The sequence below is a fragment of the Bradyrhizobium sp. 153 genome (assembly GCF_023073835.1).
Lineage (GTDB): Bacteria > Pseudomonadota > Alphaproteobacteria > Rhizobiales > Xanthobacteraceae > Bradyrhizobium.
Genome location: NZ_JADPKH010000054.1, coordinates 1 through 56,719, shown reverse-complemented (window position 1 = coordinate 56,719; position 56,719 = coordinate 1). Strand labels below are relative to the sequence as shown.

The following is a 56,719-nucleotide window of genomic DNA, read 5'->3' as shown; positions in this document are numbered from 1 at the left end:
ACGGCCCGATCAACGGCGAATGCTTCCGCGCTTATATAGAGCACCTGCTCCTGCCAACTCTGCGCGAAGGCGACATCGTCATTCTCGACAATCTCGGAAGCCACAAGTCGAAAGCTGTCAGGCAGATGATCCAGACTGCTGGCGCCAGGCTCTGGTACCTGCCGCCATACTCGCCCGACCTCAACCCGATCGAACAGGCTTTCTCCAAGATCAAACACTGGATGCGGCAGGCTCAGAAGCGCACCATCGAGGATACTTGGCGCCACATCGGTCACCTCGTCCAGGACATCCAGCCTCGCGAATGCGCCAACTACTTCGCTAACGCTGGTTATGCTTCAGTCAAAATGTGAAACGCTCTAAAGGCAAAACGGGTGTGAGGTACCCATACACCCAGCGCAAAATGTCGCGATGGGCCCAGGAGCGGTCGTCTCAACTCACCCGCATAGCGAGCTAGCCTCACTCGCGGGAGCGTTCTGGCGGTTGAGGATTGTTGGCAGGATTGCTGTCGAACTTAGATATTTGACTGATGATCCCGCTACGGGCGACCGGCTGCAAGTCCGCTTCTAGCGCGTCAGCAATCTCCCTTTCATAGACCTCTTGATCATCCACGTAGAGCGTAAAGGATTTCAGATATTTTTCCTTCTTCTTCGGATCTTCGATCGTTGCCTTCGTCCACCGATAGAGCGGATAACTTTGACGCCGTTTTCCTCTGCCGCGGCGACATACTCCGCAAAGGCGTCGAACTGACATTTCGGTGCCACACCATGCGCCGTGAGTATATCGAATAGAGGCCTCAGTGCCGGATCGCGAAAATTTCGACGTATTGATTCCGCTACCGCAGTATCGCGGACATCAAACCTAACTTGATATTGCCACTGCGAGGTCACGAGGCCCTACCGCTTCGCCATGCACTGGCTCATTCTATGCCAGTTCGCTCTGGTTACAAAACGAGACATCGCCAACTTCTGCCATCACAAAGCCCACCAGACTTTATGTGGCGAACTTTAGAATTCACCTGACTAGTATGTTCATGAGCAACTACGCGGCGGGCAACACGGTAAGTTCATCCTGCCCTACAGCCACGATCTTATCGACCGAGAACCCGTTGAATCTCGCCATTTGCGTATAGGCGCCCACATTCTGGAATTCAATCCAATCGCCTTCGTGCAAATCGCGTGGCAGTGAATACGAGAATCCAAGCCTGTCCGTGCCGTCGCAAGTTGGGCCGAAGATGATGAAGTCCTGCCACTCCTCAGTCTGGATCGGCCGTCCCCCACGCCAAGCACGGGCGGGGAGCAGAAAATATTGCCGGGCAGGTGAGAGCCCGCTGTAGATGCCCGCGCCGCAGTAGAGCGCCCCGTCTTTTCTTAAGATCACCCGGCAAAACAAAGAGATGCTATCATGAACCAGTGCTCGTCCGGGCTCACACAAGAGTTCAACACGCTTCAGTGCATCCGTTTCGCGCACAAGTTTCGTGATGTCGGAGAGCATGCTCAAGGGAGAGTTATAGGGGACGTTCAGATAATGGCCGGGAAAGCCGCCACCAATATCGAGCGCTGTGGGAGCCGGAGAAACAGCTTCAATAATGTCGACGGCCGCCCGAATGCCATGCAGGTACGGATCGACAACGATCGTTTGGGAACCTGGGTGAAAGGCCAAGCCCGTGGTCCAGCGCGATTGCGCGTTGACGAGACCCAGCAGACGGCTCGCTTCGGCGGGCGAGACACCAAACTTGCCGTTTAAGTCTAAGATGGCGCACGTCCCGCTACACTTGAACCGGACGTAGATTCGTATTTCCGGATCATGCGACGGCAGCACCTCAAGGAGCTTCCGCAGCTCGGCTTCGCAATCGATGACATAGTCGCGAACCCCCAGATCTCGGAACGTCCGTTCGATATCGCGAAGAGATTTCACGGGATTCATGAACCATGAACAGGCCCGGGGAACAGTCGAATGGACAAGGCGGGCTTCGGCCAGCGACGCCACGTCGAATCCGGCCACTCCAGCGCGAGAGACCGCGTGAAGAATTTTGGGCAACGGATTCGCCTTCACCGCATACAGCACGCGTCCTGAGAAATGCTCGGTGAATTCGCGCGTGACGGATGCAAGACGCCCCTCATCGAACGTATAGAAGGCATCAACTTCCGCACTTTCCAATGATCTTACCAAGCTCATATTGCACCATTCCTCGCGCGCCAGAAGGGGAGTAGCCAGCGCCGTTGTTGCCGGCTGCGAGAGCAACGACCATGCCAGCGCTCCCCACGCGTTGAACCGCCTGATTACGCTTTGAAACAGCTCGCCATGCGCCACGGCGCGCGATGTCTTCTTTCGTACACGGCTGTGAAAAGCCAGACAAAGATCGAGGGGCCGCGCTGGGTCCCCGCAAACTTCAACGGGTTACCTCGCTCAGCGTCGATCCTCCGCAGCTTCTCGTCAACATCAACAGGCAAGCCTCCTCGTTTTCTCTAATTGCGCGCCACAGGACCTTTGGAGCGAATATCCTTGGCGCGGATCAACGCGACATTGCCGAACGCTTCAGTAATGGCCGATTCAAAGGCAAAGAGCGTTTCGACGGTTTCTCCTGGACGAGAGGTGCCAGTGGCGTGCCCTTGCTTGGCGAGGCATTGGCTGCACTCGAATGCGAAGTCGACGAGATCATCGAACGGTATTCGCACGGGATCGTCGTCGGACGCCTCGTCGACGTCGGACTGTCCCAGCGGCTGTCTGGCCTCGCATATTAAAACTCCGAGTATGTCGAGATCGGCTCTCGCCCGATTTCAACCTGATCGCTGCCGCAGGCTCTCCTGTTTGCTCCATGGCGGACCAGCAGGATTTAGATGGTGAAGCGCGCTAAAGCCATCCATTCAGGCGCAGAGTTGATCTGAGAAGCTGAGCCCGCCTTCTGCGAGCGTGCTTGTTTATCTTTCGATAGAGCGCCCGCAGATTGCGGCCTGTGCGGAGGAGCCCGCGCCACCGCGAGTGTACTTAGAGCTATGGCCGCGATCGTATCGTGCGTTTTTTCATTGCCTGTGCAGCGTTAATGCGCCGAGTGCCTGTTGGCGCGGTTAAACATCGATTTGTTGAACGAGATGGACGCTGAAGCGGCATGATCTTTCCCGATATCTTTGTGCGCATGCCAATTACTTTCACATGGACGCTCTTGACCGTCATCTATTATCTCGGCAACGAGAGCTATTATAGATCGAGAGAAAGAATGATGAATGTGATTGATCAAGCGAACGGTTCGGAGTTGCCGCCCGTCTTGCAGAAGTCATCAAGACGCCTTCCGTGGGTTTTTGGATTTATCGCCGTCTTCATCGGGCTATGCGTTGGGGGTGCATTTTACTGGCCCCATATCGACCGAATGATCGAGGCGTTAACGGCACGTGAAGTCGTCCCAATGCCGGCGTTGTCACCTGAAGACAAGGCAGCGCTTTCGGAGATCCGGTCGGGGCAACAGGAGGTGAGCGAGGAGATTTCAGCGCTTAACCGCAACATCGATGCGCAGCAAGCCGATTTGAAACGGATGTTAGATCAAATCGCAGCCCTGACCTCAAGAATTGAGTCTCTGCAGAACATTGCTGCGCCTCTTCCTGCAGATATTCGTCCGCCGGCAGCCCAGGCCGCATCAAAGCCGACTACAAGAGCCACTCGCCCGCCTAAACCAGAAGGGCCGGTTTCCGTCGGGGGCGCGCCGCTGGTTCCGGAGCCGGAGACGGACCGCCGATGATCTAATCATGAAGCCTCGAGCCTGCCAGACATGGCCTCACTGAGAGGATGCAAGTCGAACTAGGAGCGAAGATCGCGGTGCTCACGTTCGGTCCTCCCAGGCGCATTCGGTGAGGAGGACGAGAATGCGGCTCGACCGGTCGAGTCCGAGATCGCTTGTATGGCTCGGGTCTGCGAGGGCAGCCATAGCACCCGCCAGGCCCGCTGCACCGGACGGCGTGGTGGCGAGGCCATCATGGGCGGAGAGTACGCGAACAGCATCCACCAATTCCGCCTCGGGCACGGTGATGGCCCGAGCGCCGTGACGCCTGAGCACCGCAACGGCGGGCGCACTCGCCTGGCCGCAGGAGAGCATCTCCGCGGATGTTCGGAGATCGCCCATCACCCGAATCGGGTGACCGGCCGCGAGCGCGGGCGCAAGACACGCGGCGGTTTCCGGCTCGACCGTCACGATGCATCCCGGAGGTGCCAGCCAGCCCGAGAGGCCCTCGGCGATGGCAGCGGCGAGTCCGCCGACACCAGCTTGTATAAAGACGTGTGTCGGACGCCCATGGCCGGCGAAGTCTACTTGATCGCGGATTTCCGCCGCCGTAACGCCGTATCCCGCCATGACGTCGCAAACGATGGGATCGTTCGGATCGTCGGTCGTGTCGGCGACAAGAATGCCGGCGCCCTGGCAGGCCGCGGCTGCGGCCGCATCAACTGCATTGTCGTAGGTGCCCGGCACCCAGACGATCTCGGCACCCTGATTCTCGATGCGGCGCGCGCGCGCGTTCGGCACGCCCTCGTGCAGGAACACGCGGGCGGGCGCCCCGGCAAAGCGCGCGGCGGCAGCTACCGCGAGCCCGTGATTACCGTCACTGGCGCAGACCAGGGTCGGCTGCCCCTTAGGTCGGGCCGCGAGAAGGTCGGCCAACTGCATGCGCGAGGCCCGGGCGAGCGCGCGCAACCCGGCATAGGTGCCACCAAGCGACTTGAAGCTGCCGAGCATGCGGCGGCCCTCGTCTTTCGCTAGCACCTGCGCCACTCCGAGCCGCTCCGCAAGCGTCGGAAGGTTCAGGAGTGGCGTCGGCGCGTATGCGGGATCGAGGCGGCCAAGCTCGGCTGCGATCGCATTGACTGGTGAAGAGGTGCTGTTCATGCGTTGATCTTGCCCGCTACAGGTGACGGCTGCTGCTGGAGCGTTGCACAGCAACTCTTTCCGCCGATCATAACCAGCTGTACCTGCGAGCACCATCCTCGAGGACTTCGATCGCGCGCTTCTCCCAGGGGCCTTTTCGCGCTCGCGTCCGCCTACGCAAGTTTAAATTGCGGTTGGAGCGATCCCAGCGAAGCTCGACTAAAGGATTGCGGCGATGGCCCTCGCGGGTCCATCTCTGCGACGGAGCCCATCTACACCGACGCGAGCGCCATTGTGTGGGATGCTGCGGATCTTCGCGGATATCACGTCGCAAAACCAGCCGACGTTTCGAGCGAACAGTACTTAGGCTCTTGGGTAGTATTCGCCTGCGTGATCAACGCGACCGTTTCCGTCATCAAAGTCTGGTCCTCCCTGCATGTGCACTCCGGTATTCGGCAAATGTGTGTTGTGTTCGATTCCGACGCGGTCGTGTTTCAATGCACGCTCATGTGTCGCGAAAACGACATTCCCGAAGCGAGGCAGTGGCGCTTTACAGATCGAAGGAAGTTCTGTCATATTTTATATGCGTTAAGTTTGGCCTCGGCGTGGGTGGCCGCTACTGGGTCACGCGGACGCTATGACATAGTGAACGAGTCTCCCATCACGTCAGCGAAAAGCGTATCGCCAACCGCGCTGCTGTGACGCCAGAAAGCCCGGCCTTCCAGTTCAAATTAATCAATTCGCGCCTCGCGGGCTCCCCCGTGCGACTACCACCTTTCACATCCGTAACAGCCATGGCAGGATTTCTGCACTGTCAGCACGGCGAGACGAGTTAGGATCGTTGGATTGCTCTCGCCCCGCGCGGCCAGAGTTAGAACCTTCTCGGCGAGGCAAGCCTTCAATGAAGACGTCCGCTTTGCTTCAGGCACCATCCGGACAGCATCCTCCAGAGCACCTTTCAGCACAGCATGCAGCTTGGTTTGAGGGGGTGGATATGACATGGCGCAAAATCCTGAAAACTTAGAATCAAACGATGAGGGCCCAGCATGTCCCAGCCTCCTGATGGTCCATCAAGACGGTAACGATGTTTAGTTTTGAGGTGGCGGTCAGTGGCTCAGCTGTGCCCAAAACGAATACAATGACTAGGACCCGTTGAATGTGACAGTGGAGCTTCACCGACAGCTAAATTTTTGTTCTGGTCATTGCTGCGATCTCGACACTAACGCGACCGGAAAGTCGTGCGGCTTCGGCATTGCCGAAGGCATTCTGACGTGGTGACGTCCAGATCAAGCTGAAATGACGCTTGTGCTACGCGGCTTCGTCTTCGAGCCGGACGTGCAGTTGGTGTGTCCCGCGATTGAAGAGGAGTTCGGATCAGCCGAGGCCCGAACGGTCTCTACAGGCAAGCATTGATGGGGCAAGCCACGTCTCTGCATACTATACTCTGGGCTAAGCCGCGGCGATATGTGCCGGCGAGGGGCGCGTTGAGGGTGCGCTAGACACTGCCCCGCGGCGACATAGTGCGTCGGTTCGCGAGGACCTTGCCGATAAAGCGGCTGCCGCAGATCACAAGATCTAGGCATTGACCCCGCTGAGGCCCAGGGCCGCGTTCCAACTTCTTAAGAGCATAAGGTGTCGCCCCTTTGGCCTAGTTATTCGTTAGCGCCCGCTCGAAAGCCGATCACCGCCTCTCGTATGTTGAGTATAGCCGCTGCGCTCTGTTTGCTCACTGAGGCGTCAGGACAGGGCTTGCGGACGGCAGCACGGGCGTGGAGTGCGAACCGGAGTCGCGCCGGCCCTCGCCCTGCTTGAAATTCATCCAAGTGGGCGATGAGCCATTCCAACGTTTGTCCACGTGTCTGTTCGGAGGCGCCTTCGCTTTGCGCTGTTGGAATTCAGGCGTACTCGCCAGCGAAGCGAAAACTGCACATATCGGGCCGATAAGCCAGCTCGGGCACGTGGTTCCGTTGAAGAAGATCTGTCGCGTCAAAAAGCAAGTCGAAGATTGATTGTCTTTCCAACATCGCGCGTACGCACCAGATGTACCGAGGGAGGTCCGCCGGAGCAAGTCGCTTCGCGTTTCACTGTGGAGAGAGACATCCGCAAAGCTTGCCGGCATTCCGGTCGGACTTCCGACCGACATGCCCAAGACCTCGTTCGTGGCGCTCGCGGCCCTGTCGAAGTCGGCGACGCCGCGGCGGGTGCGGCTGAATGCGACCGCTGTCGTGCTGCCCGGCCGCCCGATGGCCAAGCGCACGCCATGACGCGCTTCACGATGGTCCCCTCAACGCGTCGAGGGCGATCTCGAAGTTGGCCTCGATGTCGAGAGTGGGCGGGCCATGCCCGCGTAGGTGACGGCGCCGCCGTGGCGGCTTCGAGCAGATCCTGGAGGCGCGTCCGCCCATCGAAGCGCGGGCGCTGGCGCCGCGGATCTGCGGCATCTGCTCGGTCTCGCAGTCGGTCGCCGCGGCTGTCGCTCTTCGCGATGCGATGGCGGCCGAGGTCGCGCCGAACGGGATTCTCGCCACCAATCTCGCGCATGAGGCGGAGAAGGCCGGCGATCATCTCACGCACTTCTACATCTTCTTCATGCCGGACTTCGCTCGCGAGGCCTGTGCCGCGCACTCCTGGCATGAGGAGACACGGGACCGTTTCGCAGCGACGCGCGGCCTGCGGCACGCGATGTGTTGCCGGCGGGCGCGGCTGCTCGAACCTATGGGTATCTTCGCCGGGAAATGGCCGCATAGTCTGGCCTTCCAGCCGGCCGATGTCGGCGGCCCGCTGGAGCAGGCGCTGATCGGCACTGATGTCGGCGGCGCCGGCGCACGCTCGGTCGCCATCCAGCACGTCGTGCGCTCGTTCGATCCCTGGATGGCGTACACCGCGCATTGAGTGGTCTCTCGCGCGGGGACGGAAACTTCGTTGTCGCCTGAAATCGAATTGTTTCCGTTTTCTCGGTCGGGGCATGCGCGCGCACCGCAATTCGAGCAATTCAAATCTGCAACAATTTGCTATCACTCTACTTTCCTTACGCTCCCGGTGCTTGGCCTGCTTCTTGCTGTCCTTGGCGTCATAGACAAGTCAAAGCCGAGGCGGGACGATTCATGGGCGCGGCGACGGAAACGTTTTACAGCGTGATCAGGCGACAAGGTATCACGCGTCGGAGCTTTCACAAATTTTGCAGCCTGACTGCGACGAGTCTCGGCCTCGGGCCCCTGGAGGCGAGCCGCATCGCGAACGCGCTCGAGACCAAGCCGCGCGTGCCGGTGATCTGGATGCACGGGCTCGAATGCACCTGCTGTTCCGAGAGCTTCATTCGTTCCGCGCACCCGCTGGTGAAGGATGCCGTGCTCTCGATGATCTCGCTCGACTATGACGGCACCATCATGGCGGCCGCAGGCCACCAGGCGGAGGCGATCCTCGAAGAGACCCGCGCCAAGCACAAAGGGCAATACATTCTCGCGGTGGAAGGCAATCCGCCGCTGAACGAAGGCGGCATGTTCTGCATCGAGGGCGGCAAGCCGTTCGTCGAGAAGCTGAAGATGGTGGCGGAGGATGCGATGGCGATCATCGCCTGGGGCGCTTGCGCCTCGTGGGGCTGCGTGCAGGCGGCCAAGCCCAATCCGACGCAGGCGACGCCCATCGACAAGGTCATCGCCAACAAGCCGATCATCAAGGTGCCGGGATGCCCCCCGATCGCTGAAGTGATGACCGGTGCCATCACCTTCATCACCACTTTCGGCAAATTGCCCGAGCTCGATCGTCAGGGCCGGCCGAAGATGTTTTACTCGCAGCGTATCCACGACAAGTGCTACCGGCGGTCGCATTTCGACGCCGGCCAGTTCGTCGAGGAGTGGGACGACGAGGCGGCGCGCAAGGGCTATTGTCTCTACAAGATGGGCTGCAAGGGCCCGACCACCTACAACGCCTGCTCGACCGTGCGCTGGAATGGCGGCGTCTCTTTCCCGATCCAGTCGGGCCATGGCTGCATCGGCTGCTCGGAAGACGGATTCTGGGACAAGGGTTCGTTCTACGACCGTCTCACCAACATCAAGCAGTTCGGCATCGAGAAGAACGCCGACCAGATCGGCATGGTGGCGGCCGGAGCCGTCGGTGCGGCAGTCGCCGCGCATGCAGCGGTGACCGCGGTGAAGCGGCTCGCCGGCAAGCGCGAAGACGCGCACCACACCAGCTAAGCGCCAAAGAGATCCAAGAGTAACAAAATCATGGGTATCCAGACTCCCAACGGCTTCAATCGCGACAATTCCGGCAAGCGCATCGTCGTCGATCCGGTGACCCGTATCGAAGGTCACATGCGCGTCGAGGTCAATGTCGACGCCGATAACGTCATCCGAAACGCAGTCTCCAGCGGCACGATGTGGCGTGGGATCGAGGTGATCCTGAAGGATCGCGATCCCCGCGACGCCTGGGCGTTCACGGAACGGATCTGCGGCGTCTGCACCGGCACGCACGCGCTGACGTCGGTGCGCGCGGTCGAGAACGCGCTCGGGATCACCATTCCGGAGAACGCCAATTCGATCCGCAATCTGATGCAGCTTGCCTTGCAGGTGCACGACCACGTCGTTCACTTCTATCACCTGCACGCGCTGGATTGGGTCGATTTGGTCTGCGCGCTTTCGGCCGACCCGCGGGCAACCTCGACGCTCGCGCAGTCGATCTCGAGCTGGCCGCTGTCGTCGCCAGGTTACTTCAAGGACCTGCAAACCCGTCTCAAGAAGTTCTTCGAGTCGGGGCAGTTGGGGCCCTTCAAGAACGGCTATTGGGGCAGCAAGGCCTACAAGCTGCCGCCTGAGGCCAATCTGATGGCGGTCGCGCACTATCTGGAGGCGCTCGATTTCCAGAAGGAGATCGTCAAGATCCAAACCATCTTCGGCGGCAAGAATCCGCATCCGAACTGGCTCGTGGGCGGCGTGCCCTCTCCGATCAACGTCGACGGCACGGGCGCGGTCGGTGCCATCAACATCGAGCGCCTGAACCTGATCTCGTCGATCATCGATCGCCTGATCGAGTTCAACGAGCAGGTCTACCTGCCCGACGTGGCGGCGATCGGTTCGTTCTACAAGGACTGGCTCTACGGCGGCGGTCTTTCCGGCAAGAGCGTACTCTCTTATGGCGACGTGCCGGAACACGCCAACGACTACTCCTCCAAGAGCCTGAAGCTGCCGCGGGGCGCCATCATAAACGGCAATCTCTCGGAGGTGCTTCCCGTCGATCATGCCAACCCCGATGAGATCCAGGAGTTCGTGGTTCACTCCTGGTACAAATATCCCGACGAAACCAAGGGACTGCATCCCTGGGACGGCGTAACCGAGCCGAACTACGTGCTGGGGCCCAATGCGAAAGGCACCAAGACCGCGATCGAGCAGCTCGATGAGGGCGGAAAATATTCATGGATCAAGGCGCCGCGCTGGCGGGGTCACGCCATGGAGGTCGGCCCGCTGGCGCGTTGGGTGGTGGGCTATGCGCAGAACAAGGCCGAGTTCAAGGATCCTGTCGACAAGTTCCTGAAGGATATGGACCTTCCGCTATCGGCGCTGTTCTCGACGCTCGGTCGGACGGCGGCGCGCGCGCTGGAGTCGGTCTGGGCCGGACGACAAATGCGTTACTTCCAGGACAAGCTCGTCGCCAACATCAAGGCCGGCGACAGCTCGACCGCGAACGTCGACAAGTGGAAGCCGGAGAGCTGGCCGAAGGAGGCCAAGGGTTTTGGCTTCACCGAGGCGCCGCGCGGCGCACTCGCGCACTGGATCAAGATCAAGGAAACCAAGATCGACAATTACCAGTGCGTGGTGCCGACCACCTGGAACGGCTCACCGCGCGATCCGCAAGGGAACATCGGTGCATTCGAGGCCTCGCTGATGAACACCCCGATGGTCAATCCCGAGCAGCCTTTGGAGATTCTGCGCACGATCCATTCCTTCGATCCGTGCCTGGCCTGCTCCACGCATGTCATAAGTCCGGACGGCCAGGAAATGGCCAGCGTCAAGGTCAGGTGAAGCAGGGGGAAACGCCATGATGGATGTAGCTGCACGTCCGGCGGAAGCCGAGCCGGACCTCTCCGCGATAGCGGCCGATGCGGCCGGCGAACATGGGGTCTGCCGTCCCGCCGTCTATGTCTACGAAGCGCCGGTGCGGATCTGCCATTGGGTGAACGCGTTCTCGATCATCGTGCTGATGGTGACCGGTTATCTGATCGGAACGCCATTGCCGTCGGTCGAGGGGGAGGCCTCGGCGAACTTCGTGATGGGCTATATCCGCTTTGCCCATTTCGCGGCGGGGCAGGTGCTGGCGGTGTTCTTCCTTGCCCGCATTCTGTGGGCCTTCGTCGGAAATCACTATTCCCGGCAGATTTTCTATCTGCCGGTGCATCGCAAGCACTTCTGGAAGGAAGTGCTGCATGAAATCCGCTGGTATGCGTTCCTGGACCGCGAGCCGAAGATGTATGTCGGCCACAACCCGCTGGCGCGGACCGCGATGTTCACGGGCTTCACGCTGTTCGTGGCGTTCATGATCGTTACCGGCTTTGCGCTCTATTCGGAAGGTGCGGGTATCGACAGTTGGCAGCACAAGCTGTTCGGCTGGGTGTTCGCGATTTGGCCGAACAGCCAGGACGTTCACACCTGGCATCATCTCGGCATGTGGGCGCTGGTCGTGTTCGTGATGGTGCACATCTACGCCGCGGTCCGTGAGGACATCATGTCGCGCCAGAGCATCGTCTCCTCGATGATCTCCGGCGAGCGGCAATTCCGCGACTGAGAAACTGGAATGATACCGATGCCGACATCTTCGCAAGCAAACCGCATCCTGGTGCTCGGCATCGGCAACATCCTGTGGGCCGACGAAGGCTTTGGCGTGCGCGCGGTGGAGAAATTCCACCGCCGCTACGCCGCGCCCGACAACGTCACCATTCTCGACGGCGGCACGCAGGGGCTCTACCTCGTGAACTACCTGGAGGATGCGGATCGTTTGATCGTGTTCGACGCGATCGACTATGGGCTCGAGCCCGGGCAGTTGAAGCTCGTTCGCGACGACGAGGTGCCGCGTTTCACCGGCGCCAAGAAGATGAGCTTGCACCAGACCGGCTTCCAGGAGGTCATCAGCGCGGCCGACCTGCTTGGCCGTTGTCCGCGACATCTCGTATTGATCGGCTGCCAGCCGCTCGACCTCGAGGATTGGGGTGGCCCGCTGACACAGCCGGTGCGCGATCAGATCGCGCCGGCGCTCGAGCTTGGTTGCGAGATCCTGGCCGAATGGGGCGTCGAGGTGATGCCGCGCACCGCGCCGTTGGCAGAATCGGAGCGGCTGCTCGCCAACGACATCGATCATCAGCATTACGAGATGAGGGGGCGGCCGGCCTGACCGGCTGCACCATCGGAGATCCGCCATGTGCCTCGGCTTGCCGATGACGATCGTTGAGACTGACGGGATATCGGCGCTGTGCGAGTTCCGAGGCGAGCAGCGGCGCGTTTCGATGCTGCTGCTCTCGGACCCGCCGGCCGGTGCCAGGGTGCTGGTCCTTATCGACACCGCGGTTCGGCTTCTGCATGAGGCCGAGGCGCGCCTGATCGGCGCCGCGATCGACGGTCTGTGCGCGGCGATCAATGGCGAGGATTGCGATCGCTTCTTCGCCGACCTCATTGACCGCGAGCCGCAACTGCCCGAGCATCTCCGGCTTGATTAGGGCGGCAGCCCGCTCCGCGAGAGCCCGCGTCCTCGCTGGAAGATAAATTTCTATCTGCTAGGTTCATTCATCCGATATGGAAATTAGCTTTCCGTCCTGGGATTGATGCATCTTCTGTCGTGGAAATATATGATTCAAATCAACTAGATAAATCAGGAAAGGTGATAACCGTCCTTGGCACGTACCTTGCTGATCCCTATTCCCAGCAGAATCATAAGCTTGTCAGGGGAGGTCTGATGAAATTGCAGGAGGGAAGGCAGGAACTGGCGCGGCGTGGCTTGCCGGAGGTGGATGCTGCGACGGTCGATCGTTTTCTGAATACGACCGACGAGGCCCGCGCCATCGCCGTGTTGCTGTCGGCAGGAGACCCCGCGCGTTTTCCGGAGGCGACCGACGTCGCGGTCGTGCTGCCGGAGCTGATCGAGGCATTCAAGGGGCGGTTGCGTGCCGCGGTGATCGCCTGCGGTGCCGAGAGCGAACTCGGCCAGCGTTTTGGCGTACGCGTGCAGCCGACGCTGATCTTCGTCGCCAAGGGCGAGACACTCGGGCTGATCGCGAAGATCCAGGACTGGTCGATCTATGTCGACCGCATCACCAAGCTGATCGACCGTCCGCGCGGCACGAGCGCGTTGTCATGACAACCGTCGTTCCCCAACACCGCCAAGGTGTCGAACTATGAAAGCGGGCTTCTGGACTGCGCCCGAGGGGGCGGAGCAGCCGATCAACGTGTTTCCGATCGGCGATGAGAACCTGAACGCGACGAGCGGCAGCCTGACCGCCCCCGGAGCCTTGGCCAAGCTTGCCACGCTCGACAGCGCGGAACTCGCCAGGATCTGCCCGAACGCCGTCGAGCTGTTGTCGAAGGTGGCCGCAGGGATCGCGAGCCAGAAGGCCGACATGCCGACGCAACTGTTCCGGCTTGCCAATCTCAACGATCTCGAGCGCAAGCTGATTGTCGACGTGATGGGCGAGGGCGAAGTGGCCGCCGTCGTTGCGCTGCCCGATGGATCATTGGCGCAGATCCAGGAATCTGTGCTGGCCGGGATCTGGCGCGTGCGGCTCGACGCCAATCACGAATATCTCGAGGTCGGGCCGATCCCGGAGATCGTGAAGCGCGCCGCTGCCGATCTCACGGCTGCGGATTTTGAGATCGGGCAGGCCACCGAAGGTGCCATGAACGTGCTGCCGGTGCTTGCGGAAATCCGCGAGCGGGCGCTCGCATGGCGGCCGGGCATCCGCTCGCAGATCATCAATTTCACGCTGCTGCCGATGAGCCCGGTCGACATGAGTTTTCTCCAGGACACGATCAAGAACGGGCCGATCCAACTGGTTTCTCGCGGCTATGGTAGCTGCCGGGTGCTCTCCACGGGCATCCGCAATGTCTGGTCGGTGCAGTTCTTCAACGCCATGGACGCCATCATCCTCGATACGCTGGAGGTCGGCGGCGTGCCGACGGTGGCGATTGCGGCTGACGAGGACTTCGAGGACTCGGCTGAGCGGCTTCAGGAGATCATCGAGACCTATTTCAAATGAGCGGGTTCGAGAAGCGCCAGGATGTCGCCGATGTCACGCGGCTGGAATGCGGCATCTGCTGGACGATCTATGACCCCACTGATGGCGACGGGGTGGCACAGATCGAACCCCGCACTCCGTTCGCGGCGTTGCCGGAAGACTGGCGCTGCCCGAACTGCGACTCTCCAAAATCCAAGTTCATGGCGATCGAGTCATGACGGCTGATGCGCAAATTCCTGCCAGCGCCGCCGACGCCGACGCGTGGGGCGAGCTCTTGGCAGGAAGCTATCGGGAGATCGGCGAGCGCGCGATGCGCGATCTGCCGATCTACAACGACGCGCTCGGCGTCGAAGCGGTCGGTTTCCGCTGGTTCAACGGCACGACCACCGGCATCATGGTCACGCCCTGGTTCATGAACGTGGTGATGCCGGCGAGCGCGATCCGGCGGGATACGTCGGGCCCGAGCCTGCGAATCCGCTTCCCTGCGGGCGATATCGAATTCACTCTCAGCGAGGTCGGACAAATGGGCCTGATCGCGAGCTGCTCGCTGTTCTCGCCGATGTTCCAGTTCGCGGACATGGTCGCCGCGCGGGCGACGGCCGAAGCGACCCTCGCCGAGCTGATGCTGCCGGCCGACAGCGAGGAGGCGGTCCGTCGTCGCGAGCCCGCAACAAGCCCGATCGATCGGCGTAACTTCCTGCGCGGTGTTCTGACGGAGCGGTGCGGATGAGTCTGGCCTTCCGCAACGAGATCGACATCACGGTGTGGCTCGCCGGCGGCACGATTGCCGACGTCGCGATCCGGCCGCGCAGCCGGCCGCCGTTGACGCGCTTGTTCGCGGGAAAGCCGGCCTCGTCACTGCCGTCGGTGCTGTCGCGTCTGTTCTCCCTGTGCTCAATGGCGCATCAGGTAGCTTTCCTGTCCGCGGTCGAGGCGGCGCGGGGCGAGCATGCCAGTCTCGAGATCGAGCACGGTCGCGTCGTCGCTGTCGTCGCCGAACGCCTGACCGAATTGTTGCGCGGCCTGTTCGTTGGCCGTCTCACGCTTGACGGCGCCGGCGCCGCAGCCGTTCGTGCCATGATGGAGGCCACGGCCGTTCTGGGTGGCAGCATCGCCGAGCGCGGGGAGGCGGTCTCGCGCCGTGAGGCGGTGGCGAAGATCAGGGCATCGCTCGCCGCGCTCGGGATCGCGAGCGAGGAGCAAACCCCCGGGGCCGGCAGCGCGCTGGCGGTACATCTTGCGAATTTCGATGGGCATGCCTTGCTGCCGCCGGTGGTCGAAGAGTCATTCCTGTCGGCAGCCGACGATCTCGAAATCGTTATGCGGCTGCTTGCCGATGGCGCGATATTCTCCGATGCGCCTGATCTCCATGGCCGGATTCCGGAGACCGGCGTCTGGGCACGGCGGGTTGGGCGTGAGCCGATCCTGCCGCCGGGCGCGGGGCCCGCCGAGCGTCTGAAGGCGCGGATCGCGGAAGTGGCGCGGCTCTGCGCCTTCCTAGAGGCGGACGATGGGACAGTCGAGGACGCCGTCCTCCAGAGCTACCGGCTGGGGACCGGCAGAGGCGCGGGTGCCGTCGAATGCGCGCGGGGCCGGCTGTATCATGCCGTCGAGCTCGACGATGAAGACCACATCGTCCGCTTCGAATTCTTGGCCCCGACGGAGTGGAATTTCCATGCCCGCGGGCCGTTGGTTCGCAGCCTCCAGGGATCCGTTCTCGCCGGGGGCCGGCAGGGGCTGCATGCGGTCCGCACGCTCGTCAGCTCGTTCGATCCGTGCGTCGGCTTCAGCCTCAGCTTCCGCGAGATCGGCCATGCATGAGATAGCGCTGTGCGAAGGAATCATCGAAATTATCCAGGAGGAGTCGCGCAAGCGCGCCTTCGCTAGGGTGAACGTCGTGTGCCTGGAGATCGGTGCGCTCAGCCATGTTGCGCCTGAGGCGATGAAGTTCTGCTTCGAGGCCGTCGCCGCGCCCACCATTGCGCAAGGGGCAAGGCTCGAGATCGTCGAGACGCCGGGGGCGGCCTGGTGCATGGCCTGCTCCAAAGGCGTCGAGATCAAGCAGCGCTATGAGCCATGTCCGTCCTGCGGCAGCTATCAATTGCAGGCGACCGGCGGCGAAGAGATGCGCGTGAGGGAGCTGGAGGTCGATTGATGTGCACGGTATGCGGTTGCAGTGATGCCAAAGCGTCCATCGAACACACCCATGATCATTCCCATGAGCACGATCATTCGCATCATCATGGGCACAGCCACGACCATCACCATCATCATGATCACGCGCCCGGTGATAGCGGGCTGGTCGATTGCAGCGCCAATCCGGCAGGCCAGCAGATCGCCGGCATGAGCAGCGACCGCATCATCCAGGTCGATCGCGACATTCTCTGCAAGAACAATCGGCTTGCCGCCGACAACCGCGCGCGCTTCCGAACCGACGACGTGCTCGTCTTCAACCTGGTCTCGAGCCCCGGCGCCGGAAAAACCTCGCTTCTAGTTCGTGCCGTGTCCGAGCTGAAGGACAGCTTTCCGATTGGCGTGATCGAAGGCGATCAACAGACCTCCAACGATGCCGAACGGATCCGCTCGACCGGCGTGCCGGCGATCCAAATCAATACCGGCAAGGGCTGCCATCTCGATGCCGCCATGGTCGGCGAAGCCTATAACCGCTTGCCCTGGCTTAACGGCGGCATCCTCTTCATCGAGAACGTCGGTAATCTCGTCTGTCCCGCGGCGTTCGATCTCGGCGAGGCCTGCAAGATCGTGGTGTTCTCGACCACGGAAGGCGAGGACAAGCCGCTGAAATATCCGGACATGTTCGCAGCCTCCTCTCTGATGCTGATCAACAAGATCGATCTTGCGCCCGTACTCGACTTCGATCTTGCAAGGACGATCGAATATGCGCGCCGGGTCAGTCCGAAGATTGAGGTTTCGACGGTGTCGGCGCGCTCCGGTGAGGGTTTTGCGGCATTCTATGCCTGGATTCGCAAGCGGATTGCACAGATGAAGCCGACCGAGATGGCCGTGTCGGGATCAGCATGAGCGGCGAGGCCATGGCGCGAGACCGAACACGGCTGCGCCTGCAGGTGCGCGGCGCCGTGCAGGGCGTGGGCTTTCGTCCCTACATCTACGGCCTCGCCGCGCGCTATCGGCTGGGCGGCTTCGTTGCCAATGATCCCGGTGGCGTGGTGATCGAGGTCGAGGGCGACCGCGCCGCCGATTTTGTCGATGCGCTGCCGCTGGAAAAACCGCCACTGGCTCGGATAGACGAGATTTCCGTGCAACCGGTCGGCATCACCGAAAGCGACGAGTTCCACATCCGCGTCAGTGAGCAGGGCAAGGTCTCGACCCGGATCGCCGCCGATGCCGCGACCTGTCCGCAGTGTCTGAGCGAGCTGTTTGATCCGGCGAGCCGCTTCCATCTCTATCCTTTCGTCAATTGCACCCATTGCGGCCCGCGCTACACCATCGCCGAGCGGCTGCCCTATGACCGCCGTACCACCGCGATGAGACGCTTCGCGATGTGCACGGCCTGCGCAGCAGACTATGCCGATCCGGCGAGCCGTCGCTTCCACGCCGAAGCAATTGCCTGCCCGCGCTGTGGGCCAAGGATCAGTCATGATACCAAGCAGATCGCCACTGCGATCGCTGATGGAAGGATCGTCGCGATCAAGGGGCTCGGCGGATATCAATTGCTGTGCAATGCCCGTGAAGATGCGGCTGTGTGGCGTCTGCGGCGCCGGAAGCATCGCAATCAGAAGCCGTTCGCCGTGATGGTCGGTTCGACGGATGTGGTCGGCGAGATCGCTGAAATCGATGGGGTCGGGCTCGCGCTGCTGGAATCCTCGCCGCGGCCCATCGTGCTGATGAGATCCCGCGATATGCTCCCGCCCGCGATTGCGCCGGAGCTGTCGCGGATCGGCGTCATGCTGCCCGTCGCGCCGCTGCATCATCTTGTGCTGAAGGCGCTCAATTCGGCGCATCCGCGAGCGGACGGCGCAAGTTGGGCGATCGTGGCAACCAGCGCCAATCCTGGCGGCGAGCCGCTGGTGGTCGTCAATGACGAGGCCAAACGGCGGCTTGCCGGCATCGCCGACCTGATCGTCACGCATGACCGCGACATCGTCACCCGCGCGGACGACTCTGTCGTGTCGGTGGTCGCGGGCCGAGCGCAGTTCATCCGCCGCGCCCGCGGCTATATTCCCGAGCCGATTAGACTCGCGAAGTCCGTCCCGTCGGTGCTTGCGGTCGGCGGCGCGCTGAAGTCGACGGTCACCGTCATCCGCGGCAACGAAGCCTTCGTCTCCCAGCACATCGGCGATCTCGACACCGCGGAAGGCATTCGCTTTTTCGAGGAGACGGTGGATCACCTGCTCTCGACGCTGGACATCGAGCCGGTCGTCATCGCCCATGACCTGCATCCGAACATGGCCTCGACCCGTTTCGCCGAAGCCAGCGGGAGGCGGCTGATCGCGGTCCAGCATCACCATGCCCATGCGGCATCCGTGATGGCGGAACATGGCGTCGCAGGGCCAGCGTTGGCGCTGGTGCTCGACGGCTTCGGCTATGGCAGCGACGGTGGCAATTGGGGCGGCGAGTTGCTCTCGTGCGATGGTGCACGCTTCCGGCGGCTCGGACATCTGGCGCCGATGAAGATGCCCGGTGGCGATCGCGCGACGCGCGAGCCGTGGCGCATGGCCGCGAGCGTGCTGCACGCCTTGCGGCGCGGCGACGCGATTGCGAAGCGCTTTGCGATGCAGCCGCAGGCTGCGCGTCTCTGCGCTATGCTCGACCAGCCCGGCGTGGCGACGACGACCAGCGCCGGCCGGCTGTTTGACGCGGCGGCGGCGCTGCTTGGTCTCTGTCCGGTGCAGAGTTACGAGGGCGAAGCCGCAATGAAGCTGGAAGCGCGTGTCCGCACACCGCGCCTCGCGGAGGACGGCTGGACGATCGAGAATGGCGTGCTGTCTCTTTTCCCCTTGCTCGAGCGCCTTGCGGTCGATCCGGTCGATGGGGCCGACCTCTTCCATGGCACCTTCGCCGCCGCCTGCATCGACTGGATCGCGCGCGCGGCACTGGAGACCAGCGTAACGACCGTCATCCTGAGCGGTGGCTGCTTCCTCAACGCGATCCTCGCAAGCGAGATCGGGCGCGGCTGCGTCGCCGCCGGGCTCTCGCCGTTGCTGCCTCGCCAGGTGCCGTCCAATGACGGCGGCCTTAGCCTCGGGCAGGCCTGGGTCGCCGCGCTCCAACTCCTCGAACAGCAAGGCCCGGAAGGAAACGCCTGATGTGTCTCGCGATACCTGCTGAGGTCACAAAGCTCCTGCCCGACGACATGGCCGTCGTCTCGATCGATGGCGTCAGCAAGGAGATCTCGGTGGCGCTGATCGAAAACCTCGCCGTCGGCGACTACGTGATCATCCATGTGGGCTACGCCCTGACCAAGATCGATCCGGAGGAGGCGCAGCGGACGCTGGGGCTGTTGCGTGAAATCGGCGCCGAAAGCCGGGAGGCCGCGCAATGAAATATGCCGACGAGTTTCGCGACAAGGAGATCGCGCTGGGATTGGCGAAGGCGATTCGCTCGGAGGCCGATCCGGAAAAATCCTATCGTTTCATGGAATTTTGCGGCGGCCACACGCATGCAATCTCCCGCTACGGGCTCGAGGACATGCTGCCGAAGAACGTGCGGATGATCCACGGCCCCGGCTGCCCTGTCTGCGTCTTGCCAGCGGGACGCATCGACATGGCGATCCGGCTCGCCGAGCGGCCGGACGTGATCCTTTGCGTCTACGGCGACCTGATGCGGGTGCCGGGCTCGCAGGGTGGCTCGCTGCTGAAGGCGAAGGCGCGCGGCGGCGACGTCCGTATGGTTTATTCCACGATTGATGCAATCCGTGTTGCGGAAGAAATTCCCGGCCGCGCGGTCGTGTTCTTCGCCATCGGCTTCGAGACCACGACGCCGCCGACCGCCGTGATGATCCGGCTCGCTGAGAAGAAGCAGCTCAAGAACTTCAGCGTGTTCTGCAATCATGTGCTGACGCCGCCGGCGATGCAGAACATCCTGGAAAGCCCCGATATCCGCAATATCGGCCGCGTCGAGATCGACGGCTTCGTCGGGCCGGGCCATGTCTCGACCATCATCGGCACCGAGCCTTACGAGTTCTTTGCCGAAGAATTCAGCAAGCCGGTGGTGATCGCGGGCTTCGAGCCGCTCGACATGATGCAGGCGATCCTGATGCTGGTGCGGCAGGTCAACGAGCACCGGCATGAGGTGGAGAACCAGTATAGCCGCGCAGTGACCCGTGACGGCAATCTGCGCGCCAAGGAGGAGGTCTCCGACATCTTCGAGCTGCGCGACCAGTTCGAGTGGCGCGGTCTCGGCCTAGTGCCTTATAGCGGGCTCAAGCTGAAGCGGGCCCACGCCAAATACGACGCCGAGGTCCGCTTCGACATGAACGAGCTTCGCGTTGCCGACAGTCCGGCCTGTGAATGCGGCGCCATCCTGCGCGGCGTGAAGAAGCCGGTCGACTGCAAGCTGTTCGGCACGGTGTGCACGCCGGAGACGCCGATGGGGTCCTGCATGGTCTCGTCCGAGGGTGCATGTGCGGCACACTGGACTTACGGCCGCTTCCGCGATCATCAGCAACGGCGCGCGTCATGAAAGCCCATCAGCGCAAGCTCGACATAAGGAACGGCTGCGTCGACCTGTCCCACGGATCCGGTGGCCGCGCGATGTCGCAACTGATCTCGGGCCTGTTCCACGAGGCCTTCGGCAATGAATGGCTGGCGTGCGGCAACGACCAGTCTGCGTTCGATGTCGGCGCCGGGCGCATGGTGATGACGACCGACGGCTATGTGGTCTCGCCGCTGTTCTTTCCGGGCGGCAATATCGGCTCGCTCGCCGTGCATGGCACGGTCAACGACATCGCCATGGCCGGCGCGCGGCCCCTCTATCTCTCAGCGAGCTTTATCATCGAGGAAGGTTTTCGTTTCTCCGACCTGAAGATGATTGCGGATTCCATGGGCGAGGCTGCGCGAGCCGCGGGCGTCTACATCATCACCGGTGACACGAAGGTCGTCGAGCGCGGCAAGGCCGACGGCCTGTTCATCTCGACAGCCGGGGTCGGTGTCGTGCCTGCCGGGCTCGACCTCTCTGCTGGGAATGCCCGCGTCGGCGATCGTGTCCTGATCTCTGGAACGCTCGGGGACCATGGCGTCGCCATCATGTCCAAACGCCAGAACCTCGCTTTTGAGACCGAGATCGTCTCTGATTCCGCGTCGTTGCATGATTTCGTGGCGAGCATGCTGGCGGCCGGCGGCAAGGGCATCCGTTTGATGCGCGATCCCACCCGCGGTGGGCTCGCCGCGACGCTGAACGAGATCGCCCAGCAGTCCGGCCTCGGCTTCCGACTTCAGGAGGCGGCGATCCCGGTGAAGCCAGGTGTTGCTGCGGCCTGCGAACTGCTCGGGCTCGATCCGCTCTACGTCGCCAACGAAGGCAAGCTCGCAGCGATCGTGGCGCCCGAGGTTGCAGCAGCCGTGCTTGCGGCGATGCGGGTGCATCCGTTCGGCCGTGATGCCGCCGAGATCGGCGAGGCCGTGGCAGACGACCACCATTTCGTGCAGATGGCGACGAGCTTTGGCGGCGGAAGGATCGTCGACTGGCTGTCGGGCGAACAATTACCTCGGATCTGTTGAGGCTCAGGATGCGCATTCTGCTTTTGTCGCATTCCTTGAACAACCTGACGCAGCGGCTGCATGTCGAACTCTGCGAGCGTAACCATGAGATCTCGGTCGAGCTCGATATCCATCCCGACGTGACCCGCGAAGTGTCTCGCTGTATCCGCCGACCTCGTTATCGCGCCGTTCTTGAAAAGGCCGATCCCGGACGATGTCTGGCTGGCGTGCGTTGCCTCATCGTGCACCCCGGCCCGCCAGGTGACCGCGGTCCTGCGGCTCTCGACCGGGCCATTCTCGAGGGCGTCGCGGAGTGGGGTGTCACGGTGCTGCAGGCGGATGGCGAGTTCGACGCCGGTCCGATCTGGGTCTTGTCGGCTCGAGCGATTGCGCTGGCTTTCTTCCCTAACCACGGACACGCTGCAGACCGCGTTCAAAGCGTCATTCCGCTGCGATGATTTCAAACAATAATCGCCGTTGGCAATCTCGCCCATCTTGCCTCTGTCTCATCGAATGCAGGCGGGGGCTCCCAAGGCGGGATTCGATCTGCTCCGCATGCTTTTCTGACCAAGGCAGGCGCTTCGGCTTCGCCAAAGCAGCCTTCAAGTTTACATCTCACCGACCTCATAGCCAGGGGATATCGGATCTCGCCAGTTAAAAAGACTGGCGCACCCTGCGCCAGGCGATGCAGCTATACGCGCCCTACTGGCTCGATCTGTTGATTTGCGCCGAGAATGCGGGTCAGAGCGCAGGATTTCACAGTTAAGACCCTGTTTGTTGCATCAATTAAGATTCAGGTATCGTTAGGTTCAGCAGTCACGGCGAAGCACTCAAATTGAATGTTCCGGTCGCCAAGGAGGGCGCACTCAGACTCTTGCGCCAATCGTGCGCCGAGAGGCTTGGCATTGTCGTCCCGTAGGTCAGTGCTGCGGTGAAGAAGATGCAGGAGGCACCCACGTAACGCCGACAGGAGGCGAGAATGCACGATAGCTCTTATCGTTCCCAGCACGGTTCAGTAAAGTTCTGCGCAATGTGCGGTCGAAGGTTTGGGCTCGTACGCTACTACAGCTGGCGAACGGCACTTTGCTCCAAGAAATGCGTCGACCGGTTCAGGGAGCGGCGGGAAGCCGACCATAAATGGCTTCGTCGGTTGCGGACGGCTTGAGACTGGCGAGATCAGTCCACAAATCGATGATATGCAGTCGGCCGTAGGTTCCCTCGCAATCCAGAAGATCGGCGGGATCATAAGCCGGGTCTCGGAAATCTCATGGCGATCCCGTCTGCAGTTGAGAGCAGGGGGTAGCCAGCCACGCAAAGGCATTTCCCGAAACGTGCAGCAGGAGCGTAAGGCGGCAATGGGATGCATTGCCGACGTCAAACGCGGCGCAACGGACGCCTGTTCGGCTTTAATCCAGCTGCTTGTCTTGGCACAGAGGCGGTCCAACGACAGCGGCGACTGAAGACCCGAGTCGAGAAGTTCCTGATGATGGTTCGCGTACCCTAAAGCTGCCTAGTAGGCGCTTCCACCGTCCTGAAGGAAGATCAACGGGCAGCACAATCCGAAATGAAGGAATCAAATGGATACAGCTGAGACTTCGTCCGAAGTTGCGGGCGCAAACATCATCACTGTTCCGTTCGAGGAGAGAAACCAGATCTCAGAGACCAGGAGACATTGTCAAACATTGCGACGGAGCATCGAGAGTTTGCGCGAATGTCTCAGGAGCATTGAGAGCATGACTGGGAGCGTTGATGACCGGCGCGTGCGCGAGAACCTTCAATGCCAAATAAACTCGTTGAATGAACTGCTGCTGCTGAGGCTTAGTCAATTATCGACGATTGATCACGCGTTGCAGCAAACGCTTCGCTCTATCGGGTTGCGGAGCCCGTAGATCGAAACGGGTCCTCGCGTTCAATGCGAGGCCTGTTTAGGGCCAGGACCTCCGCGAAGGCTGCTTGAGCGCAACTCGAGGAATTGATTTGCACGATCAACCCAACCCCTGAGCATGATCTGGGTCTATCAGGTCGTCACACTGCCGATGATGGTTTGGCTGAGCCGCTCCTACATTGAAGACATCCCAAAGGATATCGAGGAGGCAGCCGCGATGGATGGCGCGAGACCTTTCCGGGTCATGTTGCATATCGTGCTGCCGCTCTTGAAGCCCGGCCTGATCGGTGCCTCGTTGCTCATCTTTCTGCTTGCCTGGCACAACTTCGCGCTCGGTCTCATCCTCAGCTCGACCAAGGCGCCGGTGACGGTGGCTCTTCTCAAGCTGCTCAACCCCGGCGTGCAGTTCTACCCTGTCATGGCCGCAGGGTTGGTCCTGACAATGATCATTCCCGTCATTTTGATCGTTATCGGCCAGCGTCACCTCGAACGTGGCCTCACCTTCGGTGCCGTAAAATGAGTGTCAGGCCATTGATGTTCTTTGGAACGACAAATATCGATCTCTGCTTCAGTGTCGAGCGACTGCCAACGCCGGGTGAAAGCCTGATGGGCACATTGACCCGCAACCCTGGAGGGAAGGCCGCCAATCAGGCCGTTGCCGCTGCCCGGCTCGGGCTCAAGCCACACTTCTACACGCGTCTTGGCGATGACGAAGCCGGGCACTCCCTGTTGCAGTCGCTGCGCGAGGCCGGTGTTCGCGCGGATGCCATCAAGATCTGTGCGGGCGAGATCTCTGGTTCGGCCATGGTTATGGTCGGTGACGACGGCTCCAATATGATTGTCATCGACCCTGGCGCCAATCTGAACGTGACGCCAGATATGATCGAGGGCGCGGCGCAATTCATAGAGCCCGATGCGATCGTGGTCGCCGAAATGGGCATGCCGATCGGAGCGCTCAATCGGCTCTTCGAAATGAAATGCGAGAAGGAATTTAAGCTCATCTTCAACCCGGCGCCGGTGCGGCCGGGGCTTTCATCGGCGGCCTGGCGAAGTGTTGATTTCGTGACGCCGAACCAGGCCGAAGCTTTTGAGCTGACGGGGATCGAGGTGTACGACTTCAACAGCGCCGCGCACGCAGCCATGAGGCTTGTTGATCTCGGGCCGAGTGCCGCGCTGATCACCCTGGGTGCACAAGGCGTATACTATGCCGATGCGGAAACGTCTTTTGCGCTTCGGGCCTTTCCCGTCAAGGTGATTGATACCACGGCCGCGGGAGATGCTTTCAACGGAGCGTTCGCCGCATCACTCGCCCAGCGGCTGCCGTTAAGGGAAGCAGTGAGGAAGGCGCTGGCCGTGGCCTCGCTTTGTGTGACACGGCGCGGCGCTCAAAGCTCCATGCCGAGCGCGGAGGCGGTTGACGAGTTTCTGAAGTCACAAACGATCTTGGAGTTGGAATGACTGAACAGTTCTCAGTTTTAGGTAGAACGGTGCTCGTGACCGGAGCCGGCGGCGGCATCGGGTCTGCCATTGTGAATGCATTTAGGGCAGGAGGGGCGAACGTCCTTGCCACTGACACCAACCTTGCAAACCTCAGAGACACTTTGGCAAGCTTGCGCTATGGCAACGGCGTCCTGCCCATGGCAATGGATGTCACTCGCGAGGAGGACGTCGCCCGGGTCCTCGATGAGATTGCCAAGAACTTTGGCCGGCTCGATGTGCTGGTCAACAACGCCGGCATCAAGTCTGCCCAGCCGCTCCTAAAAGGCAGTGCCGCGACGATCGAGCGCACCATCCAGATCAATTCGGTTGCTGTTCTGCGATGCTCGAAATTAGCGATCGAGCGCTTCATGCAAGCCAGGGGAGGCCGCATCGTCAACGTCGGTTCCTCACTGTCCTCACAGGGGGCAGTCTTCAACTACCAGGCCGGTGGCGCCGACTATTGCTTGTCGAAGGCAATCGTTCACGACGTTACCAAACTGCTTGCCTATGAATGCGCGCCCCTCAACATCAATGTGAACGCAATCGCGCCCGGAATCATCGATACGCCGATGCATGGACGTCCGCGTGAGGAGACCGAAGCTCGCCACAGCGGCCGGATTCCCTTGGGGCGGGTCGGGGTGCCGGAGGATATCGCAGGTCTTGCCGTCTTTCTGGCAAGTCCTGCAGCTTCCTATATGACCGGGCAGATCGTTCACGTGAATGGCGGGATGCTGATGAATGGCTAACACGGGCTTTCGCATCAACTGGCCGCCAATAGAAGGCATCATTTCGGATCTGGATGGCGTGGTCTATCGCGGGAGTGCTGCGATTGCCGATGCTATCCAGGTATTTGGACGATGGCAGGCGGCGGGACTGCCGTTCTGCTTCGTGACAAACAATTCAACGCACACGCCAGAGGACGTCGTCCGCAAACTGGAGGCGTTTGGCCTTGCCATCGCGCCGACAAACGTTGTTACGAGTGCTGTCACCGCCGCCGAACTCCTCCGCGCGAAATACCAGGACCTTGCGCGTGTATTTGTCATCGGCGCGCCATCCCTCGTGAAGGCTATCGCCGACATCGGGCTCGAGGTCACCGATCGGAAACCTGATGCCGTCGTCATGGGGCTGGACCGTCAGATCACGCATGAAAAGATGCGGATTGCGGTGGAAGCGATTTTGGACGGAGCGGTGTTCATCGGTACCAACCCCGATCTCCTCTTGCCGACGGCAGGAGGTTTCGAGCCCGGAGCTGGCGCGACGATCATGGCCGTGGCTGCTGCCACGAAAGTTGAGCCCCTGATCGTTGGTAAGCCCGAGCCGCACATGATTGAGACGGCACTTGCGCGCCTGGGCACCGCTCGCAGTGCCACATTGCTGATTGGCGACCAGATTCCGACGGATATTCAGGCCGGGAGCCGTGCAGGGTTGCTGACCGTGCTGGTGACCACCGGCGTTCCGCCCCGAGAGGATTCATCACTGATGCCGCCCGATTTCGTCGTATCCAGTCTGGCGGAGATCGAGGTGGCGCCGGCGCTGGTTGGAAGCTCGCGACAGAGGAGAGCGTGATGGCCGATGTTCGTTTGGAAGGCGTGAGTAAAGCGTTCGGGACCATCCAGATCCTGCGGAACATCGACCTGACCATCGATCATGGCGAATTCGCCGTCTTCGTTGGACCATCGGGCTCGGGCAAGTCGACGCTGCTACGAATGATCGGAGGGTTGGAGCGCATCAGCGGTGGTCGGCTCTTGATCGACAATGAGGTCGTCAACAATGTTGACGCGGCCGACCGTAACCTCGGCATGGTATTTCAGAGCTACGCTCTCTATCCGCACATGACGGTGCGAGAGAACCTCGCCTTTCCCCTAAGGATGGCCAAGGCTGCGAGGGCCGAGATTGATACCAAAGTCGTTGAGACGGCATCGCTGTTGCAGATCAATCATCTGTTAGATCGTAAACCTCGACAACTTTCAGGGGGACAGCGCCAGCGGGTGGCCATTGGGCGCGCGATTGTACGCGAACCCAAGGTGTTCCTGTTCGATGAGCCGCTGTCGAACCTTGACACGGAATTGCGGGTGCAGATGCGGGTCCAGATTGCCAAGCTGCACAGGCAGCTTGGAAACACCATGATCTATGTGACGCACGACCAGGTCGAGGCCATGACGATGGCCGACAAGATTGTCGTGCTCAAGGACGGCAATATTGAGCAAGTCGGAAGCCCGCATGATCTTTATCACAATCCTGCGTCCCGATTTGTGGCGGGATTCATTGGCTCGCCCAAGATGAATTTTCTCAACGGCCACATCGAGGCTGCACACGAGGCGGGCCTGGACGTCAAACTGGACGCGGGGACGACGGTCTCCGTGCCCGTCCAGCCGGATCAATTGCTCGTCGGCAAGCCGATCACGCTCGGAATTCGGCCTGATGATTTCTCTCCGTCTTCGGCGGTGAGGAAGGAGATCGCAATCGAACTCGACGTCGATTTTGTCGAGCATCTTGGCAGCGTCACATACATCTACGGCAACGCTGGAAATGAAACAGTGGTTGCAAAGGCGCCAAAGGCCGAGCCCCCCAGGGGGCTTGGCAAGGTTCGTCTTGCAGCCTCGCCTGTGGACTGCCATCTCTTCATGACGAACGGAAAGGCGCTGCGACGGTTGCACGCGCCCGCAAATTGGGGCTAATTATTGGACCTGCCGTGCAAAAAGCGGGGCCGGTATGCACACGCGGGCGGACCAGGTAAGGGGCGGCGGGATCAGGCAGTTCTTCCGGAACTCCCGTTCGTTTGTGCTGGGAGCGGGAATCGGATCGGGCATGACCGCAAGAGCGGCCGAACGCGCGGGCGCAGATTTCGTGCTCGCGCTTAATGCTGGTCGTTTTCGGGCGATGGGCGGATCGTCACCAGCCTCGATTCTTCCAATACGCAATTGCAATGAATTCGTGGCCGGCTTCGGCCGGACCGAGATCCTGCCTAGCACGAAATTGCCGGTGTTTTTTGGAGCCTGTACCTTCGATCCGCAGCTCGATATCGACCGGTGGCTTGAGCGCATCATCAGATGGGGCTTTTCAGGGGTCACCAACTTCCCATCTGTCATCCACATCGATGACTACAGGAGGTCACTGCTTGAGAAATGCGGCCTTGGCTACGAGCGGGAAATCGAGCTCCTGGTGAAGGCGGCAAAACGCGGCCTGATGACGATCGCCTATACGCGCACCCAATCCGAGGCAAGGCGCATGGTTGAAGCGGGCACTGAGGCCATCTGCATCAACTTCAATCTCAACCGGAGCATCGAAACCGGATCTGCCCCATCGATCAGCCTCGCGGAGCTTGCCGCGCGTGCCAGCGCCGTTGCGCGTGTGGCTCAATCGATTGACAGAAACGCTATCTGCCTGCTTGGCGGCGGGCCAATAACCAAGCCTGACGAACTCTTGGAGATCTGTCGCGAAACGGGTGTCCAGGGCTTTATCGGCGGCTCTTCGCTCGACCGTGTCCCACTGGAAATGTCAGTCCTCGAGGTGACGTCGGGGTTCAAGACCATTCACTTGTTGCGGGAGAAGGTCGATCTCCTGGAGCGCCAGCTTCAGTTAAGTGGGTTCAGACATGGGGTGATCGCACAGTCCTCAGTCATGAAGCGCACCCTGGAGACCGCAAGACGCCTTGGTGCTAGTCCCAACCCTGTGCTCGTTTGGGGCGAGGCGGGATCAGGGAAGCGGAGAATAGCAAGTCTCGTTCATTCCTTTAGCGACCGGAAGCACGTGAACGCGGCGCTGTTTCATTGTCGTCGGGGCCTCGCGATCGATATGATCGGTGCGCTGTTCGGCGCCGAGGCCGATGAGAACAGGAGACGCCAACTGTCGCTCCTGGAAGGCGCAAGCGATTCTGCGCTCTTGCTGACGCATGTCGATCAGCTGTCGCGAGATGGGCAAGAACGTCTTGCCGACTATCTTGAGACAGGTACTTTCACGCCGCTGAACGGCGCATCCCTTGTAAGGTCAAACGCCCGGATCATCGCAACCGTAACGGTGGCTCGCGGAGCAAGCTTGGAAAGTGTTCTATGTCCCCGCCTTCTTGCCTTCTTTGCTGGGCTCGACATAGAACTACCCGCTTTGCCAAACCGGCTGGAGGACCTTCCGCAGCTCATTCAACATTTCACGGTGGAGGCGAAGGGAGTTTCGAACGCGCAAACGCTCGGGATAGAAAATTCTGCATTCCTGGCGCTCGCCGGCCATTATTGGCCTGGTAACTTGAGAGAATTACGCCAGATCGTCAACCAGCTGGTAATGCTGCCAGGTACCCACATTACAGCTGATGTCCTAAAGCCCCTTTTGAACGCGTCGTCACCCGCTAAGCCCATAAGTGCACTTTCCGAACGCGAGTGGATCATCGACGGTTTGAAACGCAACAGGCTTCACCGCGGAAAGACCGCCCGCTCGCTGGGGCTTTCAAGAAAAACCCTCTACAACAAGATCAAGAAGCTGCGGATATTGGAATAGGCTACTGCTCCTCACGTCCTTTCGGTCCTCACGTCTTTCGTCCCTGAGGCTTCGAACCGGTGCCCTCCAGGAGCGTGTACTTCGGCAACGACGATGCCTGGTCCTTAAAGCTTACCAGCTCCATCTCATCGCCAATTGCGTGGTTGAGAGCTTCTTCCGGCAAATGGATGATACCGAAAAGATGCGAGCCAAGTCGCCGCTCTGCCGCTGTGATCTGGGAATCATCACCGGCGGTGAACAATGTCTTGAATCCGAGGCTCGCAAACCATTCCATCCGTCGAAGTTCGAGCTCCTGTCCGGTATCAACCGGCCTGCCTGCCGTCGACCGGTCAATGAGGGACGCAGGTGGGAAGTTTATGACCCCCGTGATCCCGGCAGCTTTCAACAAATCGGCAAGATCCTCCCAGCACGAGAAGGGATCGATCATGACGAGCCCCGCATAGACATCAGCGGATGCTTCTTTGTGGAGACTGCGCAGGTCTCGCGAAAGGCAGTCGTTCCAGTCAATGACAGGCAAGGTTGCCATGACGAGTTTGGAGCCTTCTGGAAGGCTGCGCAAAGAGGGCGCATAGATTTCCATGCAGGCGCCCTTGGCTGTACCCGAAAGGTGCGAAACAAGCTTGCCGATCGCTGTCGCCTTCACCGTTTCTACTCAATCTTACCCGTTTGAACGTTTCACTGATCTTATACGTGATTTCAGCCCCTCTACACTACTGTTGTTGGCAATTCGGGAAGGGTGAAGTCCTTTTCAACGAACACGTGTCAATGCCGAAATATTTGGCAGGCTAGTTCCGAAGAGAACCGAAGCCCGACGGGACAACGTGGCGCCGAACGTTTAGCCGACTTCTTACCGAATGCGACGGGATCCGCTGGCAGACCGGTCGTCTGCTTTCTCCCTAGAACTTGAGCCGCTGTTGGAGAGATCCAGCAGCGGCATTTTTTAGCCGTTCGGCAGTGTCATCGGATCGGCGCGGTCACAATGTACCAGGATCTTTTCGCCTTCAAGGCCGTCAAGGACGTCGAAGCCATCGCAAGCCGCGCGGCGAATCATCCCGCCGGATCGCGACGTGATGCGGCAACTGATCGAACTTGCGGACGAGTGGTTTCGTGTGATCCTCATGTTTGCGGCGTCATCCGCGTGTAGGCAGGTGAGCGTTACGTCGCGGTTCCCTTGCGTTGGCGGCATATCATGTCGAGCGCCGGGAAGTCCTCGCGCCGAAACTCGCGTTGCTACGTTCTGCATAAAGAAGACATCCCCAAGTCCCCGCCGGGGCTCGCGGACCATCTCGCGGCGATGCGTGCTGCGGGGCCTTGCAAGGCTGGCGGCAGAGCGCGCGCTTTCCTCAGGAGTCATGCCACGGTCGACAACGCGCGCGTTCGCGCCATGATCGACATCGCGAGTGGCGACGCGGTCGAGCCCGGCGTGAAGGAGCCGATCTGCCGTTGCTCCTAGATTTTCCCGCACCCAAGCTGCGCTCCTACCTGAGAGACTGTTATAGCGAAAAAAAGCCCTCAACGCGCTAGGCTTCGCCAACAGCCCCTTGAAATACGTCTATGTCGTCCGGATCTTGATCCGCTTACATAAATTCGAGGAGGACTGCTGGCGCGCCAATCAAGGCGACTTTCGAACGGCGCAAGTCCGAGTGCCTCGATGCGCCCCGATGTGCCGGACCCCGGCTTCCACCGAGGACGCCGGCAAAGGATCAATGGGCAGCATTCACCACGGTCGCGGTCGATCCCGGACCGCTGGAGGATGTGGCCAATACCTTCGCCGAATTCTTGACGCCGCAGACAAAAGCCCATGCGCTGAAGGATGGGGCAGCGGTGTAGTCGGATCGATCATGGTTCTTCTCGATCATCACCATCGGCGGCAGTACATCGTCATCAACATGTCGGTCATGGTCATCACCGACGGGACTGGCTGCCCCGCGCGATCTTGAGCAGAAGCGCAGGCTGACAAGTGGGTGGCAAGCGCTTTCACCGCCTCTACCCAATCTTACCCAATTGCCCCTTTTACTCATCTTATGAGCGGTTTCAGCCCGGTCTAGACCACCTGTTGTTAAGAATGGTCCGGGAGGAAGATCGTGTCTCACCATTGCACGGACGACCAGGGGTCGATCCGGGACGGTAACCCGTCCGAGCTGGCGGGCGCGGTCGCGATCGTGGCGACCCTGGATACTAAGGGCGCCGAAGCGTCTTACCTTGCAGGTACCATCAAAGCGTGCGGCCGCAAGATCCTCCTGATCGACATCGGTACATCCAACTTGATTGCCGGGGACAAACAGGATGCTGACAGTGCTCGCGTCTCTTCGCCTGCCGAACTCTTGAAAGAGATAGCCGCAAGCACGCGCAAGAAGGTTGCTGGCCTCCTGCAATCAGGCGCGATCAGTGCGATCGTTGGCGTTGCAGGTGGAAAAGGTAGCGCGGCTTTCGGGGAGATCGTATCCGATTTGCCTTATGGCTTTCCCAAGTTGCTGGTCAGCAGCGCAAGGCCAGCCCTGCTCGCAGAATTGGCGATCCACAACGACATCATCCTCTATCCGACGCTCGTCGATCTTTTCGGAATCAATGCCTTTACCGATCGGGTGCTGCAGAATGCAGGGCGAGCCATTGCAGCCATGCACTATGCGCCCGCTCAAGGTGCGCACAAAAGAAAGATTGTCGCGATCACAGCCTTCGGCGTAACGACGCCCGCGGCAAATCAGTGCATGGCGCGCCTTGCCGAGGCCGGGGTAGACGCGATTGTCTTTCCTGCCAACGGGGCCGGCGGGCGCAAAATGGAGCAGCTGATCGCGGCCGGTGAATTCGACGCAGTCATTGATCTGACCACAACAGAGCTCGCTGACGAACTCTTTGGGGGGGCCGCCAGCGCTGGACCCGATCGGCTCAAAGCAGCGTCGCAGCAATTGATCCCGCAAGTGATCGCACCTGGCGCGGTCGATATGGTCAATTTTGGTCCGCGCTCGAGCATTCCTGATCAATTTCGCGGCCGCCAGTTCTACTCCCATACGGCCTACACAACGCTCATGCGCACAACGCCTTCCGAGAACGCGAGCATCGGCCGGCTCACGGCCGAGCGGCTGTCGCGGGCAGAGGGGCCTACCATCGTCCTTTGGCCCGCGAATGGCGTTTCCGATTACGACCGCGAAGGCGGCATTTTTTCCAATCCCGAGGCCGACAGGGCTTGGCTCGACGCGCTGAAGGACAATCTTGCCCCGAAGATCGCGGTCCGCGAACTGAACTGCCACATCAACGATCCCGAATTTGCCGAGGCCGCCGCGAGCTGGATCCTCAAACAATTGGGCACGGAGGCTGATTGTAATGCGAATGTTTGAGCGCAATGAAATCCTGTCCAGGATCGCAAGCCAGATCGAAGAACGAAAAGCGGTCCTTGCGGCCGGAAGCAGCTGCGGCCTGGTCGCGAAATGTGCCGTCCTCGGAGGGGCCGACATGCTGGTGGTCTACAGCACCGGGCTGTCGCGCCTTATGGGGCTTCCCACGAGCCGAATCGGCGATTCCAACGCGCGCACGCTCGAGCTTGCGGCCGAAATCCGCAATGTCGTCTCTTCCGTGCCTGTCGTGGGCGGCGTCGAGGCGTGGGATCCTCTCCGGCTCGACCTTGACGCGCTTCTCGACAAGTTCTGGGCGGCCGGCTTCTCCGGCGTCATCAACTATCCGACCATCTCCACCATGGGTGAAAAATGGCGTGAGCGCCGAGGCCGCGTTGGGCTCGGCTTCGACCGAGAGGTCGAGATGATTGCGACTGCCCGCAAGAAGAACATCTTCTCGCTGGCCTATGTCGCACGCGCCGAAGACGCCAAAGCCATGACGAGTGCAGGTGCCGACTGCATCGTCCCCCATGTCGGGGCAACCCGTGGCGGGCTCATGGGCCATGAGGATGGGCAGTCAATTCAAGAGGCGATCAGGCGCATTAACGACATCAACACGGCGGCACGAACCGTTCGCTCCGATGTCATCCTGCTTTGTCATGGCGGGGCGATCGCCGAGCCGCAGGACACGATCGAGGTCTACCGGTCGACTCAGTGTATCGGCTTCGTTGGCGCCTCCTCCATCGAAAGAATTCCCATCGAACGGGCGGTGAAGGCCGCGGCAGGGGAATTCAAAGCTGTCCCGCTCCCGCGACATCACTGACGTTCATCGGAAATCTTGCAGCGAGGCTGGAATGGATAAGCCGATCGGCCGATCAGGCAACGATAAGACAATCACATTCCCCCGAGGGAACAGGCTGGATCATGATTGGGAGACCGATGTACTCGTGGTCGGTAGCGGTGCGGCCGGGCTATCAGCGGCGCTCTATGCGGCAAAGGCCGGATTGCGAGTTACGGTATGTGAAAAATCTCCGCGAATCGGCGGCACCACGGCGCTGTCGAACGGCATGATCTGGGTTCCTTGTTCGCCCCACGCGCGGTCTGCTGAAATCGATGACTCGCTTGCGAAAGCAAAGACCTACCTGCAGCATGAACTTGGCATCCATTATCGGGCAGGCTTTGTTGAGGCCTATCTTGAGGACGGTCCAACTGCGCTCACAGCACTTGAGAACGGGACAGAGGTCAAGTTCACGCTGGCGTCTGTGCCCGATTATCACTCGAGCCAGGTCGGCGGGCTTGACAAGGGCCGGGCGCTCAGCCCTGCACCCTATGATGGAAGGCTTCTAGGCAGCGATTTTGATCTGATAGGCGACCCTATTCGTGTTGTGCTCGGCGGGATGATGATCTCGTCCGGCGAGGTGAGAAGCTTTCTGAACCCGTTCCAATCGTTTGCTTCGCTCAAGCATGTCTTGCGTCGCCTCAGCCGCTACGTAAGGGACCGCCTAAGTTACAGGCGTGGCACCGAGCTCAGCGGAGGCAATGCCTTGATCGCGCGGTTGCTCGCGAGCCTGCGCAAATACGAGGTAGAGATTTGGCCGGCCTCGCCTGTTATAGACCTCATCTTGGAAGAGGGGCGCGTCACGGGGGCAGTCGTCAAGCTGATCGATTCTGAGGTTCGCGTGTGCGCCTCGCATGCGGTGATCCTGGCAACGGGCGGTTTTGCTCATAACGCGCAATTGAGAGCCGAGCTAAGTGGCACTCACCAGCATGACGACACGCTGGCCCATCCCGATGCCACGGGAGATGGCATTAGGCTTGCGACCAGGCGCGGAGCTGCAATTGACAATGATGTGGCCTCTGCCGGCTTCTGGACGCCCGTGTCGATCCTGAAGAGCGGCAGCTGCTCGCAAATTGTCCCGTACGGCTGGCTCGACCGTGGCCGCCCGGGCGTCATTGCTGTGGGGCCAAATGGCAAGCGCTTCGTCAATGAATCCAATTCGTACCACGACATCTGCCTGGCAATTTTCAAAGGTGGATATCCGGCAGACAAGCGATTCTACTTCATCTGCGATCACGACTTCGTCCGCTTAAGAGGCATGGGACATTTGCTCCCCTGGCCCTGGACCTTGAGCATCGACAAATATGCACGCCTCGGATACATCAAGGTGGGGAAAACGATTGAAGAGCTTGCGAACCGGTTGGGGCTAGACCCTGCTGAGCTTCAAAAGACGATCGAGGAACATAACGCCCACGCCGCCGAGGGGCGCGATCCGCTTTTCAAACGTGGCGAATCGGTTTTCAACCGCACGCAGGGCGATCCTGCCGTGGGAATGAAAAATCCAAATCTTGGAGCAATCAGAAACGCGCCATTTGTCGCGCTGCCGATCGTGCCGGCAACGCTCGGAACAGCGACTGGATTGGCAACTGATACTGACGGCAAGGTCCTGGACGAAAATGGCAGGCCGATCATGGGTCTCTATGCTTGCGGCAATGACATGACCTCGCCAATGCGTGGGATCTATCCGGGAGCAGGCATCACGATCGGTCCGGCCATCGTCTTCGCATACCGCGCCGTGAACAGCATCCTGCTGTCGGCTCATCAGGGGCAAAAGGCTGCGGCTTCTAGAGCTTGACGGTGAAGTTCAGGTGCGTGGCGGCATGTATTCGCTGGGGTCGCGAAAGATATGATCCGGACATCAGTGGCAAGCAGAGATCGCTCTGAACGACGCTTTCAGACGCCCGTCATACAGAACTCATCTCTGAGCGAGGTGGCACTCTCGGCGTTAGAACAGACGCAACTCTTTGGGATATCCAAAGCTCGTCTGGGCTGCATATCATCTCGCGCTTTGTTATTCCGCAGTGAGCCACGATCTCTAACAACACCAAACTAAAACGCTTCATTCGCCGCAGCAGTTGAGTAAGAACGTGGACGCGGCTACGAAAGCGGTGACGGCTGCCTAGGCTTCTGGTTCTTGCCGACGTTCACATCCTGGCCAGGGAGTCCGATCAGGATGTCGCTGTCTTCCGAAAGAGGGGCGATGATCTTGTGACCCTTCGAAAGCGAGTCCCGCCTTTGAGCTGAAATGTGAAGCCAAGTTCGTCAAGCCATAAAGGCAGTGCATGATCCAGTAGTCCTTTTCAACCAGGGCCGGAGCAATGCCCTCCGTCCGCCACAATCCGAATCAGATCCGCCAACTGCGGATGTTTGTGGAGGAAATCACGCGGCATGTAGTTCGTTGCCCCTCAGCGAACCTTCAAAGAACTTCTTGGCGCGTTCACTTCCGTATGCGCTCACCGCACGACGCAAACGCTTCTGGTCGGACTCGGCGGCTCGCTCCGCCGCGGCGCTTGAGCACTTCATCCTAGGCCTCGGCAAGCTGATCGACGTTGTTGACGAGATCTACGAGCAGGAACTCCTTCGTCAGTGACTTCGGGAAGCGTTGCCTCATGCGAAAAGCAAACTCGCGGTTGCTGAGCTCAAACTCCCTGTGGCGCTTATGATTGTAGCTCTCGGTTTTGTCGTAGAGCTGCGTCGTGCCCACACCGAGACTGTTGTAGGCGGTTCGGCGAGGCCAGCACAAACGTGTTGTCTTCAGAAACGTCCTTGCGACTTTCTTGTCGTAGGCTGAGCCTGGGAGGCCATTTTCCGCTGTCTTTCAATCATTTTGGGGCAAGGACGGGCGCGCCTGCAACCCGAAGGTCACATGCTTGCGCTTGAGCTCGGCACCAAACAATGAAGCAGTCAGGCTCGGCGACCTTGCGGCGACCAGGCGTCGCGCCAGGCACCCCGCGCAAAATTGCTCCAGCATCGGCACGTTGTCGACCACCTCAATGACTGAGCCATCTTGCAGCACGCACACTACGTAGGTGATATGGCGACAGTTGCTTGCTCGTCGAGAGCTCCGCTACCGCAAGCACAATGCCGCTTACCAATGCCGCATTACCCCACATTACTCAGATTGCGTTGCGTTCCTGCTAGGCGAACTCGCCCTGCATATCGTGAATAAAACGTCGATCGGCGAGCCATCTTAAGAAACGCACCATCGGCCGCACCTCCAGGTGCCGGGATGAAACCTTTCAGGAGCGCCTCGTGTCACCAGCCCTTTGCATGCCAACCGCAGCTCACGCCATCGATCAATCTGGACCGGAGGATGCGCTCGCAAGTCCGAGGAATGTGACGTAGCGACATGGATACGCTGTTTATCGCCGCGTTCGAAGTCTTGAGCTTCGGCGCCATCGTGGTGCTGGTCGTGCTCGGTCTCGGAATCATTGCCAGCATGATGGGCATCTTCAACTTCGCACAGGGCGAGTTCGTCCTGCTCGGTGCCTACATCACCTATCTCGTGCACAGCATCGGTTTGCCGGTCGCGCTAGGCATGCTCGCCGCGCCTATTGCGGTCGGCGCGCTCGGGCTCGCATTGGAAAGACTCGTGGTGCGACGGTTCTACGCGGCGCCGATCGTCGCCATGCTCGGCACCTACGCGCTCGGGTTAATTATTCGCGAGATCGTGCGCGGCCTGACTGGCGGCCTATATCTCTCGGTGCCGGAGCCGGTCGGTGGGTCCATCACCATCGGCACGCTGCATTTCGCCACTTGGCGCTGCGTGATCGTTGTCATGACCGTGCTCGTGATGGCCGCCAGCTATGCGCTGATCGCCTACACCTCCTTAGGCCTGCGGGTCCGCGCCTCGCTGGAGAACCCGTCGCTGGCGCGGGCCTCAGGCATCTCCACCGGCATGATTTACAGCGTGACCTTTGCGTTTGGTGCGGCACTCGCGGGTCTGGCCGGCGCGCTGATCGTACCGGTCTTTTCGCTGTTCGCCGATCTAGGCATCCGCTTCCTTATTCAAGGGTTCGTCGCCGTGATGGTAGGCGGGGTCGGGTCCTTTGCCGGCCCTGTCGCCGGCGCCAGCGTAATCGGCACGTTCAGTGCCGCGCTGCCCTGGCTGGTGTCGCCGGTGATCGCCGACGTTCTGGTTTTCGTGCTCGCCATCATTTTCATTAAGGTCCGGCCGCAAGGCCTGGTCTCGGGAAGAGGGGTTTAACTGATGATCAACGCCAGCCAACAACTCAGCCGCCGCCGTTTTCTTCGCAATTTCGCCTTCGCCTCTGCCGCTATTGCAATCAGCCCGGGCAGCTGGGTGATCCGCCCGGCCTGGGCCAACGCCGCGGAAGGCCCGATCAGAGTCGGTATCGCCACTGATCTTACGGGTTCACTCGGCTTTGCCGGCAATACCGACGCTAATGTCGCTCGCATGATCGTCAAGGAGATCAATGACAAAGGCGGTCTACTGGGGCGTCCGATCGAGCTCCTTATCGAGGACACGGCCTCCAACGAGTCGGTCGCAGTCGGCAACGTCCGCAAGTTGATCCAGCGAGACAAGGTCGACCTGGTGCTCGGAGGCATTTCAAGCTCGATGCGCAATGCCATAAAGGACGTCATCATCTCTCGTGGCAAGACGCTCTACATCTATCCGGAGGGCTACGAGGGCAAAGAGTGCATGCCCAATCTGTTCTGCACCGGGCCGGTACCGGCTCAGAATTGCGACCAGTTCATTCCCTGGTTGATCAAGAATGGCGGCAAACGTTTCGCGATGCCGAGCTCCAACTATATCTGGCCGCAAACGATCAATGCCTATGCGCGCAAGGTGATCGAGAGCAATGGCGGCGAGGTGATCTTCGAGGAGTACTATCCGCTCGACCAGATCGATTTCTCCTCCACGGTGAGCCGCATCATCTCCAACAAGGTGGACGTGGTGTTCAACACCATCGTCCCTCCCGGCGTCAGCCCTTTCTTCAAGCAGCTCTATGGAGCGGGCTTCTCCAAGAACGGCGGGCGGCTGGGCTGCGTCTACTATGACGAGAACACACTTGTAATGAACCAGGCCAATGAGATTGAAGGTCTCGCAAGCAGCCTTGACTACTACAAGGCTTTGACATCCGAGGACCCGGTGAGCGCCAAGATTCAGGCGGCGTACGACGAACAGTTTCCTGCCAAGTTCCGGTTCTCGGCAGGCAGCGCCGCCACTGGCACTTATCGAGGACTGAAGCTGTGGGAAGCTGCGGTAAAGGAAGCTGGCACGATTGACCGGGGCGCGGTAGCTGCTGCCCTGGATCACGCCAAGATCGAGGAAGGTCCGGGCGGGCCGGCGGAGATGGTGCCCGGCAAGCGCCACTGCAAGATGAACATGTACATCGGTGTGGCGAAGGGCGGCCAATACGAGATCGTAGCCCGTAGCGCCGGCCTGGTCGACCCGAAGGAGTGCTGAATGTCTCAGGTATCGTCGACCAGCACCGGAACCCGTGCAGCGTCCTGCGTGATCGAAGCGTCGCAGACCCTCACTATCAGTGCGTCTGCAAACGCCGGCCGCCAAGGGGTGCTTCCAGTTATTGAAGTGGCGGTGCTGATCATCGCCGCGGTCGCGCCGTTGCTGCTGCAGGACTACATCACGGTCTATGCGACGCGGGTGCTTATTCTGTGCCTCTTCGCATTGTCGTTCGACTTGGTGTGGGGCTATGCCGGGATCTTGAGCTTAGGGCAATCGTTGTTCTTCGGCATGGCCGGCTATGGCGTGGCACTGCTTTCACGGGATTTCAACGTGGCGTCGATCTTTGCCGTAATTCCGCTCGGTACTCTGATCGGCTTCGTTGCTGCGTTGCTGCTGGCCGGTTTCCTGCTGCTCGGCCGCCACGCCTCCAGCATCGTCTTCGTCTCGCTCGGCACCATGACCGGAGCTTACGCAGCCGACCGGCTGGCGGGCGGTTCTTATTACCTTGGTGGTCAGAACGGAATCCCTTCGATCCAATCGATGAGCATCGGATCGTATGCACTGAGCGAGGGACCGGCTTTCTATTACTTGGCGCTGGTCATTCTGATACTGGTTTACCTATCGTCGCGCTTTCTGTTGCGCTCGCAGTTCGGGCTTGCGCTGGCGGGATTGCGGGAGAACGAACAGCGCATCGCATTCTTCGGCTACAAAGTTCAACACCTGAAAGCAATCATTTTCGCAATAGGTGGCGCGATCGCAGGCATTGCCGGAAGCCTTTATGCGTTCCATGAGGGCTTCGTCTGGACCACCATGCTGGGGGTCGTGATGTCGACCCAGGTCGTGCTCTACGTCCTGTTCGGCGGCTCTGGGACATTGATTGGTGCCGTGATCGGCACCGCAATCGTCGAGGGCCTCAGTTTCTGGCTCTCCGACAACTATCGCGACATCTGGCCGATCATTCTCGGCGGCTTGCTACTGCTCGTCATCCTGTTCCGGCCGCTCGGCCTGATCAGCCTGGTGCTCGGTGAGCGGGAGCGTGTCGGTACCTTCGGCCCGAGCCCGAAAGAGATACGTAATGCCGCTTCTTGAAGCCGCCGGAATATCCAAGGTCTTCGGCAAGCTCACCGCGCTGGACGGTGCCGCGCTCACAGTTGACGAAAACGAGTTTCATGGCCTCATCGGCCCGAACGGCTCCGGCAAAAGCACGTTGATGAAGTGCCTGGCCGGGGCGGAAGTACCGACACAAGGAAAGGTGAGTTTCGCCAACACCGACATCACCGCGTTCACACCGACAGAGCGTGCAAGGGCGGGTATGAGTCTGAAATTCCAGATCACCTCCGTACTACCGGCGCTGACGTTGTACGACAACATCCTGCTCGCGCTGCAGGCCCAATCCTCGCTGCTCGATCTGGTGTTCTCGCGTACTCGAGGACGACTGCACGATAAGGTCATGATGATGCTTGGCCAATTCCGCCTTGCCGATCGAGCCTTTGATGCTGCGGCTGCGTTATCGCACGGCCAGCAGCAATGGCTGGAGATCGCGATGGCGCTCGCAGGCCATCCGCGCCTTCTGCTCTTGGACGAGCCGACCGGCGGCATGAGTCTTGAGGAGCGTCGCGTCACCGGCGAATTGCTGCAGCCGATTAAACAGCATTGCTCGCTTATCATCGTCGAACACGACCTGGATTTCATCCGCGACATTTGCGACCGCCTGACGGTGCTCGATCAGGGCAAGGTCCTGGCGTCAGGTACGGTTGCGCAAATCCAGACCAACAAAAACGTCCAGGAGATTTATCTGCGCCGTGCCTGAATTCCTCGATATCAAGTATCTCGACGCTGGCTATAGACGCAGCCAGGTCCTGTTTGGCGTCAATATCGCCATTCCCTTGCGCGGTGGTGTGGCTATCCTCGGTCGCAACGGCGCTGGAAAAAGCACGCTCATGAAGGCCATCGTCGGCGAGCTGCCGATCTGGAAGGGCGAGGTGCAATTCGATGGCCGCGACATCAAGCGTTGCCGGACCGACGAGCGGGTGCGCGCCGGCATTGGCTACGTGCCGCAGGAGCATTCAGTGTTTGCGCGCCTCTCGGTGCGCGACAATCTCGCGGTCGGATCGGTTTTCCACCGCGATGCATCGGCCGTAGATCGGGTAATGGGAATGTTTCCGAAACTCGGCCAGCGCCTGGATCAGCCGGCCGGAACGCTGTCCGGCGGCGAGCGCAAGATGCTGGCGATCGCGCGCGCGATGCTGGGAAACCCAAAGCTGCTGTTGCTAGATGAGCCGACCGAGGGTGTCTGGATCGGCGTTATCGAGGAGATCACCGAGCGCTTGAGCGAGCTTGCCAGGGACATCGCCGTCATCATCGTCGAGCAACACCTCGATCTCGCAATGCGCGTAGCGGATCATACGTATGTGCTCGATCGCGGCCGCGTCGCGCTGTCGGGGCCATCGCAGCAGTTGCGCGGCGCCCCCCGTCTTTTGGTGTATCTGGCGCCATAGGAGCATCGCCCCGGCTCTCATCGCGTGGGCGGAGAAGCGGCTTCATCGACTCCATACAACGACTGTGCGGGACGGACAATGTCTGATGGAATTAACCAATTTGTTAATGCTTGCGAAGTCGTCGACGTGCATGAACATCACATGCCCGAGGTCGCCCTCAGCCGCGACGTAAACCTGCTGAAACTGTTTCAACAGAGCTATGCGGCTTGGACAAACTATGTCCTGCCATCCGAACCTAAGGCGACTAGCAGTATGATATCTGCTGCAACTGAGCCGACCACTTGGGAGGCCCTTGGGCCATTCTTGGAGAAGAGCGGCTCAAACGCATTCGTCCGTAACCTCGTGGGTGGAATTGCTGACCTTTATGGCGTTGGTGACAACGGAATTACGCGTGAAAACTGGGAGGCGGTAGACGCTTCAGTACGCTTACGCCACAAGGATCCGAAATGGCCAATCGAAGTCATTGGGCGCGCCGCCATCAAGAGGATCGTAACGGACCCTTTTCTCGACCCATTGCTCGACCCGCGCCCGGCCCTTGGCGAAAGATACGACGCCGTCCTGCGCATCAACGCATTTGCCTTAGGCTGGCATGCTGAATCTCGCGATCACAATGGAAATTCCGGACATACGTTGCTTGGACGTCTCGGCATGGAGGTGAAAACCTTCGACGATTATTGCGCCGCGATCCGCGAACTCGTAGCCGGATGCGCCGGGCGCAATCAAATTGCGCTCAAGAACGCACTCGCCTATGACCGGGATCTAAGCTTTGATGAACCGAACGAAGAGCTGGCTCGGCAGGCGTGGGGGCAAATGTCGCCGTCCCCTGGAGCGCGCAAGGCTTTCAGCGACTTTGTTGTCGACTTGTTCTGTCAACTCGCAGCCGCGGCGGATCTACCCGTTCAAACTCACCTCGGGACCGCGATCATAAGCGGTTCACATCCCTTGCGGATTGCGCCCTTGATTGAGCGTCATCCTCGGACCCGCTTTCTGCTGATGCATTTGGCCTATCCCTGGAGCCGGGATTTATTGGGAATGGCGTTTGTGTACCGAAATGTTTGGTTAGATTTGTGTTGGTCTTTTCTGTTGAGCCCATCCCATTTCAAGCTCGCGCTGCACGAGGCCATTGAAGTCTTGCCGGATGAATCGCGATTGATGCTCGGGGGAGATTGCCTCCACGTTGAGGAGACGTTCGCGGCGATTCAAAGCGCGCGCCAATTGGTTGGCGAAGTTCTGGACGAGAAAATTGCGAGCGGTTACTTTCGATCCCGCAACGCCGAACGATTGGCGGTCAGGATCCTTTGCGAGAACGCGACCGAGTTTTTTGCCATGTCTTGATTATGGGGACGAGTAACAGGTTTTGACGCTGTTTGTCTTGGTTCGAATCCAGGTTCCCCAGCCAATCTCCCCTAACGTAGGCAACTGCGTGAAATCGTTGAAGAGTTTTGCACTGGGTAGCTGACGTACCCCAACGCCGACCCCAACGCCTGCCCCCAACGGCAAACTTCGGTGCCCGCCATGTCGAGCGCCACCGCTAAGCCGACCCAGAGTTGACATGCGACCAATCAAGTTGCTCACCCTCTCATTGTCTCTGCTGGCTGTCCAAGGGGCTTCTGGGAAGGATTGGGAGGTCTTTGGGCTCAGACCAAACATGTCGATAAAGGATGCTGCTCCCGTCATGGCTGCTGCTTGCGCCAGCAAAATTGACAGGCTTCAGCCTCCAAATCCCGTCGAGAATCTCGACATTCGAATCTGTAGGCGGCCCGATGGGGCATCGCTTGAAGTTTGGTATCGATGCGGAAAGCTCCTCTCGACGTTCGTCAGCAAGCAGGTCGAGAGTGGCGGTGAAGCAATGCGAGCGTTAACCGGCGCATGTCTCCCACCTCTCTCAATCGACAATGTTGGTGTACGGCGGATCAGTTTACGTTGTGCCGAGGGTGGGACGGCGGCGATTGAGTTTCCCGAGGTCGGAGAACGACTCGCTTTAACTCTGAGCTACGTATCCGGAAACGCGACTTGCCCCTGAAATTTTCTGGCCCATCCAACACCCAGCAGAGCGTTGGGCGCCCTATGACAAAAGGATCGTCCATCAAGCCGCTCGCCGAACCGATCGCATCAGCTCGCAATGGGTGGCACTACTAGAGGCCGAGATCACATAGTTTGAGAAACTGCGGAGAGAAGCAGACATCTACCTTTTCGCCGTCCCTCTGGAAGCTGTAGCAATGAAGCTCAACCCCGCATTCTCGGACGGCTGCAACGAGCGGGATGCTAGGTGAGCCGGGAAGGAGCAGAATTCGGCGGTGCCCGGAAAGCCTCGGCAACAACCTCGGATAGAGGGTTAGCTGACCTATGCCCTCATAAACGTCTGCTGCCGCGACACCGGTCTTAATCTCAAGCAGCAGCTTCCCAGCTTGGGCTTCGACTACACCATCGACTTCGTAGCCGTATGCGTGCAGGGGTTTGACCAGTTCACGCCCATCCGCGTCGAAGAGGCCCTTCAGCTTCTGCCAGACCTCGCCATGGATGCGCCATCGCTCCTCGCGACTAACCGTAGGTTGCCCCGCGATCTTGCCGCCTTTCTCCGGCGGACCGAATAATTCGACAAGGCGCTTATCGTCCTGCTTTGCCGTCGCCGCCGCGTCGGGGCTCCTTGCGATGCCACACCGAAGTACAAATGCCGCCGTGTTCTGACAGATTTCCGCTGCTGGGCGGTCAAGCGCCGTCACTATGAACCACGCCCGTTTTGCTGGTTTGCCTTCTATCGTTACTGTAGCGGGCCTAAGGCCAGTTCGTTCTTCGAAATCAGGGCTCTCAATGCGAGCAGATTGGGCATTCTTGTGCAGCGTGCCTTGCCTAAGTAGATAACGTTGCCCGGCTGAATCTCGCGCCACGCCAGACAAAGGATTTTCTGTTCCTTGCTCGGGCTCGTTCAGCTCGACAGTCCAATGATCACCAGTAGGATCCAAGCCGAGTTTGTTATCATTGCCATTTCTGCGGAAGTAGATCTTCCCAATCGAAAGCCGCCAAACGCTAGCAAGCCTCTCGCCGTGCTGCTCCATAGCATTTCGCCAAACCGAGAAAGCATCACGGATGTCATACAGGTCAGTCAACAATTGAAGCGGTTCTTGGACCATTCATCCTCTTGGATTCTACTTTGGCCGCGCGTGCCGATTTCCGGGGAAAGCTGCTGACGCCACCATCCACCACCTCACAAAATCTTCAGACCGTAAGCGAGGTGCCAAGCCCAATTCGCACGGGTTTCCGCACTATCAAGGCACGCCTCACGGTCGATTCGCTCCCGAGCATCCTTGATATTGAACTGCGAACAGGCGCCAATAAAGTTGGCGTAGCGATAATTTTCGAGCCGGACCACTGCCGCCCCGAGCCACACAACCGAGATCACGAGTGCCGCAATCGCAAGAAACAGTGAAGCCTTTACTGACGTTCCCATGTCGTTCAAATCCTAGACGGAGGGCTGAGCATCGGCTTGGCCGACCTCGATCTCCTGGGCCAGGTTCAGATTTCTTACTCGGGGGCCGAAGGCTTTCCTAAACTTGTCGACCTCATTAACTAGCCAGTCGATGTACTCCGGCCACTTCTCCCGTTCATAAAGGTCTGCCTCGCGAGAAAGCGAGATGATCTTGTCATCATTCTCGGGATTTGGATTCCACTGCAATTTATGGCCGATCTCGGCTTCGACGGCGGAACGATGAACAAGCAGCTGGGGCAGAGCAGCTTCAGCAACTTTCTTTCCGAGGTAAACTCGCACGCCGATGCGGCCGTCGGCTGTGTTCGCAATGTTCGACAGATATATGTTGGCTTTGCCAAGCGGTACATTGAACCAGTACTGTGCTTGTGGCGTCTGGGTAGACTGGAGCACCTTTCTTTCCAACAGCTTCTTGCTAAACTCGGTCCAAAATTCCAGTTGCAATTTCCGAGCGTCGCTGAATGGCGCAGTGGACTTTGCGACGTTTGCCTGGCGTGCAATATTTGTCGGCTTGCTGAGTACATTGAAGCGCACCGCAGGTTTCGACGCATCGATTTGCCAAAGCTCAACCTCTACAGCGTAGAGATTAAGATCGACGCTTGTATGCTCGTTGAGCCACTCGATCGCCTTCCGATGCTCATCCGTAAATCGCTCTGCAATCCAAACGACCGCGCTCGCCCCGAGAGTCGCTGCATATGTAAGAACTTTTCCTAGATGATCGTGATCGGTTTTGCCGAACTGGTTTTCGATGACGACATAGCCGCCTTGAAGTTCTCGGGCGAGTATGTCTGCCCAATAAGGACCTACCGGGACCTCAACTCTTTCGACTTGCAACTCCAGTCCAATCTCCTTGCCTAGCTTCGCAATGTTCTCTTCTCGCGCCAACCAGGGGGTGAAGTCGATCTCCTCATGCGCCCAAACGCTCTTGGCGACAATTTTCTTTATCTCGCCCAAATCGGTCAATTCTAACCTCCCCAAACCGCGATCCGACTCGATGAAAAGCTTGCAATCTGAAGAGTTGTATCGCAAGTCCCACTCGCCTTGCCAAGCCTACTTTAGGCTCTTGCTTCTAAGGCGTTACAATATTGCATCCCGCGGCCGCAGATGCTTATTCGGCTCGCTCAGAGCAACTATCCGACTTACGACCTTCATTAATGCAAGCGCGATATCGCCAAGGCGCCACGTAGCTGCCCGCCCATACTCCCCGCCGGGCGCGTTCGGCCTCGCGTTGTGCGCCATCGTATTTGCCTTTGGAATAATGAGGCCAATCGAATGCGAGCCCGCCCCGGACGAGCCAGTCTCCCAAGTCCAACGCGCCAACTGAACACGTTGCAACTGTACGACCATACACATCATGGCTTACGGGTTTGCAGCTAATCGGCCTGCCCGCAATAAACCTATCGAGCTCGTTAGCTGACTTCGCTCCGCAGCGATAGGGCAAGCTGTTCTCGCCACGGCAGAGCTGCGAACTTTCAGGGGCATCGATGCCCCAAAGGCGAATGCGCATGCCGCGGACTTCGAGTGTATCTCCATCTATGATGCTTGCTTGTCCAATGATCAGTGCGTTGGCGCTAACGTCGTGAGAGAACACGGTAAGCGCCAGCAATACCGTCAGGCTTGCTGCTCTCAACGGATCGGCTTCCATTCCCGGGCAAGCTTCTGCGCTTCGGCGATCTGAGCTGTCGTCATTCTTGTAGCCAGCTCATCCCGTCGTTTTATGATGTCGTTGCGTATGTCGGCATATTTCACTCTAGGAGCCGCGACGTTCAGCAGCTTGTGCGCTTCGACGTAATCTTGCGCAACGCCAATTCCCTCTGCATACGCAGTCGCTAACGTTACTAATGAGTCGGAATCACCTTGATCCGCGGCCCTCTGGAACCAGGTAATAGCTTCAGCCAAATTCCCCGTGACACCTGGTGTAGGTCTTGTCGCGTCGAAGCCTGCATCGCCAATAGGGTAGTTCATGACGCCGAGACTATATTGAGCAACAGCGCTTCCCCTCTTTGCAGCCTTCTCAATCTCGGCATACACCTCGGAGGGCAGGGGCTGCCCCCGATTCATAAACCGCTAGTTGCGCCCGATATGGCTCAGCGAAGCGACAGCCTCCTGATCCCCGGCGTCGGCGGCTTTGCTGTACCAATTCGCAGCCTCGCGCCAATCCCGCTTTGCACAATATCCAATACTACTGAAGTAACCTAATCGCGAGAACGCGCGTGCAACGCCCTGCGTCGCAAGCTCCTGATATAGTTTAACTGCAGTTTGACAATCGTCGCGGCGCTCTGCTGCTGTCGCTTCCTCGAGAGGGCCTGCACCGGCAGCTGAAGCAAAGCCCAACTGTAATCCTATAAGGATGACTGCCAAAACGCGCATTTTCGCTCTCTTGTTACCTTGACTCGATTAGAACAAAATGAGAACTCTTGCAAAGAGTATTGCGGGAGATAGAGGAATGCCTGCCACCACCGCCCCAACACTCCAATCGGATGCACAAATACTAGAAGCCGCTGCCGATCAGGCCATTGCGGCCTGCGGCGGTGACGCACGCGAGGCTGTCAAGGCGCTGTTGATAGCGAACGAGTTCTTAGAACGCGAGATGGAAGAGCAGGTTTCGCGCGGATACACTCGCGGCTTGAAGCACGGTAGGTTCAGTACGTATTCGGGGTGATCGCAGGTCTCACTCCCTCCCGATCCGTAGTCGTGTCCGGGCCGTTCTCATATGTCCGCGCTGATCATCGGCTTCTATGCCATCGTCTATAGTCAGTGTCATCCATCAGACGGAGAGGGCGACGGCGTGATGAAAAAGGGACGAAAGCGCAAGCGCAAACCGCTGCCAGAGCCTCAGCACACGCTGCTCGCCACCGTGAAATCGGTCGCTGTGAGCTACTATGTGCGAAAGCACGATGAAGGCGTCTTGGACGAAGCCATCACTAATGTGCTTTGCGACATCGTTGCAATGACGCCCAACGTGCCCAAGCACCTCGGGAAGGAGGTGACCTGCTGGTTGAGGTGCTCGCGCAAATATGGTCGCGCTGATGATCCTGGCGAAAAGCACTGGCCGCGCATTGGCAAGGGGCAGACCTTTCCGGAAAGGCCCTTCTTACTCAACATGCGACTTGGCAAGGATGGAGGATTGTTCTCCGCTTACCTGCCTGAGGCTGCATACTGGGCTTTGCAGGCCGACCTGAAGAACGGGCGGTTGAAGTTCATCGAGGCGAGCTTCATCAAGCCGCGCCATGGCGATGGTGATCTGACTAGCATCAATTTCTCGGAAATCCGACACGAGATGCCGCCGACGTTGCGCGTGCCTTGGAACGTCTAGACTTTAAGGTAACCCAGGTTAGCAACGGGACCGCTGCCGATATGCGGAAGGCAATCGTAGAGTTTGGCCGCGCTGCGGAAGGCTCGATGATGGCCGTCGTTTTCTACGCTGGCCATGGAATGGAGGCTGGGGGAGAAAATTGGTTAATTCCCACGGACGCAGAATTGAGAAGCGACGCAGATGTTGACAGCGAAGCAGTCAGCCTGAGGTCCGTTAATCTTCAGGTTAGCAAGGCCCGGCAGTTGGGATTGATCATTCTGGACGCCTGCCGCAACAATCCTTTTGAGGCAAAAATGAAGCGTTCGTTGGCCACTCGTGCTGTAGCCCGTGGCTTGGCGCCGACGGAGCCGACAGACAACGTGCTCATCGCGTACGCCGCTCGTGATGGGACCACCGCAAGTGATGGCGACGGCAGAAACAGCCCATTCACCGCTGCGCTTCTCCGGCACATCGAGACTCCTGGATTGGAGATTTCATTCCTGTTTCGTCGAGTCCGTGACGATGTCATGACCTCGACCAAACGCGAGCAACAGCCCTTTGTCTACGGGTCTCTGTCGAAGGAGGAGATCTATCTCAAAGGACCAACTGTAAGTATTCAGAATGCTCCGGCTGCCAGCCTCACTGCCTCGCCAGTTGTTCCGGCGCCCACCGTGCCCGCACTCAACACTGACACTGGCGCCCCGAAGCAGGCAGCGGCCGCGAGCGCAGCGACAACTGATCGCGGTGTATTCACACCCGAGGACAGTCAGCGGGTAGCGGCAGTAGGAGCCAAGCAGAAACTGAAAATGCCGGAGTTCGCTATCACGGCCGGCAAGTCGGATCCTGCGGGAGCGAACTCGAAGTTCGTCGGCGTGTGGTCCAGCAAGGAAGGTTGGGGAAATGGCAAAGGCCGCCATGCGATGCTGATCATTACTGATGTTTCGGCGACCGGTCTAGCCACTGGGTTCTATCTCTGGGGTCCACCCTCGAAGTTATCTTGGGTGCAAACACCTGCAGGTTATTCCCAGTTTGCTGAGTACATTGACAAAGACAGTTTTTCGCTAAAGTCCCGCGAGACGATCACCGTAAAGCTTGATGGAAAAAACGTGATCAGGTTGTTGAACTTTAATCCCGACCACCCGACTGAGAGGCCCACCATCGACCTCTATCCAGTGTGGCAATTGGTCAAGCCAACGTCTGCCCCGAGTGGCGTATCAGTCAGAGAGCACTCGCCAAAACCCAAAGATATATCGACCAGTGCGCCTTCTTCAGGGGGCAACCTACAGGACCAAACGCGTTCTGCGAAGCAGGCGCAACAGCCGAGTGGCGACTCTCGATGCGACAGGGTGCGTGATCGGCTAGGTTGCCGTTGTGCAGTCCAAAATGGGGGAGGGATCTCGCCGGATGGCAAGAGCTGGTGGTCGAAGCGCCGCACCAGTGATGCCCCCAATGAGGCATTCGTTCAGTGCCAAATCCGAGCCGGCAGAACGTAGAGACTTCGCACGGTTGCCCTAGGACGGACGGATACTAAGGCAGCTCAAAGCTTGGCGAAATTGAGGATCAGCATCTCTACGGCGCTCCCAGTACACTAGACCTCCCGTGCTTTGTGTTTTGGTAGAGCGGGTTAGCCGACATGCCGATAGTTGCAACAGCCCTGGCATATCCGCTAGAATTCTCGTTGAGCGATACGCGTCGCTCCGGGGCGTGGAAACCCTGAACAAGTGGCTGGTGCTGCCGGACTAGGCATCGCATCCTTGACCATTATGGTCGGGGAGCCTGCGGCGTATGTCCAGGTTCACCCGAACTAAAGGTCGTAGGGACCGGCTTGTTCGGTTTTTCAACTCCCCGATCACCAGGGGTCAAGAGGCAATTGCTTACGGGGGCGCACCGTGGGCTAGCCCTCCGGGAGTTGGAAAGATGAATGCGACCAGCGACAGCGCTCACCCAGGATAAGAAAGACGCTGCTGGTCGGACCGCCGCGCTGCTTTGGATCGCGACCGGCATTTACTACTTCTGCGGCCTTTCTGTCATGGCAAGCAGCGGTGTTCTTTGTGGGTGGGATGTTTGCTGCTGCATTCATATTTGGAGCCGTTAGCCACTATCTTTTTTCTACCCACCGCAACTTCTACCTCAATCATGCACGAGGCAGGGCAGCAATGGCGCTCCCAATGGCCATTGCGAGCCTAATTCTCGACATGTTTGAAATCGCAGCGCCGATACCGCTAGGTGGGCTTTCCTCGGACTATTCGGACTGATCTAATTTGGAGGCAACCCATCCGTGTGCTTCGCGGGGGGAGGAGGGGCGACACGTCGTCCGTTCATGTTGGCCTGCCAGGGATGGAAGATGAGACAGGCATCATAAACCTGGTGGCCGTGACCGTGCGGAAGACTCGCAAGGGTCTCGGGCTGTCCCAGGAGTATCTGGCCTTAGAAGCGAGCTGGATCGGAGTTATATCTCAGCCAGGTCGAGCGGGGGCGCCCGCAATTGCGCGATTGTCGTGTTGGCCCGCTTGGCTCGCGCATTGAGGACGACGCCTGACCGCTCGTGCCCCAAAAAGGGCCGTTGCTGATTCCAAATCGCGCCCGGTGTCGGGCTGGTCATTTTGAGCACCGGCCGCGAGGGACGCTTCCCATGCCCCATGGCGGAATGCACGTCTCACCCAAGATCGGCCATCGACCTGAAGGCGCACTTCCGCTGCCGCCGTGCGATGTTACCGCGCGACCCATAGCTGGCATCAATGTGGCCTCATTTACAAGTAATGGTTGCATGATAGAATGCTAAATTTCCGCTTTTCAGATAAAGGATTTTCAGATGCAGACCAGGGCAATTCGGTTAGTCGCACTTTTCATTTGCCTGTTATTCTCACTGCCAACACGTGGCGGCGAAATTCCACCCTCCGGACACGATCCTCTAGAGGGCATTCCTCCGCAGTATTTGGCTCGCGTAGGCAATGACGTTCATTTTGGAGATATGATCTTTAAAGCAAAACAGCCCGGCAACACGACACTTGGCGCCATAGGCGGCGCACTTTGGCCAAATGGAATCTTGGTCTATGCCTTTGACGCCGCCCTAACGGATCCTACTAAACGCAATGCGTTTATCTCTGCATGCAACGCCTGGAGCGTTAACACTACGATCATCTGCCGGTTGAGGACAAACGAAGTCAACTACGTTTTAGTTCGAGAACATACCGGTGATGGGTGCTTTCCTCCTAGTACGACAGTCGCTATTAGCTGCTCGTTCGTAGGCATGGTTGGCAAGGTTCAGAATCTCAGCGTCCATGTTGCTCACTGGGGCGTGCCATACGTACTGATACACGAAATTGGGCATGCGCTTGGCTTGATCCACGAGCATCAGCGCTCAAATCGCGATAGCTTTGTGCAGATCAATTTTGGGAACGTGATCTCCGGAGCAGAGTCGAACTTTGTAACAATGGCGTATACTTCCGCTAGCGATTATGACTACGATTCAATCATGCACTATGGCAATTGCTTGTTTAGCAAATCTGCCTGCGATGAAACTACGTTCGGTACGCAAACAATTTGGCCCGTCGGATGCCAGCGTGACAAGGTTGGTGGAACCAGCATCTCCGCTCTCGATCAGAGCACGATGAGAAATGCTTACGCTCCCGTCGTCATGGCGTTGTTTGTAAGTGAGAGAAGCTCGAAATGCGGTTTACAGGAGTATAATCCGCAGCAGACGCTCGCTCTCTGTGGCGAAAATTGCACTCAGGCGAGTGCGCTAACTTGGATCAGAGTAACGGTGAGCTATGACAGTGAGTGTGGCGTGCCATTCCCGGTGGGAAAAGGCCCAGCCATGTGCGCTGCCAGGCGGCAAGAATATATGAGTCATTGGTTTGATGTTGACCGGCTTTCGTGTGGCATTCCTCCTCGCGACAGAAATGAGATTTGGGCGCAGTGCGGCTGCTCACGTCAGACTTTGAATCTCACTTGCAACAACATGGGATCTACTCCGTCCGAAGATGGAACCAAGAAGCTAGCGCGGTCGAAGGCCTCCAGAGAGAAATCGTTTGGCCGCAATATCCGCCGACTTCGTGACTTAATGGACGCGAGCAAGATCGACCCGGCGGCGATAGAACACGCCACTCGACTGGCTATTGCGAACTACCGAATGCCCGGCTTTCCATGGCGGTTTGGCAATATGCAGTACTGGTCAGAACGACATATAAACAAGGAACGCAGACAAAACCCCACCTACCTGCTTAGTGTGGCAGACGTCGAGTTCTTCGCAAATAAGGCGGGGCTAGCTACCACTCGTATCCAGTAACAATCATGCGCAATCTCAGGCTCACGCCGCTGCTGGCGCGTAGCGGTCATCGGGAGTTCATGGGTACCGGCCTCGCAATTATTGTGTTGACACGACTCCCATGAATTTCCCGATGGAACGTCCTGGCTCAACCGTCCATCGCCATTGGTCGATATAGCCTTGGGTTCCTCATCGAGGCCTCGGTGCCGCATCGGACTTCCTCTCAGACGGTGGTGATCACTCACCTCCCTCGAAGGCGACCCATGAAGAAGCGAACTCGGGGCAACCCGCTACACCGTAAGCGCTTAGCCGTGACCCTATTGAGGCTGGCTTGACGTTTTGCGGAATCGCCACGGCATGAGATCATCGATCTTGCTATGGGGATGACCGTCGATGATCGCCTCGAGTGTTTCAGCGATGTAGGCAGCCGGGTTGACGCTGTTGAGCTTGCAGGTAGCGACTATCGACGCCAGCATGGCCCAGTTTTCTGCCCCGATTTCATGGCCCGCGAAGAGCGCATTTTTTCTGGTTAGGCAGACCGGCCGGATGGCGTTCTCGACCGGGTTGGTGTCGAGTTCGAGACGCCCGTCTTCGAGGAAGCGGGTCAACCCCTGCCAGTGATTGAGCGCATAGCGGATGTCCTCGGCGAGCGTTGAGCCGCTGGAGATCATGGAAAGCTGCTTCTCAAACCACGGTTTTAAAGCCGCAATGAGGGGCAGCGAGTGCTCCTTGCGCGCGGCCAACCGGATGGGCATCGACAGAATTCTAGATCGCAGCGTTGGCCTCGTCGATCCGAAGGAGTGCTTAATCGGGTGCATCGTGGGCCAGTACCGGCACATGTGGAGCGCCGGCAGCAGCGAGGGCTGGGGATCGCGACGGCTAATTTCCACGATACTTTGGCGATCGCTTCTCGAAGAACGCGTTCATTCCTTCCTGCTGGTCAGCAGTGTCGAATGCGCATCGAATTGCCTGGCGCTCGAAGTCGAGCCCGGCGTCCAGGGTGGTCTGAAAGGCGGCGAGAACGGCCACCTTGGCGAGCTCAGTCGAACGCGGCGGCTTTTGGGCGATCAGTTCGGCGATCTCGAGCGCTCGCGCCTGTGCCTGGCCGCTTTCGACGACTTCAGCGACAAGGCCGGCCTGCATCGCCGCACGGGCAGAAATCGATTGGCCAGTCAGTATCATCAGCATGGCCAGAGATTTGCCTGCCACGCGCGTCAGACGCTGGGTTGCGCCGTCGCCTGGCAAAATCCCGATGCTGATTTCAGGCTGTGCAAACTGCGCTCCTTCGCCTGCTATGGCGATGTCGGCGAGCAAGGCCAATTCGTGACCACCACCGAAGCAAATTCCCTCAACCGCGGCGATAAGAGGCTTTGGAAAATTGGCGATGTCCCGCCACGCAGAACGTCTCGCGGGATTGTCGATTGCCTCAAACCCGCGCTGCTGCATCTCCTTAATATCGGCTCCGGCAGAGAAGAAGGCTTCGTGCCCGCAAAGGACGACGCAACGAACATCCTCATTGAGCGCAGCCTGCCGCAAGTTCGCGCCAAGCTGTGCGATCAGGTCGTTGCTTAAGGCGTTTCGTTTCGACGTCCTGTTCAGCGTCACAACGCGCACATGGGCCCTGGGAGAGGTCGAGAGGATGAGATCGGGCTTGCCGGTCATTGAGGGTGTCTCCTGAAAGAAGTCAGAAAGGCAGCCTATAAACTGAAATCGTTTTCTACGCAAAACATGCTTTCTTTATAGTCAATCCGACTGACCAGGCTTCGAGCAGTTTCGGGCTGCTCAAGAAAAAATTGCTGGTCAGACTGGGAGAAGGTTTAGCGGCGGCCCTTTCTGCGCTTGACTCCGGAATCTAGAGCGCCTACGTTTATGAAATCGATTTCAGAACTGCGATGTTTTCTTAGCCAGATGACGGCGTAGTAGCGCGGCGCCGTCCAACAAGAACAACAGCTTCTTCACGAGTGCGCTTTGGCAACAGGAGGGATGGAAACCATGGGAATGGGACAGGGCTCGCGCGCGTTTTGTACGCAGCGCGTTCGGTGGCGTCTGCTCTTGGGCGGCTGCACAGATCGGAATCGCCGCTCGCGATCTCTTTGACTAAGGTCATGCAAGAGCCGGTCGTGCGGCCGCACGACTTGCGAAATCGCGAACCAAGACGGCCTTATCGGCGGCATGCCGCGTACCCGTTGGCGCCTGCGCCTTCACCGCTACGAGCCGGCCCGCTCAAGTCGCGTTTATCTTAGATAGCGCCGCACTCCGCGCAGTAGAGCCAGCGAGCGGCTGCTCGTCCTTGCTTGACCGCGGCATCATTAACGCCATTGACTGAGCTCGAGGACACATGAACATTATTGCTCAACCCAGTGCCGTATCTGTTCAGCTTGATAATCAGATTGCGAACAGACGGATGACCGTCGGCCTCGGAGGGGGCGTAGCGCTGGAGTGGTACGACTGGAACGTCTACGGCGTGATGGCGGCGTTTCTCTCGCCGCACTTCTTTCCTTCCGATGATCCCACGACCTCGCTGCTTGCGGGGCTAGCCGTGTACGGGGCGGGCTTCTGCGCGCGGCCACTGGGAGCGGCTTTGCTTGGCCCAGTCGCAGATCGCATTAGCCACAAGCGAGTAATGATGATCTCGGTGACGGCGATGGCGGTTTGCTCGCTGCTGATCTCTCTATTGCCGACGTACCGGGACATCGGCGTCACGGCGGCTGTGGCGCTGCTTATCATGCGCCTTGTTCAGGGGCTTGCTACCGGAGCCGAGGCGGGTGTCGCCAATGCAATCGCAATTGAACTGGCGCCGCCCGGAAAGGAGGGGCGTTATCTGGGGCTGATCGGTGGCACTTTCATCCAGCTAGGCAACCTTGGATCCAGCCTTGTTGCGTTTCTGGTGAGCGCATCGGTTGCCCCTGAAGCGATGCGCGAGTGGGCCTGGCGCGTACCTTTTGCGGTCGGCGGGGTGCTGGGCCTACTGGTCATTTATCTGCGCACGTCGGTACCGGAGACCTTGATCCATCGGGTTATGCATCGCCAAGATGAGTCGTCGCGAATTCAGGAAACCACCGGCGGTGTGTGGAAGACGCTCCGGAGCGTGCGGCTATCCCTGCTTGCGGTCATCCTGGTGATCGGATCGGTGCAGATCGCCAACTATGCCTGGAACACCGGTCTGCCCAATATGGCGAACACGGTGTTCAAGGAGAATAGCACCTCTGTATACGGAATTATGACGCTGATGGTCTTGATCTGGATGTTGGCCGCCCCCCTTGTTGGCGCCTTCGCTGACAAGGTGCGGCCCTCGCGTGCGTTCACGCTGCTGCGCCTACTGCTCATCCCATGCTTTTTCCTGACGCTGCTTTATTCGGAGAAGGGCATCTCCACGTTCTTCCTTGTCACGGTATTCGGCGGAGCCATCGTGGGGTTCAACATGGCGCTCTATAACTTCATCGCTACCACCCTGATGCCGCGTGCCGTGCGCACCACGGGCGTAGCGCTCGGTTACGCGCTCGGCGTCTCATTGTTTGGCGGCACCTCACCGTATCTTCTTGTGTGGTTGCAACGCGAGCACATGGCCTTGAGCTGCTGCCGGTTTGATGGACACCGAGATTAGGTGTTTCATGAAGCCGGAGGTGGGCGATGAAGAGACGGAAGTTCAGTCGCGAGTTCAAGATCGAGGCGGTCAAGCTGGTTAGGGAGCGTGGGGTGTCGGTGGCGCAGGCCGGGCGCGACCTGGATGTTCATGAGAACGTTCTGCGCAAATGGGTGAAAGAGTTCGGCTCCGATCCGGTGCAGGCCTTTCCCGGCCACGGGCAGATGAAGCCGGAGCAGCAGGAGATCGAGCGGTTGCGCCGTGAGGTCGCCAGGTTGAAGGCCGAGCGGGATATCCTAAAAAAGGCCGCAGCCTTCTTCGCGAAGGAAGCGACATGAAGTTCGTCTTCATCGCGAAGCACCGGGCGATCTGGCCGGTGGCATGGCTATGCGATGCGCTGGGG

54 protein-coding genes and 4 pseudogenes (1 of these 58 cut by a window edge) are annotated in these 56,719 nt (G+C 59.4%); 43 read left to right on the top strand and 15 right to left on the bottom strand.

Features of this window, described 5'->3' with window-relative positions:
- The gene (locus IVA91_RS14555) for an IS630 family transposase (protein ID WP_247458862.1) occupies positions 1–350 on the top strand; it begins 599 nt to the left of the window's first position. Within the gene, positions 1–350 belong to an annotated coding region that runs on past the window's edge; the region does not span the whole gene.
- Between the two features lie 106 nt (positions 351–456).
- On the opposite strand, the gene IVA91_RS14550 is transcribed toward IVA91_RS14555, so the two are convergent.
- The gene (locus tag IVA91_RS14550; protein WP_346015486.1) at positions 457–750 is read right to left on the bottom strand and encodes a hypothetical protein; all 294 of its coding nucleotides are present in this window, start codon (positions 748–750) and stop codon (positions 457–459) included.
- A gap of 288 nt (positions 751–1,038) precedes the next feature.
- Positions 1,039–2,310 carry an alanine racemase gene (locus IVA91_RS14545; protein WP_247458861.1) on the bottom strand — a complete coding sequence of 424 codons (1,272 nt, stop codon included), beginning with the start codon at positions 2,308–2,310 and terminating at the stop codon, positions 1,039–1,041.
- 8 nt (positions 2,311–2,318) lie between these two features.
- Here IVA91_RS14545 and IVA91_RS14540 point away from each other — a divergent pair, with 8 nt between their 5' ends.
- Positions 2,319–2,741: a flavin reductase family protein gene (locus IVA91_RS14540; RefSeq protein ID WP_083926464.1), complete on the top strand. Its 423-nt coding sequence runs from the start codon at positions 2,319–2,321 to the stop codon at positions 2,739–2,741.
- A gap of 365 nt (positions 2,742–3,106) precedes the next feature.
- On the top strand, positions 3,107–3,730 hold the full coding sequence (locus tag IVA91_RS14535) for a hypothetical protein (RefSeq protein ID WP_247277982.1): 624 nt from the start codon (positions 3,107–3,109) through the stop codon (positions 3,728–3,730).
- An 81-nt stretch (positions 3,731–3,811) separates the two neighbouring features.
- Here IVA91_RS14535 and IVA91_RS14530 read toward each other — a convergent pair whose 3' ends face one another.
- Positions 3,812–4,870: a pyridoxal-phosphate dependent enzyme gene (locus IVA91_RS14530; protein ID WP_247277981.1), complete on the bottom strand. Its 1,059-nt coding sequence runs from the start codon at positions 4,868–4,870 to the stop codon at positions 3,812–3,814.
- A gap of 2,078 nt (positions 4,871–6,948) precedes the next feature.
- On the opposite strand from IVA91_RS14530, the pseudogene IVA91_RS14525 reads away from it, so the two are divergent.
- The 25 genes and pseudogenes from IVA91_RS14525 to IVA91_RS14405 all read left to right on the top strand — a co-directional run.
- Positions 6,949–7,113, top strand: a pseudogene (locus IVA91_RS14525) (HupU protein); the annotation flags it as partial.
- A 24-nt stretch (positions 7,114–7,137) separates the two neighbouring features.
- Positions 7,138–7,612 (top strand): annotated as a pseudogene (locus IVA91_RS14520) (nickel-dependent hydrogenase large subunit); the annotation flags it as partial.
- Positions 7,613–7,953: 341 nt separating this feature from the next.
- Positions 7,954–9,045, top strand: a complete 1,092-nt coding sequence (locus IVA91_RS14515) for a hydrogenase small subunit (protein WP_247458860.1) — start codon at positions 7,954–7,956, stop codon at positions 9,043–9,045.
- 30 nt (positions 9,046–9,075) lie between these two features.
- On the top strand, positions 9,076–10,866 hold the full coding sequence (locus tag IVA91_RS14510) for a nickel-dependent hydrogenase large subunit (protein ID WP_247458859.1): 1,791 nt from the start codon (positions 9,076–9,078) through the stop codon (positions 10,864–10,866).
- Between the two features lie 16 nt (positions 10,867–10,882).
- On the top strand, positions 10,883–11,626 hold the full coding sequence (cybH, locus tag IVA91_RS14505) for a Ni/Fe-hydrogenase, b-type cytochrome subunit (RefSeq protein WP_247354103.1): 744 nt from the start codon (positions 10,883–10,885) through the stop codon (positions 11,624–11,626).
- 18 nt (positions 11,627–11,644) lie between these two features.
- Entirely contained in the window at positions 11,645–12,229 is a 585-nt protein-coding gene (locus tag IVA91_RS14500) for a HyaD/HybD family hydrogenase maturation endopeptidase (protein WP_247458858.1), read from the top strand.
- A 25-nt stretch (positions 12,230–12,254) separates the two neighbouring features.
- Positions 12,255–12,551: a HypC/HybG/HupF family hydrogenase formation chaperone gene (locus tag IVA91_RS14495; RefSeq protein ID WP_247277976.1), complete on the top strand. Its 297-nt coding sequence runs from the start codon at positions 12,255–12,257 to the stop codon at positions 12,549–12,551.
- A 236-nt stretch (positions 12,552–12,787) separates the two neighbouring features.
- Positions 12,788–13,230, top strand: a pseudogene (locus tag IVA91_RS14490) (hydrogenase accessory protein).
- Positions 13,227–14,084: a hydrogenase expression/formation protein gene (locus tag IVA91_RS14485; protein ID WP_247458857.1), complete on the top strand. Its 858-nt coding sequence runs from the start codon at positions 13,227–13,229 to the stop codon at positions 14,082–14,084. The pseudogene IVA91_RS14490 and the gene IVA91_RS14485 overlap by 4 nt, the downstream one beginning before the upstream one ends.
- Positions 14,081–14,281: a rubredoxin gene (locus tag IVA91_RS14480; RefSeq protein ID WP_247277974.1), complete on the top strand. Its 201-nt coding sequence runs from the start codon at positions 14,081–14,083 to the stop codon at positions 14,279–14,281. Before IVA91_RS14485 ends, IVA91_RS14480 begins: the two co-directional genes overlap by 4 nt.
- Complete coding sequence (hybE, locus tag IVA91_RS14475; RefSeq protein WP_247458856.1) at positions 14,278–14,793, top strand: [NiFe]-hydrogenase assembly chaperone HybE; 516 nt, start codon at positions 14,278–14,280, stop codon at positions 14,791–14,793. The genes IVA91_RS14480 and hybE overlap by 4 nt, the downstream gene beginning before the upstream one ends.
- Positions 14,790–15,884: a nickel-dependent hydrogenase large subunit gene (locus IVA91_RS14470; RefSeq protein WP_247458855.1), complete on the top strand. Its 1,095-nt coding sequence runs from the start codon at positions 14,790–14,792 to the stop codon at positions 15,882–15,884. The genes hybE and IVA91_RS14470 overlap by 4 nt, the downstream gene beginning before the upstream one ends.
- Positions 15,877–16,218, top strand: a complete 342-nt coding sequence (gene hypA, locus IVA91_RS14465; protein WP_247277971.1) for a hydrogenase maturation nickel metallochaperone HypA — start codon at positions 15,877–15,879, stop codon at positions 16,216–16,218. The genes IVA91_RS14470 and hypA overlap by 8 nt, the downstream gene beginning before the upstream one ends.
- Positions 16,218–17,102 (top strand): hydrogenase nickel incorporation protein HypB, encoded by an 885-nt coding sequence (gene hypB / locus IVA91_RS14460; RefSeq protein WP_247277970.1) that lies wholly within the window; start codon positions 16,218–16,220, stop codon positions 17,100–17,102. Before hypA ends, hypB begins: the two co-directional genes overlap by 1 nt.
- On the top strand, positions 17,099–19,348 hold the full coding sequence (hypF, locus tag IVA91_RS14455) for a carbamoyltransferase HypF (RefSeq protein ID WP_247301000.1): 2,250 nt from the start codon (positions 17,099–17,101) through the stop codon (positions 19,346–19,348). The genes hypB and hypF overlap by 4 nt, the downstream gene beginning before the upstream one ends.
- On the top strand, positions 19,348–19,584 hold the full coding sequence (locus IVA91_RS14450) for a HypC/HybG/HupF family hydrogenase formation chaperone (RefSeq protein ID WP_247301001.1): 237 nt from the start codon (positions 19,348–19,350) through the stop codon (positions 19,582–19,584). Before hypF ends, IVA91_RS14450 begins: the two co-directional genes overlap by 1 nt.
- On the top strand, positions 19,581–20,723 hold the full coding sequence (hypD, locus tag IVA91_RS14445) for a hydrogenase formation protein HypD (protein ID WP_247458854.1): 1,143 nt from the start codon (positions 19,581–19,583) through the stop codon (positions 20,721–20,723). The genes IVA91_RS14450 and hypD overlap by 4 nt, the downstream gene beginning before the upstream one ends.
- The gene (gene hypE / locus IVA91_RS14440; RefSeq protein ID WP_247301004.1) at positions 20,720–21,760 is read left to right on the top strand and encodes a hydrogenase expression/formation protein HypE; all 1,041 of its coding nucleotides are present in this window, start codon (positions 20,720–20,722) and stop codon (positions 21,758–21,760) included. The genes hypD and hypE overlap by 4 nt, the downstream gene beginning before the upstream one ends.
- 8 nt (positions 21,761–21,768) lie before the next feature.
- Entirely contained in the window at positions 21,769–22,197 is a 429-nt protein-coding gene (locus IVA91_RS14435; RefSeq protein ID WP_247458853.1) for a formyltransferase family protein, read from the top strand.
- A 1,545-nt stretch (positions 22,198–23,742) separates the two neighbouring features.
- Positions 23,743–24,144 (top strand): ABC transporter permease subunit, encoded by a 402-nt coding sequence (locus IVA91_RS14430; protein ID WP_247458852.1) that lies wholly within the window; start codon positions 23,743–23,745, stop codon positions 24,142–24,144.
- On the top strand, positions 24,141–25,082 hold the full coding sequence (locus IVA91_RS14425) for a ribokinase (RefSeq protein WP_247335130.1): 942 nt from the start codon (positions 24,141–24,143) through the stop codon (positions 25,080–25,082). Before IVA91_RS14430 ends, IVA91_RS14425 begins: the two co-directional genes overlap by 4 nt.
- Positions 25,079–25,849 (top strand): SDR family oxidoreductase, encoded by a 771-nt coding sequence (locus tag IVA91_RS14420; RefSeq protein WP_247301011.1) that lies wholly within the window; start codon positions 25,079–25,081, stop codon positions 25,847–25,849. Before IVA91_RS14425 ends, IVA91_RS14420 begins: the two co-directional genes overlap by 4 nt.
- The gene (locus tag IVA91_RS14415; RefSeq protein WP_247277958.1) at positions 25,842–26,669 is read left to right on the top strand and encodes an HAD-IIA family hydrolase; all 828 of its coding nucleotides are present in this window, start codon (positions 25,842–25,844) and stop codon (positions 26,667–26,669) included. Before IVA91_RS14420 ends, IVA91_RS14415 begins: the two co-directional genes overlap by 8 nt.
- The gene (gene ugpC / locus IVA91_RS14410; protein ID WP_247458851.1) at positions 26,669–27,781 is read left to right on the top strand and encodes a sn-glycerol-3-phosphate ABC transporter ATP-binding protein UgpC; all 1,113 of its coding nucleotides are present in this window, start codon (positions 26,669–26,671) and stop codon (positions 27,779–27,781) included. Before IVA91_RS14415 ends, ugpC begins: the two co-directional genes overlap by 1 nt.
- 34 nt (positions 27,782–27,815) lie before the next feature.
- The gene (locus IVA91_RS14405) at positions 27,816–29,591 is read left to right on the top strand and encodes a phosphoenolpyruvate hydrolase family protein (RefSeq protein ID WP_256464577.1); all 1,776 of its coding nucleotides are present in this window, start codon (positions 27,816–27,818) and stop codon (positions 29,589–29,591) included.
- A 28-nt stretch (positions 29,592–29,619) separates the two neighbouring features.
- Here the strand turns inward: IVA91_RS14405 and IVA91_RS14400 are convergent, their stop codons facing one another.
- The gene (locus IVA91_RS14400) at positions 29,620–30,234 is read right to left on the bottom strand and encodes a hypothetical protein (RefSeq protein WP_247277955.1); all 615 of its coding nucleotides are present in this window, start codon (positions 30,232–30,234) and stop codon (positions 29,620–29,622) included.
- Between the two features lie 1,060 nt (positions 30,235–31,294).
- A complete protein-coding gene (locus IVA91_RS14395; protein ID WP_247301015.1) occupies positions 31,295–31,456 on the bottom strand; it encodes a hypothetical protein in 162 nt (53 codons plus the stop codon).
- A gap of 219 nt (positions 31,457–31,675) precedes the next feature.
- Here IVA91_RS14395 and IVA91_RS14390 point away from each other — a divergent pair, with 219 nt between their 5' ends.
- The 3 genes from IVA91_RS14390 to IVA91_RS14380 are packed head-to-tail and all read left to right on the top strand — an operon-like array spanning position 31,676 to position 35,553.
- Complete coding sequence (locus IVA91_RS14390) at positions 31,676–32,926, top strand: Tm-1-like ATP-binding domain-containing protein (protein ID WP_247458850.1); 1,251 nt, start codon at positions 31,676–31,678, stop codon at positions 32,924–32,926.
- Positions 32,913–33,743 (top strand): phosphoenolpyruvate hydrolase family protein, encoded by an 831-nt coding sequence (locus IVA91_RS14385; RefSeq protein ID WP_247335164.1) that lies wholly within the window; start codon positions 32,913–32,915, stop codon positions 33,741–33,743. Before IVA91_RS14390 ends, IVA91_RS14385 begins: the two co-directional genes overlap by 14 nt.
- A gap of 31 nt (positions 33,744–33,774) precedes the next feature.
- Positions 33,775–35,553, top strand: coding sequence for an FAD-dependent oxidoreductase (locus tag IVA91_RS14380; protein WP_247458849.1), 1,779 nt, complete (start codon positions 33,775–33,777; stop codon positions 35,551–35,553).
- A gap of 729 nt (positions 35,554–36,282) precedes the next feature.
- On the opposite strand, the gene IVA91_RS14375 is transcribed toward IVA91_RS14380, so the two are convergent.
- The gene (locus IVA91_RS14375) at positions 36,283–36,462 is read right to left on the bottom strand and encodes a hypothetical protein (protein ID WP_247458848.1); all 180 of its coding nucleotides are present in this window, start codon (positions 36,460–36,462) and stop codon (positions 36,283–36,285) included.
- Between the two features lie 114 nt (positions 36,463–36,576).
- Positions 36,577–36,774: a hypothetical protein gene (locus IVA91_RS14370; RefSeq protein ID WP_247458847.1), complete on the bottom strand. Its 198-nt coding sequence runs from the start codon at positions 36,772–36,774 to the stop codon at positions 36,577–36,579.
- Between the two features lie 333 nt (positions 36,775–37,107).
- On the opposite strand from IVA91_RS14370, the gene IVA91_RS14365 reads away from it, so the two are divergent.
- From IVA91_RS14365 to IVA91_RS14340, 6 genes are all read left to right on the top strand, one after another.
- Complete coding sequence (locus IVA91_RS14365; RefSeq protein ID WP_247458846.1) at positions 37,108–37,965, top strand: branched-chain amino acid ABC transporter permease; 858 nt, start codon at positions 37,108–37,110, stop codon at positions 37,963–37,965.
- A 3-nt stretch (positions 37,966–37,968) separates the two neighbouring features.
- Positions 37,969–39,189 carry a substrate-binding protein gene (locus IVA91_RS14360; RefSeq protein ID WP_247458845.1) on the top strand — a complete coding sequence of 407 codons (1,221 nt, stop codon included), beginning with the start codon at positions 37,969–37,971 and terminating at the stop codon, positions 39,187–39,189.
- Positions 39,190–40,278 carry a branched-chain amino acid ABC transporter permease gene (locus tag IVA91_RS14355; protein WP_247458844.1) on the top strand — a complete coding sequence of 363 codons (1,089 nt, stop codon included), beginning with the start codon at positions 39,190–39,192 and terminating at the stop codon, positions 40,276–40,278.
- Entirely contained in the window at positions 40,265–40,999 is a 735-nt protein-coding gene (locus IVA91_RS14350) for an ABC transporter ATP-binding protein (RefSeq protein ID WP_247458843.1), read from the top strand. The genes IVA91_RS14355 and IVA91_RS14350 overlap by 14 nt, the downstream gene beginning before the upstream one ends.
- A complete protein-coding gene (locus tag IVA91_RS14345; RefSeq protein ID WP_247458842.1) occupies positions 40,992–41,687 on the top strand; it encodes an ABC transporter ATP-binding protein in 696 nt (231 codons plus the stop codon). Before IVA91_RS14350 ends, IVA91_RS14345 begins: the two co-directional genes overlap by 8 nt.
- Positions 41,688–41,765: 78 nt before the next feature.
- Positions 41,766–43,022 carry an amidohydrolase family protein gene (locus IVA91_RS14340; RefSeq protein ID WP_247458841.1) on the top strand — a complete coding sequence of 419 codons (1,257 nt, stop codon included), beginning with the start codon at positions 41,766–41,768 and terminating at the stop codon, positions 43,020–43,022.
- 800 nt (positions 43,023–43,822) lie between these two features.
- Here IVA91_RS14340 and IVA91_RS14335 read toward each other — a convergent pair.
- From IVA91_RS14335 to IVA91_RS14310, 6 genes are all read right to left on the bottom strand, one after another.
- Positions 43,823–44,818, bottom strand: a complete 996-nt coding sequence (locus IVA91_RS14335; protein WP_247458840.1) for a hypothetical protein — start codon at positions 44,816–44,818, stop codon at positions 43,823–43,825.
- A 74-nt stretch (positions 44,819–44,892) separates the two neighbouring features.
- A complete protein-coding gene (locus IVA91_RS14330; RefSeq protein ID WP_247458839.1) occupies positions 44,893–45,135 on the bottom strand; it encodes a hypothetical protein in 243 nt (80 codons plus the stop codon).
- Between the two features lie 12 nt (positions 45,136–45,147).
- Positions 45,148–46,134, bottom strand: a complete 987-nt coding sequence (locus IVA91_RS14325; RefSeq protein WP_247458838.1) for a DUF4268 domain-containing protein — start codon at positions 46,132–46,134, stop codon at positions 45,148–45,150.
- A gap of 145 nt (positions 46,135–46,279) precedes the next feature.
- Positions 46,280–46,678, bottom strand: coding sequence for a thermonuclease family protein (locus IVA91_RS14320; protein WP_346015487.1), 399 nt, complete (start codon positions 46,676–46,678; stop codon positions 46,280–46,282).
- A 119-nt stretch (positions 46,679–46,797) separates the two neighbouring features.
- Positions 46,798–47,202, bottom strand: coding sequence for a sel1 repeat family protein (locus tag IVA91_RS14315; RefSeq protein ID WP_247458837.1), 405 nt, complete (start codon positions 47,200–47,202; stop codon positions 46,798–46,800).
- A gap of 36 nt (positions 47,203–47,238) precedes the next feature.
- The gene (locus tag IVA91_RS14310) at positions 47,239–47,541 is read right to left on the bottom strand and encodes a hypothetical protein (protein WP_247458836.1); all 303 of its coding nucleotides are present in this window, start codon (positions 47,539–47,541) and stop codon (positions 47,239–47,241) included.
- Between the two features lie 76 nt (positions 47,542–47,617).
- Here IVA91_RS14310 and IVA91_RS14305 point away from each other — a divergent pair, with 76 nt between their 5' ends.
- From IVA91_RS14305 to IVA91_RS14290, 4 genes are all read left to right on the top strand, one after another.
- The gene (locus tag IVA91_RS14305) at positions 47,618–47,833 is read left to right on the top strand and encodes a hypothetical protein (RefSeq protein WP_247458835.1); all 216 of its coding nucleotides are present in this window, start codon (positions 47,618–47,620) and stop codon (positions 47,831–47,833) included.
- A 51-nt stretch (positions 47,834–47,884) separates the two neighbouring features.
- On the top strand, positions 47,885–48,487 hold the full coding sequence (locus tag IVA91_RS14300; RefSeq protein ID WP_247458834.1) for a hypothetical protein: 603 nt from the start codon (positions 47,885–47,887) through the stop codon (positions 48,485–48,487).
- On the top strand, positions 48,475–49,959 hold the full coding sequence (locus tag IVA91_RS14295) for a caspase family protein (RefSeq protein ID WP_247458833.1): 1,485 nt from the start codon (positions 48,475–48,477) through the stop codon (positions 49,957–49,959). Before IVA91_RS14300 ends, IVA91_RS14295 begins: the two co-directional genes overlap by 13 nt.
- A gap of 1,319 nt (positions 49,960–51,278) precedes the next feature.
- Positions 51,279–52,754 (top strand): M12 family metallopeptidase, encoded by a 1,476-nt coding sequence (locus tag IVA91_RS14290; protein ID WP_247458832.1) that lies wholly within the window; start codon positions 51,279–51,281, stop codon positions 52,752–52,754.
- A 296-nt stretch (positions 52,755–53,050) separates the two neighbouring features.
- Here the strand turns inward: IVA91_RS14290 and IVA91_RS14285 are convergent, their stop codons facing one another.
- A complete protein-coding gene (locus IVA91_RS14285; RefSeq protein ID WP_247458831.1) occupies positions 53,051–53,488 on the bottom strand; it encodes a transposase in 438 nt (145 codons plus the stop codon).
- Between the two features lie 124 nt (positions 53,489–53,612).
- On the bottom strand, positions 53,613–54,395 hold the full coding sequence (locus IVA91_RS14280; protein WP_247458830.1) for an enoyl-CoA hydratase-related protein: 783 nt from the start codon (positions 54,393–54,395) through the stop codon (positions 53,613–53,615).
- A gap of 676 nt (positions 54,396–55,071) precedes the next feature.
- Between IVA91_RS14280 and IVA91_RS14275 the strand changes: the two genes are divergently transcribed.
- Together IVA91_RS14275 and IVA91_RS14270 are read left to right on the top strand one after the other, a co-directional pair.
- A complete protein-coding gene (locus tag IVA91_RS14275; RefSeq protein WP_247458829.1) occupies positions 55,072–56,337 on the top strand; it encodes an MFS transporter in 1,266 nt (421 codons plus the stop codon).
- A 26-nt stretch (positions 56,338–56,363) separates the two neighbouring features.
- Positions 56,364–56,719: pseudogene (locus tag IVA91_RS14270) on the top strand (transposase); the annotation flags it as partial.

What these genes read in the sequence shown, in the direction of transcription:
- IVA91_RS14540 (WP_083926464.1), top strand. Translation starts at nt 2,319, where the DNA reads ATGTCTTCTTTCGTACACGGCTGTGAAAAGCCAGACAAAGATCGAGGG.
- IVA91_RS14415 (WP_247277958.1), top strand. Translation starts at nt 25,842, where the DNA reads ATGGCTAACACGGGCTTTCGCATCAACTGGCCGCCAATAGAAGGCATC.
- ugpC (WP_247458851.1), top strand. Translation starts at nt 26,669, where the DNA reads ATGGCCGATGTTCGTTTGGAAGGCGTGAGTAAAGCGTTCGGGACCATC.
- IVA91_RS14435 (WP_247458853.1), top strand. Translation starts at nt 21,769, where the DNA reads ATGCGCATTCTGCTTTTGTCGCATTCCTTGAACAACCTGACGCAGCGG.
- hypE (WP_247301004.1), top strand. Translation starts at nt 20,720, where the DNA reads ATGAAAGCCCATCAGCGCAAGCTCGACATAAGGAACGGCTGCGTCGAC.
- IVA91_RS14310 (WP_247458836.1), bottom strand. Translation starts at nt 47,541, where the DNA reads ATGCGCGTTTTGGCAGTCATCCTTATAGGATTACAGTTGGGCTTTGCT.
- IVA91_RS14300 (WP_247458834.1), top strand. Translation starts at nt 47,885, where the DNA reads ATGTCCGCGCTGATCATCGGCTTCTATGCCATCGTCTATAGTCAGTGT.
- IVA91_RS14510 (WP_247458859.1), top strand. Translation starts at nt 9,076, where the DNA reads ATGGGTATCCAGACTCCCAACGGCTTCAATCGCGACAATTCCGGCAAG.
- IVA91_RS14550 (WP_346015486.1), bottom strand. Translation starts at nt 750, where the DNA reads ATGTCAGTTCGACGCCTTTGCGGAGTATGTCGCCGCGGCAGAGGAAAA.
- IVA91_RS14385 (WP_247335164.1), top strand. Translation starts at nt 32,913, where the DNA reads ATGCGAATGTTTGAGCGCAATGAAATCCTGTCCAGGATCGCAAGCCAG.
- IVA91_RS14470 (WP_247458855.1), top strand. Translation starts at nt 14,790, where the DNA reads ATGAGTCTGGCCTTCCGCAACGAGATCGACATCACGGTGTGGCTCGCC.
- cybH (WP_247354103.1), top strand. Translation starts at nt 10,883, where the DNA reads ATGATGGATGTAGCTGCACGTCCGGCGGAAGCCGAGCCGGACCTCTCC.
- IVA91_RS14305 (WP_247458835.1), top strand. Translation starts at nt 47,618, where the DNA reads ATGCCTGCCACCACCGCCCCAACACTCCAATCGGATGCACAAATACTA.
- hybE (WP_247458856.1), top strand. Translation starts at nt 14,278, where the DNA reads ATGACGGCTGATGCGCAAATTCCTGCCAGCGCCGCCGACGCCGACGCG.
- IVA91_RS14420 (WP_247301011.1), top strand. Translation starts at nt 25,079, where the DNA reads ATGACTGAACAGTTCTCAGTTTTAGGTAGAACGGTGCTCGTGACCGGA.
- IVA91_RS14485 (WP_247458857.1), top strand. Translation starts at nt 13,227, where the DNA reads ATGAAAGCGGGCTTCTGGACTGCGCCCGAGGGGGCGGAGCAGCCGATC.
- IVA91_RS14275 (WP_247458829.1), top strand. Translation starts at nt 55,072, where the DNA reads ATGAACATTATTGCTCAACCCAGTGCCGTATCTGTTCAGCTTGATAAT.
- IVA91_RS14355 (WP_247458844.1), top strand. Translation starts at nt 39,190, where the DNA reads ATGTCTCAGGTATCGTCGACCAGCACCGGAACCCGTGCAGCGTCCTGC.
- IVA91_RS14285 (WP_247458831.1), bottom strand. Translation starts at nt 53,488, where the DNA reads ATGCCCATCCGGTTGGCCGCGCGCAAGGAGCACTCGCTGCCCCTCATT.
- IVA91_RS14360 (WP_247458845.1), top strand. Translation starts at nt 37,969, where the DNA reads ATGATCAACGCCAGCCAACAACTCAGCCGCCGCCGTTTTCTTCGCAAT.
- IVA91_RS14335 (WP_247458840.1), bottom strand. Translation starts at nt 44,818, where the DNA reads ATGGTCCAAGAACCGCTTCAATTGTTGACTGACCTGTATGACATCCGT.
- hypF (WP_247301000.1), top strand. Translation starts at nt 17,099, where the DNA reads ATGAGCGGCGAGGCCATGGCGCGAGACCGAACACGGCTGCGCCTGCAG.
- IVA91_RS14430 (WP_247458852.1), top strand. Translation starts at nt 23,743, where the DNA reads ATGATCTGGGTCTATCAGGTCGTCACACTGCCGATGATGGTTTGGCTG.
- IVA91_RS14350 (WP_247458843.1), top strand. Translation starts at nt 40,265, where the DNA reads ATGCCGCTTCTTGAAGCCGCCGGAATATCCAAGGTCTTCGGCAAGCTC.
- IVA91_RS14290 (WP_247458832.1), top strand. Translation starts at nt 51,279, where the DNA reads ATGCAGACCAGGGCAATTCGGTTAGTCGCACTTTTCATTTGCCTGTTA.
- hypD (WP_247458854.1), top strand. Translation starts at nt 19,581, where the DNA reads ATGAAATATGCCGACGAGTTTCGCGACAAGGAGATCGCGCTGGGATTG.
- IVA91_RS14320 (WP_346015487.1), bottom strand. Translation starts at nt 46,678, where the DNA reads ATGCGCATTCGCCTTTGGGGCATCGATGCCCCTGAAAGTTCGCAGCTC.
- IVA91_RS14340 (WP_247458841.1), top strand. Translation starts at nt 41,766, where the DNA reads ATGTCTGATGGAATTAACCAATTTGTTAATGCTTGCGAAGTCGTCGAC.
- hypB (WP_247277970.1), top strand. Translation starts at nt 16,218, where the DNA reads ATGTGCACGGTATGCGGTTGCAGTGATGCCAAAGCGTCCATCGAACAC.
- IVA91_RS14280 (WP_247458830.1), bottom strand. Translation starts at nt 54,395, where the DNA reads ATGACCGGCAAGCCCGATCTCATCCTCTCGACCTCTCCCAGGGCCCAT.
- IVA91_RS14500 (WP_247458858.1), top strand. Translation starts at nt 11,645, where the DNA reads ATGCCGACATCTTCGCAAGCAAACCGCATCCTGGTGCTCGGCATCGGC.
- IVA91_RS14380 (WP_247458849.1), top strand. Translation starts at nt 33,775, where the DNA reads ATGGATAAGCCGATCGGCCGATCAGGCAACGATAAGACAATCACATTC.
- IVA91_RS14425 (WP_247335130.1), top strand. Translation starts at nt 24,141, where the DNA reads ATGAGTGTCAGGCCATTGATGTTCTTTGGAACGACAAATATCGATCTC.
- IVA91_RS14530 (WP_247277981.1), bottom strand. Translation starts at nt 4,870, where the DNA reads ATGAACAGCACCTCTTCACCAGTCAATGCGATCGCAGCCGAGCTTGGC.
- IVA91_RS14480 (WP_247277974.1), top strand. Translation starts at nt 14,081, where the DNA reads ATGAGCGGGTTCGAGAAGCGCCAGGATGTCGCCGATGTCACGCGGCTG.
- hypA (WP_247277971.1), top strand. Translation starts at nt 15,877, where the DNA reads ATGCATGAGATAGCGCTGTGCGAAGGAATCATCGAAATTATCCAGGAG.
- IVA91_RS14330 (WP_247458839.1), bottom strand. Translation starts at nt 45,135, where the DNA reads ATGGGAACGTCAGTAAAGGCTTCACTGTTTCTTGCGATTGCGGCACTC.
- IVA91_RS14495 (WP_247277976.1), top strand. Translation starts at nt 12,255, where the DNA reads ATGTGCCTCGGCTTGCCGATGACGATCGTTGAGACTGACGGGATATCG.
- IVA91_RS14365 (WP_247458846.1), top strand. Translation starts at nt 37,108, where the DNA reads ATGGATACGCTGTTTATCGCCGCGTTCGAAGTCTTGAGCTTCGGCGCC.
- IVA91_RS14450 (WP_247301001.1), top strand. Translation starts at nt 19,348, where the DNA reads ATGTGTCTCGCGATACCTGCTGAGGTCACAAAGCTCCTGCCCGACGAC.
- IVA91_RS14405 (WP_256464577.1), top strand. Translation starts at nt 27,816, where the DNA reads ATGCACACGCGGGCGGACCAGGTAAGGGGCGGCGGGATCAGGCAGTTC.
- IVA91_RS14535 (WP_247277982.1), top strand. Translation starts at nt 3,107, where the DNA reads ATGATCTTTCCCGATATCTTTGTGCGCATGCCAATTACTTTCACATGG.
- IVA91_RS14395 (WP_247301015.1), bottom strand. Translation starts at nt 31,456, where the DNA reads ATGGTGATGATCGAGAAGAACCATGATCGATCCGACTACACCGCTGCC.
- IVA91_RS14515 (WP_247458860.1), top strand. Translation starts at nt 7,954, where the DNA reads ATGGGCGCGGCGACGGAAACGTTTTACAGCGTGATCAGGCGACAAGGT.